Origin of the sequence: Sphingomonas echinoides ATCC 14820 (assembly GCF_000241465.1) — a bacterium.
GTDB lineage: Bacteria > Pseudomonadota > Alphaproteobacteria > Sphingomonadales > Sphingomonadaceae > Sphingomonas > Sphingomonas echinoides.
This window is the reverse complement of the sequence record NZ_JH584235.1, coordinates 3,536,518-3,592,350: the sequence shown is the minus strand read 5'-3', so window position 1 is coordinate 3,592,350 and position 55,833 is coordinate 3,536,518. Positions and strand designations below refer to the sequence as shown.

Here is a 55,833-nt window from a genome sequence, read left to right as displayed (position 1 = left end):
ATAGCGCCGGATCGGCGAGGTGAAGTGGCCATAACTGCCCAGCGCCAGCCCGAAATGCCCCATATTGGCCGGCGCATAATAGGCCTGGGTCTGGGTGCGCAGCACTTGCTCCATGATCTGCGGGCGCGCGTCGCTGTCGATCACTTTGTCGAGGATCTGGTTGAAGGTCTTGGGCCGCACCACCTGGCCGAGCGCGAACTCGATGCCATAGGTCTTGAGATAGTCCTTCAGCGCGACCAGCTTCTCGCGGCTCGGCTGTTCGTGGACGCGGTACATCACCGGCGCCTTCTTCGCCTCCAGCGCCTTGGCCGCGGCGACATTGGCGGCGATCATATAATCCTCGATCAACTTATGCGCATCGAGCCGCTCGCGCGGCGCGACCGACAGGATGCGCCCCTTCTCGTCGAGCACCACGCGGCGTTCGGGCAAATCGAGGTCGAGCGGCGCGCGCGCGGCGCGGGCCTTGGACAGCGCCTTCCAGCAGCCCCACAGCGGGAGGGGAGCATTGCCGCATCCACCATCGCCTGCGCATCTTCATAAGCGAGGTTCGCCGCGATCCGCACCACCGCTCGGGTGAAGCGCCACGATTTCAGCGCGCCGCCCTTGCTCACCTGCAAATGGCAGACAAGCGCCGCGCGATCGACGCCTTCCTTCAGCGAGCACATCTCCGCCGACAGGCTTTCGGGCAGCATCGGCACCACCCGGTCGGGGAAATAGACGCTGTTGCCGCGCCGCCGCGCCTCGCGGTCGAGGCTCGATCCGGGGCGGACATAGAAGGACACATCGGCAATCGCGACGATCGCCTTCCAGCCGCCGTCATTGGCCGGGTCGTCATCGGGCGCGGCCCACACCGCATCGTCATGGTCGCGCGCATCGGCCGGGTCGATCGCGACGATCGGCAGATGGCGGAGGTCTTCTCGCTTGTCGCCCAGCGGCTGCGCCGCCACGCGCACCGCTTCCTCCAGCGTCTCCGCCGAAAACACATCCGGAATCCCCAGCTTGTGAATCGCGATCAGCGAGAAGCTGCGCGGCGCGAACGGGTCGCCCAGCACTTGTGTGACCCGAACGGTAATGCGCGGCGGGCGCCCGGCTTTCTCGGCCAGCACCAGATCGCCGACCTGCGCTTCCCCCGCATCGGACACCTGGAATTCGCGGCGTTCCTTCTTCTCCACGCCCTGCAGCCACAAGGTGGAACCCTCTTGCCGCAGCACGCCAAGCACCAGTTCCTCGCCCTTGGGCAGCGTCTTCATCGGGTGCGCGATCCAGCCCTTGCCCGCTTCCTCGGTGCGCGCGAGGATGCGGTCGCCCACCCCCAGCGCGCCCTGCTTGCGCTCGCGCACGCGCAGCTTCGGCGCGGGCGTCTCCGCTTCCCAGCGTTCGGGCACGGCCCAGGCGGTTCCGCTATCGTCGACATCGGCAATGCGCAGCACGGTCACCTTGGGCAGCCCGCCAAGCTTGTGGAAGGCGCGGCCGGGGGCGCTGTCGATCAGCCCCTCATCGGCCATGTCCTTCAGCAGCGCCTTCAGCAGGATCTTGTCCTGCGCGGTCAGCCCGAAGGCGCGCGCGATCTCGCGCTTGCCCGCCGGGGTCGGCGAGGCGGAGATGAAATCGAGGATCTGCTCGCGGGTCGGCAGGCCGGGCGTGCGCTGTATCGGTTTGGGCATCGGTCTAGCGATACGCTACGCGCGCCCAAACGGCAAAGGGCCCGCCACCGTGCACGGTGACGGGCCCTTCGCCGGGGTGGGGCTCAGAACTTGCCGCGCAGCGTCACGCCATAGGTGCGCGGTTCGGCAAGAAAGGCGGAAATCGTCTGGTTGGCGGTGCCACCAAAGGCCTGGACGTTGGCGACGCTGCCCGATCCCTGGAAGGGCGTGCTGAACGCGACCTGCTCATATTGCGTATTGGTCACATTCTGCGCCCACAGTTCGATCGCCCATTGCTCCTTGGGACCACGGATGCCGACACGAGCGTTGACCGTGGTGAAGCCGTCCTGCTTCTTTTCCGGGAACAGGTCGGAGCCGGTATTGTAATCGCTGGTGGTGCGCTGATCGACATAGATCAGCCCCGACAGGCCCGAACTGCCCAAACGCGGCGTCCAGGCGATGCTGCTGGTCACGACATTGCGCGGCGCGTTGGACAAGGCCTGTCCCGGCAGCAGGAACAAGGCGGGATCGAGCGGAGCGCCGGTGTTGCGCCCGACCAGATTGTTGCGGAACTTGGTATCGGCCAGCGTATAGCCGGCGGTGAAGGCGACGTTGCGGGTCGGGTAGATCGCCGCCTCGACTTCCACGCCGCGCGTCCGCACGCCGGGCCGGACATTGTTGGGATCGCACGCCCCGCTCGATGCCGATGCATCGCGGTCCGCGCCCGCCAGATCGGTCGAGCAGGAGTCGATATTCTGCACCAGGAAGACCGAGCCGTTGAAGGTGTTGAGCTGGAAGTCCTTAAAGTCCTGCTGAAAGGCGGCGACGTTCAGGTTGAAGCGGCGGCTGGTATATTTCACACCCACTTCATAAGCATCGACCTTCTCGGCATCGAATTGCAGGTTCGCGGTGCCAAAGCCAGCGCCGCGCCCGCCAAACTGGCGCGGATCGGTCGGCGAGAAGATCGGCTGGCCCAATGCCGAGCGATCGAGGTTGAAGCCGCCCGCCTTATAGCCGCGCGAATAGCTGGCATAGGTCAGCACACCCGTGGTCGGCTTCCAGGAGAGCACCGCCGTGCCGGTGAACTCGCCTTCTTTGCGCTTGTCGCTGAGTTTCAGCGCATTGAGCGCCGAGCTGGAATTGCCCTGGCAAGTCAAGTTGACGACGCCCGCCGCCAGCGATTGCAACGAGGCCGGCAGCGGCGTCGCGCCCCCGGTCAGATAGGGCGCGAAGAACGCCTGCTGCGTCGGGCAGGCGGTGTTTGTATTGGTGAAATCGGCGCGGAACGTCTTTTCTTCATGCGTGTAGCGCAGGCCCAGCGTCAGATCGAGCGTCGGGGTGATGTGCACGATATTGTGCGTGAAGAACGCAAAGTTGCGGCTGCGCTGATAGTAATTGGCGTTGTTGTCGCCGACATTGTTGACCGTGCTGAGCGTGTTGAGCCCGTTGATGAAGATCGGTGCCGCCGCGCCAAATGCCCCGGTCAACGTGGCGATACCGGTGGGGCTGAGACAGCCCGGTGCGCTGGGGTTGCGCAACACCGCAGCGGCGTTGATCGTCGCGACCAGGCGGCACGCGGCAAACGCGCCATATTGCGAGCCGAATTTGAGGTTGTCGCGAACCGTCAGATCTTCATTGGAGAAATAGCCGCCGACGAGCCAGTCGAGCCGGTCCTTGAACAGCGATCCCTGCAGGCGAAGCTCTTGCGAAAACGTCTTGAACTGGCGGAAGGAATTGCCGTCCGCGGCACGGTACAGCAAATCGATGTTGCTGTAATCGACGTCGCCGGGGGCCTCCGCCTTATATTCGCGGTACGCGGTGATTGAGGTCACCGCGATGTCCCCGATCTTCCAGTTGATTTCACCCGAGATGCCGCCATCGGTGGTCTTGCCGCGGAAGCTGCGGCCCGGCGTATCGGAAGTCAGGCGGTTATAGGGCGTCATGTTCGCCGGATACACGCCGCCCGGAAACACCCCGCCCATGCTGGTCATCACGTCGGTGATGCGGTTGGTCCGGCTGGCATAATCATGTTCGGGATTGGTCCCCGCCGCGCCCGGCGTCGGATCATAGGTTTCGACCGTCGAAACATAGACGGCGGCGCAGCAGGATTCGACGCGGTGCGTATAATCGCCGATCAACCGCACCGACAGGTCGGCAGTGGGTTGATACAGCAACTGCCCGCGCACGAAGTAGCGATCGCGATTGTTGAGCCGCTGGCCCGTCACCGCATCCGTGTAGAAACCGTCGCGCTTTGAATAGACGCCATCGAGCCGCGCGGCGATCGTTTCGGTGATCGGGCCCGTGACGCTGCCCGAGGCGCGCACCGCATTGTAATTGCCATAGGTCAGCTCGCCATTGGCCCCGAAGGTAAAGCTCGGCTGCTTGGTGATGATGTTGAGCAAACCCGCGCTGGCATTGCGCCCGAACAGCGTCCCCTGCGGACCGCGCAGCACTTCGATCCGGTCGATCTCGCCCAGATCGTTGAGACCGGCCCCGGTGCGGCTGCGATAGACGCCGTCGATAAAGGTCGCGACCGAGCTTTCCAGGCCGGGATTGTCGCCCACCGTGCCGATGCCGCGAATGCGCGCCGAACCGTTCGCCTCCGATCCGGTCGACGACACCAGCAAGGACGGTGCGAGCTGGTTGAGCTGGCGGATGTCGTTGGCGCCCGAATTGGACAGCGACGCCGACGATACCGCCGACACTGCAAGCGGCACGTCCGACAGCAGCGAATTGCGGCGGGTCGCCGTCACGATGATATCGCGGGTCGGTTCGTCGGTCGCCTCGGCCGCCGCCGGAGCCTTTGCGGCTCCCGGCGGCGACGACGGCACCCCGGCTGCAGGCGCGGTCTGCGCCGACGCTGGCATGGCGATCCCAAGCGCGAGCGCGGACATGGCACATGCAGACAACAAGGCGTTCGTCATATCTCTCTCCCCGAAGGGCCGGAACGCTAATCGGCTCCGTACCCTATCATCGAATTTAATCGAGAACGGGGCCGCGTCAAGCGCGGAAACGCCGCAAATGGCGGCACAGCTATAGGAGTTTTACGGACTTGCGATAAAAATGACACGGCCGAGGTGGCCAGAACGGACCTTCGAAAAGGGTGCATTCATGGTGCACTAGCGAAGAGCGATACGATCCCGATCAATATCCGTTCAGTCGGGCAAAGCGCTCCCGGTGGAACGCAGCATTGCCCCACATCGTCTCCAAAATGCGCGCACGCTTGATGTAGAAGCCCGCATCATGCTCATCGGTCATGCCGATGCCGCCATGCAGCTGGATCATTTCCCGGCTGACAAGGTGCAGCGTGTCGCCCGCCACCGCTTTGGCGAGGCTGACCGCCTGGTCGACGTCCGACCGTCCGGCATCGATCGCCTCGAGCGCGCCTTCAACGACCGAGCGCATCAGCTCAAGCTCGGTGAACATCTTGGCCATACGATGCTGCAGCGCCTGAAACGTCGAGAGCACTTGCCCGAATTGCACGCGCGTCTTCAGATAATCGTTGGTGGTGGTGAAGGCTTGCTCGGCCAGGCCGAGCATTTCGGCGCACACCGCCGCCGTCGCGCGATCGACCACGCGCGCGGTCAACCCGATATCGCCGAGCCGTTCGGCGGGCGCGTCAGCAAAGGTGACCTGCGCATGGCTGCGTGAATCCGTCATATGGCGTGGCGAGCGCGTCACGCCGACATCGCCGGCAACCAGGTACAGTCCATCCTCGGCGGCCACCACGAAAACGCCCGCGCTATCGCCTTCGGCGACGAACGCCTTGGTGCCGCTCAGCCGGCCGTCGACCACCTTGGTCGCGATTTTGGCCGGATCGTGCACCGGCCCCTCATCGACCGCGAGCGTGGCGACCACTTCGCCGCTGGCGATGCGCGGCAACCACGCAGCTTTCGCCGTCTCGGATTCGCCCAAAACGATCGCGCTCGCCGCCGCCGACGTCGCCGCCAGCGGCGATGCCGCGAGATTGCGGCCAAGTTGTTCCAGCACCAGGCCGAGCGAGAGATAGCCAAAGGCGGTGCCGCCAAACGCCTCGGGGATCACGATGCCCGCCACGCCCATTTCGGACAGTGCCTGCCACGCCGCCGGGTCATACCCCTCGGCGGGGGCCGCCGCGCGCATCTTGCGGAAGGCGGTTACGGGCGATTCATTGTCAGACCATTCGCGCACCATGTCTCGGAGCATCGTCTGTTCTTCGTTGAGTACGGCCATGTCGCGGTCCCCGTTCTGTGATGGGTGAAACGGGGGAGGATGGCTTCAGCCATCCTTCACCCCGCCCCTCTCCGGCTCGCCGCGCGTGTCGCGGCAGCCTATCTCAAATTACTGGTGGTCGAGCATCCCGAGGATGCGCTTGGAAATCACGTTGTTCTGGATCTCGGTCGATCCGCCATAGATCGACACCGCCTTGCCCCACAGCCAGGTGCGCGTCTGGGTCAGTTCGTCCTCGCTGAACCCCTCGCCCTCCCAGCCGAGCCCGGCCATGCCCATGATCTCGATCGACAGCTCGGCGCGCTCCTGCGTGATGCGCGCGCCGACATTCTTCATGATCGAAGTCGCTGCCGATGGCCCCTGGTTCGACTTCGCCTCCAGTGCGGCACGGCGCAGCGTCAGCGCGAAAGCGCGGCTGTCCATCTCATGCCGCACGATGCGCATCCGCAAATCGCTGTCGGGGACGCGACCGTGTTCGTCCGCGCCGCGATAGTCCTTGGCGAGCGCGCCTAGCGCCTTGCCCGCGAACAGCCGCGAGGCCCCGCCCCCGCCCGACAGGCTGTTGCGTTCGTGCTGCAGCAAGCGCGTGCCGATTTCCCAGCCCTGGCCTTCACGCCCGACGAGGTTTTCCTTGGGCACCTTCACGTTGGTGAAGAAGGTCTCGCAAAACGGCGACTGCCCCGAAATCATGCGGATCGGCTTCACCTCGACGCCGGGTGCGGTCATGTCGATCAGCAGAAAACTGATGCCGCCGTGCTTTTGCGATTTGTCGGTGCGCACCAGCGCGAAGCATTTGTCGGCCCATTGGCCGCCACTGGTCCAGGTCTTCTGCCCGTTGACGATATAATGGTCGCCCGCATCCTCGGCGAAGGTCTGCACATTGGCGAGATCGGACCCGGCATTGGGTTCGCTATAACCCTGGCACCAGCGCACCTCGCCCTTGGCGATCGCGGGGATATGTTCGTGCTTCTGCGCCTCACTGCCATATTCGAGCAGGGTCGGGCCGAACATCATCACGCCCATCCCGCCAATCGGGTTCCACGCGCCGATCCGCGCCATTTCTTCCTGCAGGATGCGGATTTCGGCCTTGTCCAGCCCACCACCGCCATAGGCCTTGGGCCAGCCGGGAACACCCCAGCCCTTTTCCCCCATCGCCGTCTTCCACGCGATTTCCTCGGCGGAGAGGTCGGTCGGCCCTTCAAGCGCCGACAGCGCATTGTCCTTGCCCTTGAGCGCAGACGGAAAGTTGGCGGCAAGCCAGGCGCGGGCCGTCTGGCGGAACTCGTCAAGCGCCGTCACTGGAGCGTCGAGTTCGGGCGCAGTCGCCATAAAACCTATCCTTGTCGATCGAATCTGAATATTGGGTATGGCATGCGATGCCACAGATTGCCCTTCGTGAAAAGCGGTATTGGCAATGCCGCAAGGCGAATCCGCTCGCTATGCCTGCGCCACCCAGCGCCTCGACACGTCGCAATCCGCCCGCTCATTGTTACCGCGCGCGGTTGCGCAGGCGTAACGGCTCCCCCATCTCCCGCGCACCAACAACAGGAGCTTGGCGCATGATCGACCTGCATTACTGGCCTACGCCAAACGGCCACAAGATCACGCTGTTCCTGGAGGAAGCCGGGGTCGAGTATCGCATCATCCCGGTCAACATCGGCGCGGGCGAGCAATTCCAGCCCGATTTCCTGAAGATCGCCCCCAACAACCGGATGCCCGCGATCGTCGATCATGAACCGGTCGATGGCGGCGAGCCGATCGCCATCTTCGAATCCGGCGCGATCCTGCTGTATCTCGCCGACAAATACGGCGCATTCATCGGCGCGGACTTGCGCAGCCGCACCGAGACGATCCAGTGGCTGATGTGGCAAATGGGCGGCCTAGGCCCGATGCTCGGGCAGAACCACCATTTCAGCGGCTATGCGCCGGAGAAAATTCCCTACGCGATCGATCGCTACGTCAAGGAAACCAATCGTTTGTACGGCGTCCTCGATCGCCGCCTGGCCGACCGCGATTTCATCACCGGAGAATATTCGATCGCCGACATGGCCTGCTACCCCTGGATCGTGCCGCATGAACGCCAGGGCCAGAACCTCGACGACTTTCCCAACGTCAAGCGCTGGTTCGAGGCAATCGCCGCCCGCCCGCACACCATTACCGCTTATGCCAAGGGTGCCGCGATCAGCGAAAACAAGCCGATGACCGAGGAGGCCAAGAAGATCCTGTTCGGCCAGACGGCGAAGGTTCTAGGCTAGCTAATCCTCCCCGTGCCGGGGAGGATTTCGGTTGTTCGAAAAGCGCGTATGGCCTTTCGTCCTCTCATCCTCTAGCGAATCGAACATCGAGACTTGCCGAGACCATTGATGACCGCTGCCGAAATGCTCGCGAGAAACTTTGCCACCCTGCCCGACCTGCTCCGCGCGCACGCCGCGGAACAGCCGGACAAGGTCGCGCTGGCCGAGGCAGGCGGCGAACTCGATTATGCCAGCCTGGACGCGCTGGTGGACCGCATCGCCGATGCGCTTCAGCGCGATGGCGTGCAGCAGGGTGACGCGGTCGCGATCGTCGCCGCCGCCAGCATCGATTATGTCGCGATCTTCCTCGGCGCGCTGCGCGCCGGGTGCCTGGCAACCCCGCTCGCACCCTCTGGCACGCCCGACAGCATCGTGGCGATGATCGCCGATTGTGCTGCCCCCATCACCTTTGTCGATACGGATGCGGCAAATGCGCTCAGCGGCCACCATATTCCCGGCAAGCTCGTCCATCTGAAATCGCTGGGATCCTGGCTCGCTCCGGTTGGCGCACAGCCGACACCGGTCACGATCGCGCCCGAGGATGGCTTCAACATCATCTATTCCTCGGGCACCACCGGCGTGCCCAAAGGCATCGTGCAGAGCCATGCCATGCGCTGGGCACATATCAGCCGCAATGAAGCCGCCGGGTTCGCGAGCGCGGTGACGATGATCGCGACGCCGCTCTATTCCAACACCACCTTGGTCAGCGTGCTACCCACGCTCGGCTGGGGCGGCACCGTGGTGTTGATGAAGAAGTTCGACGCGCGCGGCTATCTGACGCTCGCCGAACGCCACCGCGCGACGCACACCATGCTGGTGCCGGTGCAATATCAGCGGATCATGGCGCTGCCCGATTTCGATCGCTTCGACTTGTCGAGCTTCCGCTTCAAGACCTGCACCTCCGCCCCCTTCCCGGCGGCGCTGAAGGCCGATGTCGTCGCGCGCTGGCCGGGGCTGCTGGTCGAATATTATGGCATGACCGAGGGCGGCGGCACCTGCCTGCTGATCGCCAACGCCTTTCCCGACAAGCTCCACACCGTGGGTCGGCCAGTCGAGGGACATGACGTCCGCCTGATCGACGATGACGGTCGCGAGGTGCCCCAGGGCGAAAGGGGCGAGGTCGTCGGCCGCAGCCCGGCGATGATGACCGCCTATCACGGTCGCAAGGATGCCACCGCCGCCGCCGAATGGTTCGATGCCGATGGCAACCGCTTCATCCGCCACGGCGACATCGGGCGCTTCGATGCGGAGGGGTTTTTGACGCTGCTCGATCGCAAGAAGGACCTGATCATCTCGGGCGGCTTCAATATCTATCCGGCTGATCTAGAAGCGGTGCTGGCGCGCCATCCCGCCGTTGCCGATTGCAGCGTCATCGGCGTGCCGAACGAGACCTGGGGCGAAAGCCCGGTCGGCTTCTACGTCCCGCATAGCGGCATCGACGCCAGCATCGCCGAGATCCTCGAGTGGACCAATGCGCACCTCGGCAAGACGCAGCGTCTGACGGCACTCCACGCGATCGCCGAACTGCCGCGCAGCGCGATCGGCAAGGTGCTCAAACGCGCGCTGCGCGACCGTTTGGCGGAGCACGCGCTGTGACGCCGATCCACCAGATCCTGTCCGCCGCGCACCCGATCGAGGGCGGTTTCCGCGCGGAGATCCCGACCGATTGGCTGCAGGGCCGCACCGCTTATGGCGGCTTGTCGAGCGCGCTGGCGCTGCACGCCGCGCAAACCATCGAGCCCGATCTGCCGCCGCTGCGATCGGCGCAAGTTTCGTTCATCGGGCCGCTTTCGGGCGCGGTCACCGTCACCGCCACCAAATTGCGCCGCGGCCGCACCGCCGCTTTCATCCAGGCCGATATCGTGTCGGAGGCGGGGCTCGGCTATCGCGCGATGTTCGTGTTCATGGCCGAACAGCCTTCGCGCATCGCGCTCAGTGGTGCGCTGCACCGCACGGTCACCCCGCCCGCCGCCGATGCGACGCTCTACACCGGGCCCGACGACTTCTTCACCGGCAATTTCAACTTCCTCGACTTGAAGGATCAGGCACCGGGCGAGGCCGAATGGCTGCGCTGGGCGCGGTTGCGCGATGCGTCGGGGATCGATCCGATGGTTGAGGTGCTGGCGCTGGCCGACGCGCTCCCCCCGGCCGCACTCAAACTGCTCGGCAAACAGCCCGTCCCGCTCAGCTCGGTGACCTGGATCATCAACCTGCTGACGCCCGCCCCCGCCACCCGCGATGGCTGGTGGTTGCTCGCCGCCGAATCGTCCCACGCGGTCAATGGCGGGTCGAGCCAGACGATGATGCTGTGGAACGCCGAGGGCGTCCCCATCGCGCAGGGCATGCAAAGCGTCGTCATTTTCGCATAACCCGCCGCCGCGCTGCGGCTCTGCGACATTTTGCGACACTTTGCCCCCTTTCCCGGGATAGGGATGCGACAGATGTCCCGGCATAACCCGGACACCGACACGCCACCGTCCGGGGCAGCATCAGGAGATCCGCCGATGAAGTTCACCCGCATTCTCACTGCCGCCGCCGTCGCCGCGCTGGCGACCGCCGCTGCCATCGCACAAGGCGGTGGCATGGCGCAGGCCGACACCAATGGCGATGGCATGATCTCCAAGGCCGAAGCCACGGCGCAGGCGAATGCGCGTTTCGACGCGATGGATACCAACAAAGACGGCTTCCTCTCGGCCGACGAGCAGACCGGTCCAGCGGCGCGCCTGCTGAAGCGCGCCGATACCGATGGCGACGGCAAGATTTCGCGCGCCGAATATCTGGCGCAAGCCGACAAGCGTTTCGCGCGCATCGACGCCAATGGCGATGGCCAGATCACCAAGGACGAATTGGCCGCTTGGACCGACCGCGCGCGCAAGGCCGTAACGCAGCGCCGCGACCCTGCGGACGCGATTGCGCCCGCGCCAGCCCCCTCCCCCAATCCGGGCCAATAATCCCCAGGCCCGGCCGCCGGGCGAGCCTGCCCCCCGCTCGCCCGGCACCTTTTTCCAAGTGGATCGCGTCATGCTAAACACCGACACCATGGGGGATACGCCGCATCTCTTGCTGGTTGACGATGAACGCTCGATCCGCGAACCGCTCGCGCAGTTCCTGACACGGCAGGGCTTTCGCGTGACGCAAGCGGGCGATGCCGAGGGCGCGCGCGCGCGGATGACCGCCTATGCCATCGACCTCGTCATTCTCGACATCATGATGCCGGGCGAAGACGGCCTGTCGCTCACCCGGCATATTCGCGAGAGCGGTGAAATCCCCGTCATCCTCCTCACCGCGCGGACCGAGGAGACCGACCGTATCGTCGGCCTCGAAATGGGCGCGGACGATTATGTGGTGAAGCCGTTTTCGCCACGCGAACTGGCGGCGCGGGTCAAGGTGATCCTGCGCCGTGCCGCAGCGGGCGGCGTGCGCCAACATGCCCCCGAGAGCGGGTCGTTCGCCTTTGCCGGATGGGTGCTGAAATCGGGCGAGCGTACGCTGGTCGATCGCGACGGCGTCTCGGTGCCACTGTCGACCGGTGAGTATAATTTGCTGCACGCGCTGGTTACGCGCCCGCGCCAGGTGCTGACCCGCGACCAATTGCTCGATTTGACGCAAGGCCGCGAAGCCGCCGCGTTCGACCGCGCGATCGACAATCAGGTCAGCCGCTTGCGCCGCAAGATCGAAGCCGACCCAAAGGCACCCGACCTGATCAAGACCGTATGGGGCGGTGGCTATACGCTGGCCGCCGAAGTGACCCGGCTGTGACGACGGCGCGCCCTTGAGGCTTCTTCCGCGCAACCTGTCCGGCCAGATGGCGCTGCTGATCGCAGTGGCGCTGTTCCTGGCGCAGGCGATCAATTTTGGCTTGCTGCTGCAGGAACGCCGTCAGGCGCGGCTCGATCAGGCAACGGGCCCAGCCGTCACGCGCATCGTCGATGCCGACGAACGCATTGCGGCGGGCAAGAAAATCGGCGGCGGCGGCTCGTGGAGCCGCACGCGCGTGCTGGCGGCCTCCCCGATCCCGCCCGGGGCGGAGCGGCTGGACGATATCGAACGGGCGTTGCGCGTCGCCCTTACCGATGCCGGGGTCAAGGCCAACCGGATCGAGACGCAGGTGCTGCCGATCTCGCCCAATGATCCGCGCCTCCGCTATGTCAGCCAATCCCGCATCGAACGCCTGCTGCGCGCGGGGGCAGAACTGGTCGTCGCGGTAGAACGCCCCGATGGGCAATGGATTGTGCTCAACATCGGCTGGACCCGCAACGATTCGACGATCCTGTGGCGCTTGTTTGCGCAGACCGCGATCCTCTACGGAGTCGTCCTGGTCCCCTTGCTCTGGGCCGGGCGGCGCATTTCGCGCCCGCTACGCCGCCTGGCCACCGCCGCACGCGACTTCCACCCTAGTACCGCGACCGAACCGATCGTCGAGAGCGGTCCGCAGGACGTGCGCGACGTGATCGTCGCCTTCAATGCGCTGCGGCTGCGCGTAACCGCGATGCTGGAGGAAAAAGATCGCATGCTCGGGGCGATCGGGCACGATCTGCGCACCCCGCTGGCGGCGCTGCGCGTGCGCATCGAGTCGGTCGAGGACGATACCGATCGCGCGAAAATGGCCGATACCATCGCCGAGATGAACCGCACGCTCGACGACATTCTGTCGCTCGCGAGGCTGGGTCGCCCGAGCGAACCGCCGACCGAGGTCGATCTGGCGGCATTGGTCGATGCCGTGGTCGAGGATTTCCGCGATCTTGGCCATTCGGTCGGCTTTGAAGAGGCCGATCGCCTGCAAGTGCGCCTGCGCCCTTCGCCAATGCGGCGCGCGCTGCGCAACCTGATCGAAAATGCGCTGAAATATGGCAAGTCGGCCGAGGTCACCCTCACCGCGACACCGCGCGAAGTGGTGATCGCCGTGTGCGATCGCGGCCCCGGCATCCCCGCCGATCGGCTGGGCGACGTGTTCGAAGCGTTCACTCGGCTCGAAACCTCCCGCAACAAGGAAACCGGCGGCATCGGGCTGGGCCTCGCACTTGCCCGCGCGATCGTGCGCGAGGCAGGCGGCGACATCGCCCTTGAGAATCGCGACGGCGGCGGTCTGATCGCGCGGATTACCTTGGCGCGACACTAACGGCGGGTGCGCGAGCAAACCTCGCCAAGCCCGCGTTACCCCGCCAGCCGCTTCCGGTTGGCGCGCACCGTGCGAGAATAGTGCCGGATGATCTTCTTCGTCGCGGTTGCAGGCGTGGTACCCAGGCGACCCGTCAGCATCGCCATCTGCAACTGCAGCGCCGCAATCATCTTCTCATCGACCATGCGATGCGCCTCAGCATCGCTGGCGGCATTGCCGTTGGGTCCGGCCATCACCCGTTGCCAGGTGCGCAACCCAATCACGGCCGAGGCTTCCAACCCCAAGGTCCAGGCGTCCATCCCGATCCCGAGCCAGGGATTGGCCATTGGGCCGAGCTTGCGGTTACCACTCATCGGTCGAGATCCTTGATCGGGTCTATTCGGAAATCCACTCTGCCAACGCTTCGCGCCGGGATTCGCTGCGCACCCGTAAGGGTGCCGGGAAAGCCCGGCTCACGCCACCCCGATAATTTCGACCGCCTCGGCCTTGCCGGCAAAATCGACGCGCTCGCCAACCTCCGCGCCGATCAGCGCACGCGCCAGCGGTGCCTGGAAACCGATGCGGCCCTCCGCCGGATCCGCCTCGTCGCCACCGACGATTTCGACCGTGCGGTCGGCACCAGCCAGGTGGTACGTCACACGACTGCCAATACCGATCACGCCAGCAGGCGGCGTGGGCACGACTTCGGCGGTGGTCTGGCGGGTATGCCAATAGCGCAGCTCGCGCAGCACCGCGTCGCGGTCGAGCGGCGCAGCACTTGCGACCGCAGCCTCCAGTTCCTCCACCTTCGCCCCAATCAGCGCCAACCCGCGCGGCGTGACCAGATTCGGCCCGGGCGCGATCGGCCGTTCGAACTTGGGTTCCAGATGTTCCTCGTCGCTTTCGCGACGGAAGGCGACGCTCATTCCGCTTCCTCTCGTGTTTGTTGTATAACGCGCTGCCGGACACTTGGGTGCAACGCAACAATCTGCTAGGCGCTGCCGATGCTGAATATCAATGGTATCACAGTGCGCCTCGGTGGGCGCGCGATCCTCGACGGCGCGAGCGCCGCACTGCCGCCCAAGAGCCGCGTCGGCCTGATTGGGCGCAATGGCGCAGGCAAGTCCACGCTGATGAAGGTCATGATCGGCCAGCTCGAACCCGATCTCGGCGAGATCGAGATGCCGCGCGGCACCCGCATCGGCTATATCGCGCAGGAAGCGCCGAGCGGCACCACCACCCCGATCGAGGCCGTGCTCGCCGCCGATACCGAGCGCGCAGCGTTGCTGACCGAGGCCGAAACCTGCCAGGATCCCGATCGTCTGGGCGCCGTCTATGACCGACTGACCGCGATCGACGCCTATACCGCCCCCGCGCGCGCCGCGCGCATCCTGGTCGGCCTTGGCTTTGACGAGGAAATGCAGGGTCGCCCGCTCGACAGCTATTCGGGCGGCTGGAAGATGCGCGTCGCGCTCGCTTCCCTGCTGTTTTCCGAACCCGATCTGCTGCTGCTCGACGAGCCCTCGAACCATCTCGATCTCGAAGCGACCTTGTGGCTCGAAAACTTCCTGAAAAGCTATCCGGCGATGATGGTCGTCATCAGCCATGAGCGCGATCTGCTCAACAACGTGGTCGACACGATCCTGCATCTCGAAGGCGGCAAGGTCCATCTCTACACTGGCGGCTATGACAGTTTCGAGCGCCAGCGGGCCGAGCGCGTCGCCCAGCTCGCCGCCGCCAAGGCCGCGCAGGATTCGCAACGCGCCAAATTGACCGAATATATCGCCAAGAACAGCGCCCGCGCCTCGACCGCCAAGCAGGCGCAGAGCCGCCAGAAGATGCTCGCCAAGATGCAACCGATCGCGTCGATGGCCGAAGATCCGACGCTGTCGTTCGAATTCCCGTCTCCTGAAGAACTGCGCCCGCCGCTGATCACGCTCGACATGGCGGCGGTCGGTTATGCCGACAAGCCGATCCTGCAGCGCCTCAACCTGCGGCTCGATCCCGATGATCGCGTCGCGCTGCTCGGGCGCAACGGCAACGGCAAGACCACGCTTGCGCGCCTGCTCGCCGCGCAATTGCCGACGATGGACGGCGCGATGACCGCCAGCGGCAAGATGCGCGTCGGCTATTTCACGCAATATCAGGTCGAGGAACTCGACGGCGACGATACCCCGCTCGAACATATGACCCGCATGATGTCGGGCAAGACGCCGGGCGCGGTGCGCGCGCAGCTTGGCCGTTTCGGTTTCTCGGGCGTCAAGGCGACGCAGAAGGTCGGCAAGCTTTCGGGCGGCGAACGCGCGCGCCTGGCGCTCGCGCTGATCACGCGCGACGCGCCGCACATGCTGATCCTCGACGAACCGACCAACCACCTCGACGTCGATGCGCGCGAAGCGCTCGTGCAGGCGCTCAACGCCTATGACGGTGCGGTCATCCTCGTCAGCCATGATCGCCACATGGTCGAACTCACCGCCGACCGGCTGGTGCTGGTCGATGGCGGCACGGCGAAGGAATATGCCGGCAGCATGGAGGATTATATCGCTTTCGTGCTGGCGGGTGACGGTGGCGGCGAAGGCGCCAAGGCCAAGGCCGCCAAGAAGGACGACAAGCCGCAATTGAGCGCCGCCGCCGTCGCCCTGCAAAAGCGCGCGCATGAGGCCGAGGCGCTGGTCACCAAGCTGACCAAACAACGCGACGCGATAGACCGCGCGATGCTCGACCCGAGCACCGCCGAGGCGTGGCTCGCGCGGCTCACCCCGGCCGATTTGACCAAGCAGCACGCGCAGATTTCGAAGAAGCTCGAAGCGGCCGAGGCGGTATGGTTTGAGATCAGTGAAACGCTGGAACTGGCCGAAGCGTAACAGAGATGGTGCGGGTGGTCGGGGTCGAACCGACACTCCTTGCGGAACGGGATTTTGAGTCCCGCGCGTCTACCAATTTCACCACACCCGCAGCGTGGACGGTGCTGTTAGCCGCGACCGCACCGGACATCAACCCCACATGCGCACAAGCAGGACCAGCAAGACCACGCCAGCGCCGATTGTCAGACCCCAGACGGTAACCGACACGACGCTTTTCCCTGGCCTGCCCTCGCCCCCGGGTGGCGCATCGCGTTCCGGAAATCGCTCTGCCAGATGAGCGCGAACGGCCTCAGCGATCCACAACTCGGTCAAGCCGACATGACGTGCATACGTGCGTGCGAAGCCGACCGCATAAAGCGGTGCGCGAAAGACCTCATAGTCGGCGCGCTCGATCGCATCGAGATGGCGTTCGGGAATGCGCGTGTGGCGGGACACGTCGCCGATCGAGATGCCCATCGCTTCTCGCGCGCTCCGCAAGGCCGCGCCGGGAAACGCCTCAACCCTGAAATCTGGCGCGCCGCCCCCCGCGACGATGTCCGTTTCAGCGTGCGATTCACCAAGCACGGCCATACAAATCCCCCACCCCAGCGGAATGGTTACGGCAGCGTATGAAATATCACATCTTATAGTTACCCAGTTTGATAAACATGCCATGCGTAGTTTGAGCAAATCGGGTAAGAGAGCATCTCCTATAGCGGCCGGGGGGCGATCGGATCGGTGCAACATCTGAGGTGGGAGGTAGCGGCGCGGCCCGGCAGCCGCATGGTCGGCCGGGTTGTCAGCCAGATGCAATTGGCGTGTGGACTCGATGTGGTCCGCGTCGTCGAGGAGCATCTTCAACGCAAAATCCCGTTCGATCGAGCGATCTTTCTGCTGATGATCTTGCGCGGCAGCAGTTGCCTTCGCGCCTTCTGCAATGGCCTTGCTTCGACCGCGCCGACCGCCATTGACGGCATTAGCATCAACGCGGTCGCCATGTCGCTCAATCGACCGTTTGAGACGGTCCGGCGGCATGTCCACGCGTTGATCAGCGACGGGCTTTGCCAGCGTGTCGATCATGGCGTGAGCGTTCGCAGCGAGATTTTGGCGCTGCCCGCCTTCGTGACAGTGTTGCGCCTCTTGCACGACCATATGGTCAGCGTCATCGAAGACTTGGCGCACATGGGCTTTCCCTTGCCGCCAAACCATGTCGACCGTTTCTATGATCCAAACGCGACCATTGCCGCCGCAATCGATCTGATACTGGCACCGTTCGACTATATTCGGGACTCGCATGCAAGCTGGCTTGAGCTCGTGGTCGTGCATAGCGTGGCAACCGCCAGCGCGAACAAGATTACGCGCGACCCGGAACTGAGCCGCCGCTACGGCGAAGCCTACACCGCGCCCCCCCAGGATTTGCGCGAGCCGATCGCGATCACCGCGCTCGCCCGAACCTTGCGGATGAGCTATTCAACCGTGCGGCGCGAGGTTGAAAGCGCGGTCGCCGCAGGCAAGCTGGTGCGTGCCGGACACGGCGTGCTGGCCTCCGATGCGTATCTGATATCCGACGTTATCGTCCAGGCCGGAGAACGCGCCACCGCGCACTGCGCGCATGTCCTGCGGCGGCTTGGCCCCGGCGGATTTCGGTTCGACAACCCAACGCACTGCTATCTCGACGGCAAGCCGGCGTTCCTGACCTTCGACTGAGCGTTCGATCAGTTGCGCGGAGCCTGGCGGCGATAGCTGAGCGCCTCGGCAACATGGATACGCCCGACCGTATCGACACCCGCCAGATCGGCGATCGTCCGCGCGACGCGCAGGATGCGGGTATAGCCCCGCGCCGACAATCGCATCGCTTCCGATGCTTGTGCCAGCAACGTACGCCCGACGGCATCGGGGGTGGCGACGGCGTCGAGCAAGGCCCCATCCGCCTCGGCGTTGGTGCGCACGGCGTGATCGGCATAGCGCGCCCTTTGCATCGCCCGCGCCGCCGCGACCCGCACCGCCACCTCCGCCGATCCTTCTCCCGGCGGCGGCAGCACGAGGTCGGCGGCGCTGACCGCCTGAACCTCGATATGCAGGTCGATCCGGTCGAGCAGCGGCCCCGACACCTTGGCCTGATAATCCGCCGCGCAGCGCGGTGCGCGCGAACAGGCGAGCGCGGCATCCCCCAAATGCCCGCAGCGGCACGGGTTCATCGCCGCGATTAACTGCACGCGCGCCGGAAAGGTGACATGGGCATTGGCGCGCGCGACGCTGACCGTCCCCGTCTCCAGCGGCTGGCGCAGCGAATCGAGTACCGCGCGCTGGAATTCCGGCAGCTCGTCGAGGAACAATACGCCGAGATGGGCGAGGCTGACCTCGCCCGGCTTGACCTTCAACCCGCCGCCGACCAGCGCCGCCATCGACGCCGAATGATGCGGCGCGCGATACGGCCGCTGACGAGTCAGGCGACCACCGGTGAGCGTGCCCGCGACGCTCGCCACCATCGACACTTCCAGCGCCTCGCTCGCGTCAAGCGGCGGCAAAATGCCCGGCAGGCACGACGCCATCAGCGATTTGCCCGCGCCCGGCGGCCCCACCATCAGCAGATTGTGCCCGCCCGCCGCCGCGATTTCGAGCGCGCGCTTGGCGGTCTCCTGCCCTTTCACCTGGCGCAGGTCAGGCCCGTGCCCGACATCCTCGGCATCGCCGGGCAACGGCGCGCTCAGCAGGCCATGTCCTTTGAAATGGTTGATCAGCGACAAAATGTCGGGTGCCGCCAGCACCCCCTGCCCCGCCCAGGCCGCTTCCGACCCCTGCGCCGCCGGACACACCAGCCCCATGCCGCGTTCCGACGCATGCAGCGCCGCCAGCAGCACCCCCGGCGACGGCGCGATTCGCGCATCGAGCCCAAGCTCGCCCACCACGACATACTCGCTCAGCGTCTCGGCATCGACCACGCCCATCGCCCCCAGCAGCGCCAGCGCGATCGGCAAATCGAAATGCGATCCTTCCTTGGGCAAATCCGCCGGGGACAGGTTGACCACGATTCGCTTGGGCGGCAGCGCCAGCCCCATCGCCGCAATCGCCCCGCGCACGCGCTCGCGGCTTTCCGCCACCGCCTTGTCGCCCAGCCCGACGACGTTGAAGGCGGGCAGCCCCGGGATCAGTTGCACCTGCACCTCGACCGCGCGCGCCTCGAGGCCGAGATACGCCACCGTCGATACGCTTGCTGCCATCTGTGATCCCCCCGGATGCCGCTGAAGCATACCGCGTTTTCCGGCGGAGGGAACAGCGCCGGGCGGCGTCTTGCGCAAACAAGACACTCGCCCCACATGGACAGCGATGATGACGTCGCGCAATCCGCTTGTCCGTACCGGCCTGTTTTCCAGCGGCGTGGTTCTGGTGATTCTCTCGCCGATCGTCGGCGCGATTCCCGGCCCCGGCGGCATCTTCGTGTTCGCGGCGGGCCTCGCGCTGGTGCTGCAAAACTCGCACAGTGCGAAAAAGCATTTCGTCACCGCCAAACGCCGCTGGCCCAAACTCGGCCATTATGCCGATATGGGTTTGCGCCGCCAAAGCGCCGCTCGTCGCCGCGCGCGCGACAAGGCTGCGCGCGGTGTCGAGCGCTCCGCCGCGCAGGACGCACGTTGACTTTCCGGCACGTCCTCGGTAAGCGCGCACCTTCAAGGCCGTCCTCGTGGCGGCCATTTTCTATTTCGACGTGCCCCGTGCAGAATTTTAGGGAATGAACGATGAAGCGGACCTTTCAGCCGAGCAATCTGGTGCGCGCACGCCGCCACGGGTTCCGCTCGCGCATGGCGACCCCGGGCGGTCGCAACGTGATTCGCGCTCGCCGCAACCGCGGCCGCAAGAAGCTATCGGCGTAACCGTACCCGTCGGGCCTCCCGACCTACGGACGCTCACGCGCCGCGCGGATTTCCTCGCGGCGAATGCGGGCAAGCGCGCACCCATGCCGGGCTTCGTCCTGCAAGTGCGCGCCCGCGGTGATGGCGATCCCGCGATGCGGGTCGGCTACACCGTTACCAAGAAAATCGGCAACGCCGTGGTCCGCAACCGCATGAAACGGCGGTTGCGCGCCTTGGCGCGCGAACTGTTGCCTGAACAGGGCGTGCCCGGCGCGGACCATGTGCTGATCGGCCGCAACGGCGGAATCGAGCGCGATTTCGCCGCCTTGCGCGCCGAACTCACCAAAGCACTGGCGAAGGCGGCGCGGTGAGCGACCACTCCACTCCGTTCGTGCTGAGCCTGTCGAAGCACAGCTCGCACCACGCATCGGCGCTCGTGCGGCTGGGGCCCTTCGACAGGCTCGGGGCGAACGGTCATATTGGCGCTTCGCGGTGCTGACTCGCCTCCTCATCCTGCTGGTGCGCGGCTGGCAAATCGGCCCCTCGGCCGTATTGCCGCCATCGTGCCGCTACACCCCAAGCTGTTCCGCCTATGCAATCACCGCGCTTCGCCGCTATGGCGCAGTGAAAGGCGGGTGGTTGGCAGCCAAGCGAATCGCGCGGTGCCATCCCTGGGGCGGGTACGGACCCGATCCAGTGCCCTGATCGAACGGAAGACACCCGCGTGAAAGAAGATACCCGGAATTTCATCCTGTTCGCGGTGCTGGCCGCGATCATTTTGCTCGGCGGCAATTTCCTGTCGGCGAAATTCTTTCCGCATGCCGCCAATCCGCCCGCGACCAAGATGGTCGACGGCAAGAGCGAGGTCGTCGCTGCCCCAACCGGTGGCCCGGCGGTAACCGACGCGACGCGCCTGCGCGATCTCGAGGTCGTCCGCCGCGAAACCCCGCGCGTGGCAATCCAGACCGCCGATCTGCAAGGTTCGATCAACCTGAAGGGCGCGCGGATCGATGATCTGACGCTGACCAAATACAAGCAGACGATCGACAAGAACTCCCCGCCGATCCGCTTGCTATCGCCGCGCGGCACCAAGGATGCGTATTTCGCGGGCTTCGGCTGGAATGGCGACGGCGTCACCGTTCCCAATGGCGATACCGTCTTCACCGCCAACGGCACGACGCTGACCCCCAACACCCCGGTCACGCTGTATTGGGACAACAAGCAGGGCCAACGCTTCGCGCTGACCTTCGCGGTAGACGCCAAATACATGTTCACGGTCCGCCAGACCGTCGCCAATGCCGGTCCCGCCCCGATTTCGCTGCGCCCCTATGCGCTCGTCTCGCGCTCGGGCGTCGGCACCGAGGCCGATACCTGGACCAACCATATCGGCCCGATCGGCGTGTTCGACAAAGGTGCCACATATGACATCACCTTCGACAATCTGAAGGGCAAGGAAGCGAGCTTCCTCGGCAAGATCTGGGGCAATTCGGCCAAGGCTGGCGAGAATTTCTTCAACTCGACCGGCGGCTGGCTCGGCTTCGGCGACAAATACTTCCTCGCCGCCGTCATCCCCGATCACGGCGCACCGGTGCGGGCGGGCTTCCACGCCGCCACCGGCGACGTGTTCCAGGGCGACTTCACGCTCGCCCCGCGCGTCGTCGCGCCGGGCAAGGCGCTCGTCTCGACCGCCAAATTCTTCGCCGGTGCCAAGGAAACCAACACGCTCGACCGTTATGAGGACCGCCTCGGCATCCAGCATTTCGGCAAGGCGATCGACTGGGGCTGGTTCGAGATCGTCGAAAAGCCGATCTTCAAATATCTCGACTGGTTGTTCCGCATGATCGGCAACTTCGGTGTCGCGATCATCCTGCTCACCGTCACCATCCGCACGCTGATCTTCCCCGTCGCGCAGCGTCAGTTCGCCTCGATGGCGGCGATGAAGGCGATCCAGCCGAAGATGAAGGCGATCCAGGAGAAATATAAGGACGACAAGGCCCGCGCGCAGCAGGAAGTGATGGCGCTGTACAAGGCCGAGAAGGTCAACCCGCTCGCGGGCTGCCTGCCGACCTTGATCCAGATCCCGATCATGTATTCGCTGTACAAGGTGCTGCTGCTGACGATCGAAATGCGGCATCAGCCGTTCGTCGGCTGGATCCACGATCTGTCGGCACCCGATCCTGCGACGATCCTCAACATGTTCGGCTATCTGCCTTACCATCTGCCGTCCTTCCTCGCGATCGGCGTGGTGCCGGTGCTGCTCGGCGTGTCGATGTTCTTCCAGTTCAAACTGAACCCCGCGCCGATGGACGAAGCGCAAAAGCAGGTCTTCGCGATCATGCCGTGGATGCTGATGTTCGTGATGGCCCCGTTCGCGGTCGGCCTGCAGGTCTACTGGATCACCTCCAACCTGTGGACCGTCGCGCAGCAGCGCCTGCTCTACGCCCGCCATCCCGGCCTAAAAGAACCGGCGGTGAAGAAGTGAGTTTTGAGGCGGAAGACATCGAAGCCGCGCGCAAGCTCTTCGCCGGCCCGATCGCGTTCCTCAAATCGGCGCCGACGATCGAGTTCCTGCCCGATGCGGTGGTGCCCGAAGTCGCCTTTGCCGGGCGCTCCAACGTCGGCAAATCGTCGCTGCTCAATGCGCTGACCGGGCGCAATTCGCTCGCGCGCACGTCGAACACACCAGGCCGCACGCAGGAATTGAACTTCTTCGACGTCGGCAACCCGCTGGCGTTCCGCTTGGTCGACATGCCCGGCTACGGCTTTGCCAAAGCGCCCAAGGACATGGTCAAGAAGTGGCGCTTCATGGTGAATGATTTCCTGCGCGGGCGCGATGTGCTCAAGCGGGCGCTGGTGCTGATCGACGCGCGCCACGGCATCAAGGATGTCGACCGCGACATTCTGGAGATGCTCGACAAGGCGGCGGTCAGCTACCGCATGGTCATCACCAAGGCCGACAAGATCAAGGCGAGCGAACTGGCCGAGGTCACCCAGGCCACCGCCGACGAAGCGCGCAAGCGCCCGGCGGCGCACCCCGAGATTCTGGTGACGTCGAGCGAAACCGGCCTCGGCATCCCCGAACTGCGCGCGGCGGTGATCGAGGCGGTCACCAGCTAAGCGGGGTTTCGCGCCACGTTGGCGATCGCGCCTATCTGCGCTACATCAACGCCATGACTCGTCCGATGTGCCCCGCTTTGCTGCTCCTTTCCGCCATCGCGGCCAGCGCCGCATGTTTGCCGACGGCAGGCTTCGCCCAGCAGGCCACGACGGCACCGACCACCCCGGCCCCCGCGACGACGCAGCCCAGCTCAGGCGACACGATCCGCCTGTCCGACCGGGAACGCGACGCCATCCTGAACAGCAACACCGTGGAAAGCGCCGCCGCCGCGCGCGGCGAGCGCCCCGGCAGCGGCGGCCCCGGCATTCACGGCGAGATCGGCGCGATGATCGGATCGAACGGCACGCGCGGCGTCTATGGCACCGCCGCGATCCCGCTCGGCGACAATGCCGGTGCGGTCGTTTCCTTCGAGAGCAGCCACTATAACTGGCCCCGCCGCTCGCGCTGACCAGCCATGGCCATACGACACGCCTTTCAAACCTCGCGATACATCGCTGGTCCTATGGTTTCATCGCAACATGGTGATCGTCATTAGATGCTGTTGAGCCCCGATCGGCTTCTCAGCAAAGGACGCGATCACGGCAAGTTGGTGTGTGCCGATGTCGATCGTCCAGCTAGCGCGGTGAACGGTGACGCCGCCTTCGTTAGATATTTCGTCCGGTCGCTGGGATAATTGCATTCCCATCGAGTCATAGAAGGTTTTTAGCCGAGCGTTGAGAGCTGCTTCCATGCCCGTCGGATCGGCTGCACGAACCGTGACGCCGCAGGTCTGCTTGCCCGGAGCAAACCACAGTGCCGCCCATGCGTCGTGAGGGCTCCTGACAATCCAGCCTTCGGTCGCGGCCGCACCCGGCGCAACTCTGTTCAACTCATCGGGAGTCATCGAGCGCGCCGTTTCCGGTTGACCATCGAAAATGTGCGCCTTTGTTGGCTTGAGTGCGGTTTCCACACACATGCTCCCAAATAGGTCGACCACTTCCTGGCCCTGATTTGACACCAAGGGCGCAGGCGGTGGTGTGCTGGCCTGAAGAAGCAGGGCGAAGAAAAGCATATCGGTCTCTCCGGGGATCAGAATCGAACGCTAAGACAACTCAATTCTCGTAGGCCGTAATCTGCATCAGATATATCCCATCGACTAACGAGATCTGTACGACACATCAGATTTCCGCAACCGCGTCGAAACGCTGTTTCTAAGTCGATCTTACCTTTGCCGACCTCAAGGTATCGAGCCTTAAACCTCGATATACCGCGCCGCATATTCCACCGGAAAATTGACCGATCGCGCGATGAAGCAATGCGCGTGGATCCGCCCATGGATCGCATCCGCCACCGCCAGGTCGCTCCCCGCGATCAGCTCGATCCGGGGCCGCAGCACCGCCTTGACGAAGCGCCCCGTGCCATCGGGCGCGCTTTCGCCGAGCCCAAGCGGATCGTCGGTATAGCCCGTCACCACCACCCCGGCTCCGCTCGCCAGATGCAGATACCACAGCATATGGCAGCCCGAGAGCGTCGCCAGCAGCAAATCCTCGGGGTTGGGCAGCCTCGGATCGCCGCCGAGCAGCGGGTCGTTCGAGCAGTCGATTACCGGCTTGCCCGGCGTCACGATCTGCCACGTCCGGTCATAGCCGCGATACTGCCGCGTCCCCTCGCCGCGATTGCCGGTCCAGGCGATCCGCGCGGTGTACTCGTGCTCGGCCATCTTACCCCTCGATGATGTGCGGCACGAAGCGCGCGGTGTTGCCGGTGATCGGCCCGTCCTCGCGAATGCCCAGGCCAGCGGGCGCGCTATCGACGATCCACGCGCCCAGCACCGGGCGCTGCTCGCCGCTGCCGGGCAGATCGTACAGCGCCTGATAGACGAAGCCTTCCTCGCCATAATCGCCGCCGGTCTCGGCCAGCGTCGCGCCGCCTTTGACGAGCGTGACATTCGCCCCTTCGCGCGCCAGCAACGGCTTGCGCACGTAGTCGCCCGCCAGCGGCACCCGCCGCGCCTCCAGCAAATTGGGGTGCCCCGGATACAGCTCCCACAGCACCGCCAGGATCGCCTTGTTGCTCCACAGCATCTTCCAGATCGGCTCGATCCACAAAGTGCTGCTCAGGCTCTCGACCAGATCGCGCCCGAACGGTTCGTTGACCAGCCATTCCCACGGATAGAGATGGAAGATCGCGTCGATCGGAGCATTGTCGAGATCGACGAAGCGCCGTCCGGCGCTGTCCCAGCCCAGATCCTTCAGCTCGATCAGCCGCGTATCGATCCCCGCCGCGCGTGCGGTATCGGCGAGGTAAGCGGTGGTCACGCTGTCCTCGCCCGCCGCATCCGCGACATGCGCCAGGTAGAGCGCGCTGCTCCCCGGCGGCGGCGCGATGTCGCGCCATTTGGCGATCAGCGCCTCGTGCAGGCTGTTATACTGGTCGTGGCTTGGAAAGACCGCTTCCTTCCAGTCCCACTGGATCACCGCCGCCTCGATCAGCGAGGTCGGCGTATCGCAATTGAACTCGAACAGCTTGGGCGGGCCGGAGCCGTCATAGCCCAGGTCGAACCGCCCGAAATTGAGCGCCGGCGGCTCGGCATTCCACGAATCGTGAATGGCATCGTGGCAGAAAGCAGGAATGCCGAAATCGCCAAGCAATTCGCGGTCGAGCACATGCTGCCCGGCGGCGAGCAACATCTCGTACAGTTCGGCGCTCGCCCGCTCGATCGTCTCGATCTCGGCCAGCGTGAAGCGATAGCAGGCGCTTTCGTCCCAATAAGGCTGGCCGCCGACACTGTGCCAGACCAGCCCAAGCTCCTCGACCCGGGTCTGCCAATCGCGGCGCGGGCTGCAATCGGTGCGGCGCATCACTCGCCCACCCCGCCGCTACCGCCGCGTGCGCTCATCCCGAAGCCGCCGCGCGACACCGTCGCCGCGGAGGCGCGCGCATAGCCGACGCCCGCGCGCGGGGTGGTGTAACCGCCCGCCAACGATTGGCCCATCGGCGGCACCATGCTGCCGCGCGACAGATAATACCAGGTAGCCGCCCCGACGATCGCCCCGCCACCGCCATGCCCGCCGCCACTGCGCACGCAATTGGCGTCATCGACGCGCACCCCCGCCGCATCGCGGCACACCGCAACATCCGACTTGGCGACATCGGTCGACGGACTGCATGCCCCCACCAGCAACGCCGTCGCCACCGCGCTGGTAATCGGCAAAACCCTCGGATCGAATGTGCGCCTGGCCATAGCTCTCTCTCCCTGCGCGAGCGCTATAGAGCGGAAAACGCACCCGGAATAGCGAAACCCAGCCTTATGCCGCCTTGCCCTCGACCAGCGCCAGGAACGGCTTGGCGAGGCCATGATACAGCCGCTCGCGGCACACCACGGCACTGGCCCCATCGGCGATCAGCGCGGTCGCAAACAGCGGCAGGATCATCCCGCGTGCCGCCGTCGCCTCCATCACGATGATCACCGCGGTCAGCGGCGCGCGCACTACGCCCACGAAATAGGCCGTCATGCCCAGCAGCACCACCGCCCCTGCCGGCTGGTTATGGAACAGCCCGGTCAGCAAATTGCCGAACCCCGCCCCCACCGCGAGCGACGGCGCGAAGATCCCGCCCGGCGCGCCGCTCAGCGTCGTCGCCAGCGCGGCGAGAAACTTGGCCGGGCCAAACCAGTCCGACTGGCCATGCCCTTCGACCAGCAACCGCGTCGCGCCATAGCCCGTGCCCCAGGTCGCGCCGCCCGTCGCAATGCCGAGCACCGCCACCGTCAGCCCGCATCCGGCCGCGAACAGGATCGGATGCGCCCGCGCCGCCGCGATCGGCCGCCAGCGCGCGCCCGCAAAGCCCAGCACCAGCCGCGAAAACAGCCCGCCCGCTGCGCCGCCCAGCACGCCCGCCACCGGCGTGATCATCAGCACCGCCGACACGCCCAGCGTCTCGCGCATCGCGCCGAAATAGACATAGTCCCCGGCGATGCCGAGGCTGACCAGCCCGGCGATCATCACCGCACCCATCACCAGCACCGCGACACGCTGCTCATAAGCCGCCGCCAGTTCCTCGATCGCGAAGGCGACCCCCGCCAGCGGCGTGTTGAACGCCGCCGCCACGCCCGCCGCGCCGCCCGCGATCAGCACGCCCGACGTGATCGGCACGCGCAGATAGCGATGCACCTTGACCATGATCGCCGCGCTGATCTGCACCGTCGGCCCCTCGCGCCCGACCGACGCCCCGCCGAGCAGCATCACCACCGTCAGCACGAATTTGACGCTTGCCGTCCACAGCGACACCAGCGCATTGCTCGGCGGCGTATCCGGCGCGCGACTGGCGGCGATCACCTGCGGGATGCCCGATCCGCGTGCATAAGGCGCGCTCCGCCGCGTCACCCACACCACCGCAGTGAACAGCGCCGGGGTCAGCAGCAACGGTGCATAAGGCCAATGCGCGATCAGCGCTGCAAAAGCCCCCTGCGCGCGATCGCTGATCGCGGCGAAGGCGAGTGCCACCAGCCCCAGCAGCACCGCGCCGATCCCGGTCGCCAACCGCCCTCGCGCCCGCTGCAATTCCACCCCGGCATGGCGCACACCGCGCCGCCGCCACACGATCGAAATCAGCCGGAGGAGATAAGGCGCGCTGCGGTTCATGCCGTCGCCCATGCGCGATCACCTTGCATGATGCTACCCCGTATCGGCGGTATCGCATATCGTGCGATACCACCGATGCGGGGCCATTATGGTCTTAGGCCGGACTTAGTGACGAACCCAACCTCCCGGTTCTACGGTGGCACCAGTCACCGTCGGACGCGCTTTGCCGTTGCTGCGCGCAGGCTGCGGCACCACGCGTTTCGCGGATGTCTCGACCTTGAACTGCGACGCTTGCTCGCTCAACGACACCACTTCGGTCGACAGGTTGCGCGCGGCGGCAGAAGTTTCCTCCACCATCGCCGCATTCTGTTGAGTCGAACGGTCCATTTCGTTGATCGCCGCGCTGATCTCTGTGATCGCCGCCGATTGCGCCTGACTGTCGGATGCCATCGAGCCGAGCAACTGATGCACCGCATCGACATCGCCAGCGATGTTGGCCAGCGCCACATCGACCCGTTCGACCGCCTTCACCGCCGTCACGATCTCGGTTTGCGTCACGGTCAGCTGATCACGCGCGCGCTTCGCTTCCTCCTCGGCGCGCATGGCGAGCGCACTCACCAGATCGGCAACGACGGCGAAACCCCGGCCTGCATCGCCGGCGCGCCCGGCCTCAACCGCCGCGTTCATCGCCAGCACACGCGTCTGGAAAGCGATCTTGTCGAGCCCTTCGATGACACTGTCGATCCCTTCCGCGCTGTGGCTTACCCGGCCCATCGCTTGCACCGCCTCGTCCGCAGTTTCGCGGCCGCCGCCGACCGTCGCAATCGCCTGGTCGGCACGCGCGACCGTCTGCCCGGACGCGACCGCCGTCGCCTTGAGACGATTGTCCATCTGGGCAATCGCCGCCGACGTCTGCTCCAGGCTTGCCGCATTGCTTTCGGTGCGCCGTGCCAGATCTTCCGATGCCTGCGCGATCTCGCCCGATCCGGTCAGGATGCCCGCCGTGCTTTCTCCGACCGCGCCGATTAACTGGCGCAGATTCAACAAGGCTGCATTGAAGTTGTTCTTCAGCTCGTCAAATTCCGGGGCGAACGTGGTGGTGATGTCGACCGTCAAATCGCCGCGCGACAAACCTCCAAGGTTGGTCAATAGCGTGTCGACGACCAGAAGCGATTTCGCTTGCTCCTCTGCACGCCGCGTGATGCTGGTTTTGAGATCGCCCTGCATCTTCCGCAAGGATTCGGCCAGGGTGCCAACCTCATCAACCTGTTGGATGTGCAGCGTTTGATCGAGCTGTTCGCGCGCGATGCCATCGGCAAACTCGGCGCATTCACCGATCGGGCGGGCAATGCGCGCAGCGGCTATGGAAATCGCGAAGATCGCAGCGACCGCCACACCAAGGCCAAGCACAAGCTGCCAGACGACCCCCGAGATCGCACGCGAACCGAGCGTAGCGCTCAGCGTGTCGGCCTGCGCCATAACCAGAGCGCGTGGCACCGAGATGACCACTGACCACGGGGTCGTGCTGCGCCCGAGATGGATTGGCGAATATACGTCGATATTGGCCTCCTTCGCGTCGTCGAGCACCTTGGCCTCGCCCGACCGCACGATCCCTTCCAGTTGCGACCAACGCGGATCGACCGACGCAGCCGACTTTCCGATCGAGGTCGGATCGGCGCTGTTGGCGGCGATCAGGCCGGTGTCGCTGACAATCAGCACGATGCCCTTGCCCGAAAACAGCGAGCCATTGGTTTTGATCGCCAATTTCTGCAGAAAATCGAGATCGTAATCCGCACCGGCAACGCCCACGAACTTGCCGCCAACCGAGATCGGCACCGACATCGTCGCCAGAAATACGCGTTTGCCCTGCACCGTATAGGGCAACGGGCCAAGGATGCTTTCCTGATTGTTGGTGCGCGGCCCGAGATACCAGCCGCCTTTGACCAGCCCGTTGGGATGGCGTTCGGCACTGTTATATTCGACCAGCGGCTGGATCGCGACGCTGCCATTGGCCGCGCGCGTCCAATAGGGCAGATAGCGTCCGCTATCGTCCGATCCCTTGGCGCGATTGTTGACGAAGGCGGCGTCCGCGCCGTCGATCGCATTTGGCTCCCATGCCGAATAGGTGCCGTTAAAGCCGGGGTTTTGTTCCAGAACCCGCCGCATGATCGCGTTAAACTGGTCGCGTCGCGCGCCGCTCGGCGTGCTATTGACCAAAACCGAGAAAGACTGGGCGGTCGTGCGTGCCGCATCGAACGCGACATCCAACGCACCTTTCACCGTGTCCGCTTCGACCGCCGCACGATTTTGCAGCGTATTCTTGGCTTGGCCACTAACGATCCCACCCACTTCGCTGCCAACAAACAGATGAGAGGTAAGAGCGAATACAGCGCTGAGAATTACAAGAATTGTTACCGTTGCTCCCAAACATATACCGGCAATTACTGCGATCTTTCGCTGCAAAGATCGAATAGAATCGAGGCGTTTCATTAAGTTCATTGCATCATCCAATTTGCAGCGAGTTACCGCCAAGCGATAGGAGACGCGTCACGACAAAGCGAAACGTCAGTTATATCATAGGAAATTCGACAGAAAATCTCTGATTCTCCATAACAATCTTCGAACACTCTCTCCGAATTTCACCGGAATGCGGGCCCGCGCGGCCGGGAAGCTCGGTACCGCCATCGTTCGGCATGCGGTCGCGATGTTGCACCCCGCGCGGCGCTCGCTTAGGCAGGGCTCCATGAAACTCATCATCGGCAACAAGGCCTATTCCTCCTGGTCGCTGCGCGGCTGGCTTGCGTGCAAGCAATCGGGGCTGCTGTTCGAAGAGGCGGTCGTGCCGCTGTACGATGCCGAATGGGACAAGCGCCGCGAGGGCGACGAATTCGCGCCCTCCTCGGGCAAGGTGCCGATCCTGTGGGACGGCGATGCGGTGGTGTGGGACAGCCTCGCCATCGTCGAATATCTGGCCGAAAAGACCAGCCGCGACCTGTTCTGGCCCGAGGACGCCGCCGCGCGCGCGATGGCGCGGTCGATGGCGGCGGAAATGCATTCCAGCTTCACCGCCTTGCGCCGCAAGCACAGCATGAACGTCCGGCAAATCTTCCCGCCGCAACGCCCGGATGAGGACGTTCTGGCCGATCTCGGGCGGATCATGGAGCTATGGGCGCAGGCCCGCGCGCGCTTTGGTGGCGATGGCAACTTCCTGTTCGGCGCGTTCGGCGCGGCGGACATCATGTATGCGCCCGTCGTGACCCGCATCGTTACCTATTCGCTCCCGGTCGCGCGCTTTGCCACCTCCTACATGGACGCGGTGCTCCACCACCCCTTTATGCAGGACTGGATCGCCTCGGCGCAGGAAGAGGAATGGGTGATCGAGCAGTTCGAACAGCCCGCAACGCGGGCCTGACGAATCACGGCACGCGCGTCGTCGCATAGGGCGTGCCGTCCTTATGCTCATAGCCCTCGGCGGTGAAGCGCAGGTCGATATCGGGATAGTCCCCACCAAGCCGCCGCTCACCCGCCCCGATCGCGACGAACACGCAATCGGTGTCGGTGCGGTTCTGCAAATGATGCCCGTCGTGCACCCCGGCCGGGAAAGTCGCGATGTCGCCGGCGCGCAGCAGCGTCTCGCCGCCATCCTCGACCAGCACCGCCTCGCCCGCCAGCATCACCACCATCTCATCCTCGTCGCCATGCCAGTGGCGCTGCGACGACCAGGCACCGGGTTTGAGCGTAACATGACTGGCCCCGAAGCTTTTCAACCCCGCCACCGGTGCCAGCCGACGATACCAGCGCTCCGCCACCGGCGCATCAAACGGTGGCGGATAGCCGGTCGCGTTGGTTTGCGGGATTGTGTCGAGATCGAGCTTGGGCAATGTCGCCTCCCATGAAGGACAGTCTTTTGCCCGATCCGCTCGACCTCGCCAAGGCGCTGCTCGCTTGCGAAAGCATCACGCCCGCCCACGGCGCGGTGTTCGATGTGCTGGAGGCAGCGCTGCTGCCGCTCGGTTTCACGGTCGACCGCTTCATCGCGGGGTCCGCACCCGATGGCCCGGTCGAAAACCTGCTGGCGACGCGGAGCGGCGAGGGCACGCACCTCGCCTTTGCCGGCCATCTCGACGTGGTGCCGCCGGGCGAGGGCTGGGCCAGCGGGGCGTTCGTGCCGGAGGTGCGCGGTGGCCTGCTCTACGGGCGCGGCGCGGTCGACATGAAGGGCGCGATCGCGGCGTTCGTCGCCGCCATCCCGCCCGAACCGAGCATCCCGCTCAGCCTCATCATCACCGGCGACGAGGAAGGGCCTGCCATTTTCGGCACCCGCGCGCTGATCGAGCGGATGGCGGAAACGAGCGTGCGGCCCGATGTGTGTCTGGTCGGCGAGCCCACGTCCGCCGCGCGGCTGGGCGACACCGTCAAGATCGGGCGGCGCGGGTCGGTCAACATCTGGATCGGGGTGCCGGGCAAGCAAGGCCATGTCGCCTACCCCCACCTTGCCGACAATCCGATCCCGCGGCTGGTCGCGATGCTGGCCGAAATCGACGCGATCGTGCTCGATCACGGCAATGCCTGGTTTCAGGCGTCCAATATCGAGGTGACCGACATCAACGTCGGCAACCCCGCCACCAACGTCATCCCCGCCCGCGCCGAGGCCCGGCTCAGCATCCGCTTCAACGACGAACAGCGCGGGGCCGATCTCGCCGACCGGATCGAAGCAATCGTCAAGCGCCACGATCCCGCCGCCACGATGGTCGCGCGCATTTCGGGCGAGGCGTTTCTCACCGCGCCCGGCCCCTTTTCCAATCTGATCGGCGATGCGATCGCCGCGCAGACCGGCAGTCGTCCCGAGCTTTCCACCACCGGCGGCACCTCCGACGCGCGCTTCCTGTCCGCGCTGTGCCCGACGGTGGAATTCGGCCTGCTCAACGCGACGATGCACAAGCTGGACGAAGCGGTGGCGTTGGATGACTTGGTCGCGCTGACCCAAATCTACCGCGACATTATCGTGCGCGTCGCTGGCCTGTAACCGATTCAAACGACTCAGGATTCCCCGCGACTCGTGGTGACTCCTCGGTTTGTGTGGACGCGAGTCCGCGGAATGGGTAAGCTCGGGCTTAACCATAACGGCACGCAGGCATGGCGATCGACCCCTGGTTCCCCATTGCAATCCTCTGCAGCCTGGCGGGATACGGATCGTATCTCGCCGGGCTGCGGCGGCAATTGGTGCAACCCAATCGCGCCTCCTGGCTGATCTGGACGGCGGCGACCGCAGTCGAGGCGGCTACTTATGCCGCGGTCAACCCCGCCGCGCTGCAAGGCTGGGTGTTCGCGCTCTCCACCCTCGCGTGCCTGGTGGTAACGATCGGAATCTGGCGGCGTTCGACCTGGAGTGCACCATCGCGCGGCGAAGTGGCCTGCACCGCCGCCTGCCTCGCCGCGTTGGTGGTGTGGATTGTCGCGCGCGATGCCTTTTGGGCGCACATGCTGGTGGTTGCCGCCGTGCCCGTCAGCTTCTGGCCGACCTGGCAGAGCGTGGCGGAAGACCGCACGCGTGAACGCTCGCCCGCCTGGGGGCTGTGGACGATCGGCGATCTCGCCACCTTGCTGGTCGCCACGCGCCACGGCGACCAACATGCCGGGGAATATGTCTATATCCTGGTCGAATTGCTGTGCCATGCCAGCGTGTGGTTCATGGTCGGTCTGGCGACGATCAACCCGCTGCGCTCGCTCGGTTTCCGCAACGGGCGTTTCTACGTGCTGGACGCGTATGCCCCCACCGCCAATCTGTTCGCGGTTGGCGAGACGCATCTGGGCAAGGCGGTCTATGCCGCGCAGGGGTTTGCCGAGGGCGACGAGATCATCCGCTTCACTGGTCGCCGCTTCCGCGCCGACCGCGTGCCGAGCCTGATGCGCGGATCGAGCGACCGCTTCGTCCAGGTCACGCCCGAACATTATATGGGGCCATCGGGCCGCATCGACGATCTTATCAACCATAGCTGTGCGCCCAATGCCGGTCTGCGCTTTGGCGGCAACAGCGTGGTATTGGTCGCCATTCGCGACATCGCGCCGGGCGAGGAAATCGCCTGGGATTATTCGACCACGCTGGCGGAATCGAACTGGCACATGATCTGCCAGTGCCGCAGCCCGGAATGCCGCCGCGTGATCGGCAATTTCTCGACATTGTCGCCCGAGCGGCAGGAGTGGTTCCGCGCGCGCAACCTCGTCGCGCCCTATTTGCGGCGCAAGGACGAGATTGCGCTGCCGCGCGAGCGCGCCGCCTAAGCCCCCGCCAACATCGCGCGAATCCGCGCGGCGAGCGTGTCCATCGCGAACGGCTTGACGATCAACGCCATGCCCGGTTCCAGCGGACCATCCCCGACCACCGCATTTTCGGCAAAGCCCGTGATGAACAGCACCGGCAGGTCCGGGCGGTGCGTGCGGGCGGCATCGGCGACCTGTCGCCCATTCATGCCGCCGGGCAAGCCGACATCGGTGATGAGCAAGTCGATCCGCGCGCGCGATTCCAGCACCTTCAGTGCCTGCTCGCCGGTTTCGGTCTCGATCGCCAAATACCCAAGTTCGCCGAGCAGTTCCATGACGAGCATCCGCACGGTCGGCTCATCATCCACCACCAGCACCGTTTCGCCCGCACCGGCCGGGATCGCGGCCCCTGCCCCGGCCGCGATGAGGTCCGCAGCCTCGCCGATATGGCGCGGCAATAGCAGCGTCATCGTCGTACCCCGGTCGCGCGCCGAATCGATCTGCACATGCCCGCCCGATTGGCGCACAAAGCCATAGATCATCGACAGACCAAGCCCCGTCCCCTGCCCCATCGGCTTGGTCGTAAAGAACGGATCGAAGGCGCGCGCGATCACCTCCTGGCTCATGCCCGTGCCCGTATCGGCGACGTTGAGCGAGAGATAGGGGCCTGGCGGCACGTCGCGCTCGCTCGCCGCTGTCGCATCCAGTACGACATTGTGCGTGGCGATCGTCACCGTGCCGCCATCGGGCATGGCATCGCGCGCGTTGATGCACAGGTTGAGCAAGGCGTTCTCAAGCTGGTTCGCGTCCGCCAGGATCGGCCAGCTATCGGCGCCCGTCGAAACCTCGAGCGCGATGCTCGGGCCCAGCGTCCCGCGCACCAGATCTTCCATCCCTGCAATCAGCTTCGCCACATCGGTCGGGCGGGGATCGAGCGGTTGGCGGCGCGAGAAAGCGAGCAAACGGTGCGTCAGCGCCGCCGCGCGCGCGGCACCGGATTGCGCCGCACCGATATAGCGTGGCAGATCGTCCATCCGCCCCTGGTTCAGGCGAAGCTGCATCAGTTCCAGCGCGCCCGAAATGCCGGTCAGCAAATTGTTGAAATCGTGCGCCAGGCCGCCGGTCAATTGCCCGACCGCCTCCATCTTCTGCGATTGCCGCAGCCGCTCCTCCAGCTCGCGCTGGCGTGTGACATCGACCCCGACCCCGACCACCTTGCCCGGCTTGCCGCCGGGATCGCGCAGCACATGGTTGCGCGCCATGATCCAGCGCACACTGCCGTCGGGCAATTGCAGCCGATATTCATTGGCACCATCGCCTCCGGTCGCGCGGACATGCGCGATCGTGGCCTGCATGCTGGGCAAATCGTCCGGATGGATACGCCCCATCACGTCCGCCAGCGTAACGCCGCGTGCCACATGCTCCGGGCTGAAGCCGTAAAGCGCGGCAAACTCGCTATCGCTCTCGAAGCGATCGTTCGCGAGATCATAGGTCCACACCCCGACCCCATCCATCGCCTGCAACACCATCCGCGTGCGCGTTTCGGCCGCGAGCAACTCCTGATGCTGGCGTCGCTCCTCGGTAATGTCGCGGGCGTTGGAGTAGAGTCGGTCGCCGAACAGCGTGGTTTGCCAGGCAAAGGTGCGATAGTCGCCGGCCTGCGTCCGCAGGCGCTTTTCGAGCCGGTGGGTTCTGCCGGTTGCGGCGATCCGCGCGATCTCAGCGGCACTGCCCCCCGTGTCTTCGGGATGGCGCAACCATTGCGAATCGCGGCCCAATATGTGTTCGGCTGACCACCCCAGCGCGCGTTCCCAGGCCGGGTTGACCGCCAACCATCGTCCATCGCGCGTGGCGATCCCCAGCAAATCCTCGCTCACCTCCCACAGCCGGTCGCGCTCGGCGGTCCGCGCGGCGACTTCGCCTGCCAGATTGGCGTTCAAGGCCCGCAATTGCTCGACCGCCCGTACGCGCGCGACCGCGTCCCAGCTGAGTTCCGCAACTTCCTCGATCAACGCGATCTCGTTGCGGGTCCAATCGCGGGGCTCGGCATGGCTGAGGTAGAAGCCCCCCTGCCATTCGCCTCCGCGCAGCAAAGGCACCGTGACCCCGGCTTTGCTGCCGACCAGGGCCAGCGCATCGGCAGGCGGCGCATCGCGGTCATTCGGCGTGCAGAAACTGATCGTCTCGCCTGTCCGCATGGCAGCATCCCAGCGCGCGCCAAAAACGGCAGCCGGGATCGGCCGAGTAAGCGGCGACAATGCTCCGCCAACCCAACCCGCCCGATATTGAACGATGTGATCCGGGGTGACATCGAAAAAGCCCGTCCGATCGACCCCCAGATATCGGCCCAACGCTTCCGCAGTCAGGTGCATGACGTCGTCGGAATCGCGTTCGACCCGCTGCCGTTCGACCAGGTCCAGTACGAAATCCCGCTCGGTTTTCGCCGCGATCAGGGCGCGTTCGTTCAGCACCTGGGCGGTCACCTCCAGCCCCTGGTTGAGGATGCCGTGGGCGACCCCGTCCTCGTCCAGAATCGGCGAACTGTTATAGCTCCAGAAGGTCTCGGTCGGCACACCGCCGCGCACCATCATCAGCCGCTGCGCGACATGCGAGATCCCCTCCGCCGCCGCCAACGTCTCACGGAACTGCGCGCCGAGCACCGGCCAGACGTCGGGACGCGCCTCCGCTGCGGGACGGCCCAGCGCCCACGGATGGTTGTCCGCCAACACCGTCCACGCATCGTTGTAGAGCAGCCGAAAGTCCGGGCCCCAATAGATCGCGGTGGGGAAACTGGAACGCAGGCACAGCCCGACGCTGAGCTTCAGGGCAGCCGGCCAATCCTGCGGGGGCCCGAGCGGGTGCGCGGCCCAGTCGAAATCCCGCAGCAACGCGCCCACCGCGCCGCCGCCGTCGAGGAAGCGCACGCCTGCCCTGCTGCTCGCCGGGTCGGTTTTCGGGTTCTCGGGTGCCATAGCTTTGGTCTCGAACGCTGGCTTTAGCCGGACAGTGCGACGATGGGCGCCAACCCAACCGTGCGGACCCGCATCAACCCTGTCAACATACTACCGTTTTAGCGCAACTGGCGCGAAACGCGGGCGTACGATAAGAAGTTTCATTCGATACCAAATTAAGGCCAAACTTCAGATGCCGCTTCACGACCTCGCGCATTATGGCCTGTCTGCCGACCGTGGGTTCCTGGCCCCTTACGAAATTGATGAGATCGTCTTGCCTGGAGGCTTCGCGCCGGTCGAAGCGGCGGCCGCCAAATTGTCGGGGCTGGTGACCACCGGTCGTATCCGCCACTGGCTCGATGCCCTGCCCATGCCCGACATCGATGCCTTCCTCGCCACCGCCAGCGACGCCGAAATCGGTCGCGCGATGCTGCGCTATTCGTTTCTCGTTCAAGCCTATGTGTGGGGCGAACCGACGCCGCTCGCGCGGCTGCCCGCCAATCTCGCGGTGCCGTTTGTCGCATTGGCGGATCGCATCGGCTTTCCGCCGGTGATGAACTATGCCGGCTATGTGCTCGACAATTGGTACAGGCTCGACAAAAGCGGCCCGATCGCGCTCGATAACCTGGTGATGGACCAGCATTTCGCGGGCGGTCAGGACGAAAACGGGTTTGTGCTGATGCATGTCGTGATCGAGGCGCAGGCCGGCCGCGCGCTCGATCTGGCGGTCAAACTGGTGCGCGCCAGCGATGGCGGCGATGCGGCGACGGTCGAAGCGCTGCTGGCGAAAATGCACCGCGTTTGGGACGCGATCAACGCGACCTTCGATCGCATGGCCGAACAGTGCGACCCTTATATCTATTTCAATCGCATCCGCCCCTATCTCAACGGGTGGAAGAACAATCCCGCGATGCCCGACGGGCTGATTTATGAGGGCGTTGCCCGCTTCGAGGGCAAGCCGCAGGCGCTACGCGGGCAAACCGGATCGCAAAGCTCGATCGTGCCGACGATGGATGCGCTCTTTCAAGTCGTCCATTCCGGCGACGAACTGCGCGATTTGCTGCTCGAGCTCCATCAATATCGCCCGCGCCTGCACCGCGCCTTTATCGAGGATATGCAGGCCTCAAGCCGCCTGCGCAGCTTTGCGGTGACGCAGTCGTCGTCGCTGAAAGCGGCGTTCAACGCCTGTGTCGAGCAAGTCGCGCGCTTCCGCAGCCGCCACCTCGAATATGCCGCTGCTTATATCAACAAGCAGGCGAGCAACGCTGCGGGCAACGATCCCGAGCTCGGCACTGGCGGCACGCCCTTCATGAAATATCTGAAGAAACACCGTGACGAGAACCGCGCGCAGGTGATCTGACCCAGCGCGCGACCGCCTACAGCGCGCCCAGATCGATTTCTGCAAAACGGTCGAGCGCCGCGTCTGCGGGCGGCATCGGATGTTTCAGGCCGGTCGCACAGTTGAACAATACGACCCGCTCATCCTCATCGACCTCGCCAGTGCGCAGCGCCTCGCGATAGGCGGCGAGTGTCGCGCCGCCCTCCGGGCATAGCAACAGGCCATCCTTTCGGGCGCAGTCATCGACCGCTTTCAGGATCGCGGGGTCGCCCACGCCCAGCGCTTTGCCGCCGCTTTCGCGCACCGCACGCAAGATCAGGAAATCGCCGACCGCCTTGGGCACGCGAATCCCCGCCGCGACGGTGGCCGCATCCTCCCAGCGTTCGGCATGCTCCTCACCCGCCTCGAACGCCCGGACGATCGGCGCGCAGCCGCTCGCCTGCACCGCATACATGCGCGGCCGCTCGGGGCCGATCCAGCCGAGCTGTTCCAACTCATCGAACGCCTTCCACATGCCGATGAGCCCGGTCCCGCCGCCGGTGGGATAGAAGATGGCATTGGGCAATTTCCAGCCGAACTGCGCGGCCAGCTCCAGGCCCATCGTCTTCTTGCCCTCGATCCGGTACGGCTCCTTCAGCGTCGAAAAATCGAACCAGCGCCCTTCCGCCGCGCCGCGCGCGACGATCGCGCCGCAATCGTCGATCAAGCCATTGACGCGGTAGACGCGTGCGCCCTGTTGCGCGATTTCGCGCACATTGATCTCGGGCGTGTCGTCGGGACAGAGCACGATCGCCTCGATCCCGCAGCGCGTGGCATAGGCTGCTAGCGCCGCCCCGGCATTGCCGTTGGTCGGCATCGCGATGCGGGTGACGCCCAGCTCCTTGGCCATCGCCACCGCCATCACCAGCCCGCGCGCCTTGAACGATCCGGTCGGCAAGCGCCCTTCGTCCTTGACCAGCACATTGGGGCTACCCGCCGAACGCGGGATCGCGATCAGCGGCGTCTCGATCTCGCCCAGGCTGACGATATCTCGCGTATGCCGCACCGGCAGCACTTCGCGCCAGCGCCACAAATCGGTCGGGCGCGCGGCGATCATCGCCTTGGGGATGGCCGCCTTCACCGCATCCAGATCATAGCGCACCAGCAACGGCCGCCCGACGCGCGACAGGCCGTGAAGCTGATCGGCATCATAGCGCTCGCCCGTCATCGAACATTCGAGATGCGTGACAAACGTCGCGCGCTCGGCGGTGAGGTTGGCGTTAATCGTCATAAACTACTCGCTATCCTCATGAACGCCCAAACCAACAGCCAGACCGCCATGCCGACACCGGCAAAGAGCAAAGGCATAAACGCGTATATCAGAGCAGCGACGCGCAGACTGCGCCCGTAGCCTGGCAAAAAGAGGAACCAGACAAAAACAATCGGCAGCGCGACGAGCCCCAGCATAAACGCGGGATTGACCGCGCGCGGTTCTGCCGAGGCGGCGGTCACCACGTGCCGCCTGCCTCCTCGATCGCTTTCAGCAACGCACGCTTGCTCGCGGTGCGGCGGTTGCCGGAATTGCGGGGCATTTCGGTGATGCCGGTTTCGATCCGACGACGCTCGATCTCCGCGACGAATTCGTCAAGCGGGATCGGCTGGGATGTCTTCAACACCGAGGTCGCCACCAGTTTCTTCCCCCAAAAACCGCAACGCTCTTTCGAAGTCGGGCCGAAGGGACATCATGCAATGATCCCTCGACCCAACACGATCACCCCGCCTTCGCCACGCCCACCAAAGCCGGCCGCAGCAGACGGTCCTTGATCATATAGCCCGACTGCATTTCCTGCACGACCGTGCCGACCGGCTGGTCGCTCGGCACTTCGAACATCGCCTGGTGGAAATTGGGGTCGAGCTTCTCGCCGATCGTCGTCATCTTCTTGATGCCGTGGCGCTGGAACACCGCTTCCAGCTCGCGGCCGGTGGCGTCGAGCCCGGCGACCAGACCCTTGAACTTCTCATCCTCGCGCAGCTCGGCGGGAATTGCGTCCAGGCCACGCGCGAGGTTGTCGGCGACCGACAGCAAATCGCGCGCGAACGCCGTCGCGGCATAAGCGCGCGCATCGGCGGCTTCCTTCTCGGCGCGGCGGCGCACATTCTGCGCTTCGGCATGGGCGTACAGGACTTGCGACTTGGCGTCGGCAAGGTCGGCTTCCAGCTTCGCGACCCGCTCCTTCGCGTAATCCTGTTCGGCCACTTCGGGCGCATCGGTCGCGGTTTCGGCGCGCAATTCGCTGGTCAGGTTGATCTTTTCGTCTTCGATCATGTCGTCACACTATCCAATTAGCCCATGAGCCGCGCGAGTGTCGCGGCCGTATAATCCACCATGGGCACGACGCGCGCATAGTTCAACCGTGTCGGCCCAATCACCCCAACAACGCCGACCACGCGACCATCAAGACCACGGAACGGCTTGGTGATGACAGACGACCCTGAAAGCGAGAATAACTTGTTCTCGGCACCAATGAAGATGCGCGTCGCATCGCCCGCGCTCGCGCTGTCGAGCAGCCGCGCGATTTCCTGCTTGCCCTCGAGATCGTCGAGCAACTCGCGCACGCGTTCCAGATCTGCAGCGGCGGTATCGTCGATCAGCCGCGCCTGACCGCGCACGATCAGCACCGGGCGGCGATCGGCATCCTCGCTCCAGATGGCGAGGCCACGCTCGATCAAGGTGCGCGCGGCCCCGTCCAGCGCGGCGCGTTCGTCCGCCATCTCGCGCTCGAGCTTGGCGCGTGCTTCCACCAGCGTGAGACCGCCAAGCATCGCGCTCATATAATTGCCCGCCTCGATCAAGGCGGAAGGCGGCAGCCCGAGCGGGATATCGATCACGCGGTTTTCAACCGATCCATCATCGCCGACCAGCACTGCCAGCGCCTTGTCAGCCGAAAGCGTGACGAAGCTCATTTGCCGCAACACCAGGTCACGCTTGGCCACCATCACCATGCCCGCACACGCCGACAGGCCCGACAGCGCCGCAGTGGTCGCCGCGATCGCCTGCTCGACCGGCCCGGCCTGCTCGATCTGGCGCTCGATCGCGGCGCGTTCTTCGGCCGAGGGTTCGAGGGCCTGCATCATCCCGTCCACGAACAAGCGCAGCCCGCTATCGGTCGGCATCCGCCCGGCGCTGGTGTGCGGGGCCGCGAGCAGCCCCAACTCTTCAAGATCCTGCATCACGTTGCGGATCGACGCGGGCGACAAATTAAGCCCTGACAGCTGCGCGATCGTGCGCGACCCGATCGGCGCGCCGGTGGCGAGATAGCTGTCCACCACCACGCGAAACACGTCCCGCGCGCGGTCGTTGAGTTCGGTGATCGAGGCTGAGGTCATGCCCGCTATATGGGGCCAACCTGCCTTTCGCTCAACTGGCCCCAAATCAGAACGGTTCGTCGAGGCTGATCGAGATCAGTACTTTTTCGGGGAACCAGATCGCGCCCCCGGCGCGTTATTGGCACACGCCATCAGGAGAGATCAATGTCCGACGTCAATACTGACGACGCACCCCTTTCTGCGTCGAAACACACCGCCGCCGCGATTTATACGGCAACCGAATCCCTCATCGAAAAGCGCGGTGATACTATGGTCGGACGCGCCGTGACCATCAATCGCCCCCGCGCCGAGCTGTTCGCTTATTTCCGAGACTTCACGAACCTTGCGCATTTCATGGAAAATGTCGAACGGATCGAGGTGATCGACGCCAAACGCTCGCATTGGGTGGTCAAGGCACCCGGCGGCCGCACGGTCGAATGGGATGCGCTCATTACCGATGAAGTGGGCGGCGAATATCTGGCCTGGGCGTCGCAGCCGGGTGCGGACATCGCCAATAGCGGGCGCATCGATTTTCGCGATGCGGGTGCCCGCGGCACCGTGGTCACTGCCACCCTGCTCTACGATCCGCCTTATGGCGTGGTCGGCAAGCTGATCGCCAAGCTGTTCCAGCGCGAACCCGCAATTCAGGCGCGGCGCGACCTGCGCCGATTCAAGCAACTGATGGAAACCGGCGAAGTCGCCACCGCGGCGCGAACCCGCAAGCAATTTGAAGAGGAAATGGCCTGATGCGCGCACTCACCTGGCACGGTCGCCACGACGTCCGCGTCGATACCGTCGACGACCCCGAAATCATCAACCCGCGCGACGCGATCATCAAGATCACCGCCACCGCCATCTGCGGCTCCGACCTGCATCTCTATGACGGCTATATCCCGACGATGCAGGCAGGCGACATTCTCGGCCATGAATTCATGGGCGAGGTCGTCGAAGCCGGCTCGGGATCAACGTTGAAGAAGGGCCAGAAGGTCGTCGTCCCGTTCACCATCGCCTGCGGCAGCTGCTACCATTGCGGCAAACACCAATATTCGGCATGCGACAACGGATTGCCCGCCGACAATCAGGACATTGCGCAAACGCTGTACGGCCAGCCGATGTCGGGCCTGTTCGGCTATAGCCACATGACTGGCGGCTATGCCGGCGGCCAGGCGGAATATGTCCGCGTGCCGTTCAGCGACGTCGGCCCGATCGTCATTCCTGACGGGATCGATGACGAGAAGGTGCTGTTCCTGTCCGACATCCTGCCGACCGGATGGATGGCGGCCGAAAATGCCGATATCGAACCCGGCGACACCGTCGCGGTGTGGGGCTGCGGCCCGGTCGGGCTGTTCGCGGTGCAATCGGCCTTCCTGATGGGGGCCGAGCGCGTCATCGCCATCGATCATTTCCCGCACCGGCTCGACCTCGCCCGCAAGTTCGGCGCGGAGACGATCAATTTCGAGGATTCGGCGGTCTATGAGGCGCTGATGGAGATGACCGGCGGGATCGGTCCCGATGCGGTGATCGACAGCGTCGGGCTGGAGGCACACGGCTTCTTCGTCGACAATGTCATCGACCAGATCAAGAAGTCGACCTTCCTCGGAACCGATCGCACCCATTCGATCCGCCAGGCGATCTTCGCCTGTCGCAAGGGCGGCCGCGTATCGATGCCCGCCGTTTATGGCGGCTTCGTCGACAAGTTCCCGCTCGGCGCGTTCATGGAGAAGGGCCTGACACTAAAGACCGGCCAGACCCATGTGCAGCATTATCTGCCCGGGCTGCTGGCGGCGATCCTTGAGGAGAAGATCGACACCACCTTCCTCATCTCGCACCGCCTCGCGCTAGAAGACGCGCCCAAGGGCTACAAGATGTTCCACGATAACCAGAATGAGGTGACCAAGGTCGTGCTGAAGCCCGGCCTAGCCCTGGCGTAACGCCACCTTTCTCCCCTCCCGCTGGCGGGAGGGGAGCAGCATCATGGAGAGAGACATGCCCAACAAATTTGCCGTCATCACCGGCGCATCGACCGGGATAGGCTTTGAACTCGCCACGCTCGCCGCGCAAAATGGGTACGACATCCTCGTCGTCGCCAATGAAGCGCTGATCGACGCCGCCGCTGCCGATTTCAAACAGTTCGGCACCACCGTCCAATCGATCAATGCCGATCTCTCGACCATCGCCGGGGTCGATGATGTGCTCGCCGCCACGGGCGGTCGCACGATCGACCTACTCTTCGCCAATGCCGGCACGGGCACGGGCGGGGCCTTCCTCGATCAGGATGTCGCCACGTGGCGCTTCGCCGTGGACACCAACATCACGGGCACGCTGTATCTCGTTCAGCGCGTGCTGAAGGACATGGTCGCGCGCGACGACGGCAAAATCCTCGTGACAGGCTCGATCGCCGGCTACATCCCCGGCGCGTTCAACGCGGTCTATAACGGCACCAAAGCCTTTATCGACAATTTCACCGAAGCGCTGCGCAACGAGATCAAAGAGTCGAAGGGCGTGACGCTGACCACTCTAATGCCCGGGGCGACCGAGACCGAATTCTTCGATCGTGCCGGCATGGAGGACACCAGCGTCGGCCAGGCCAAAAAGGATGATCCCGCCAAGGTCGCCAAAGATGGCTGGGATGCGCTGATGAGCGGCAAGGGCCATATAGTGTCGGGCTTGCACAACAAGCTGCAGGTCGCGGCAGCCGGGGTGATGCCCCAGTCGGTCCTCGCCGAGGCGCATCGCCACATGGCCGAACCCGGCAGCGGCAAGGACTGAGGCGCGAATCTAGTCGCGGTCGCGCTGCACCGTCCACACTTGCTCGCCCACCACCGTATCGGGGATCGGCTGGCCCGCCGCATTGCGGGTCGGCCGGTAGCGCAATTTGTCGATGATCAACTGGCATGTGGCGGCATCGAGCGCGGCATTGCCGCTCGACCGGGTGATACGGCACCCCGTCACGCGCCCTTTGACGCCAACGTCGAATTCCATTTCGACCGTGCCCGAAACCCCCGCTTCATACAGCGGTCGCGGCAAATCGCGGTAGCGCAGTTCGCCGTGGATCAGCCGCAGCGGAATTTCCCCGCCACCGCCGCCATCGCCGTCGCCGCCGGAACCGCTGCCAGTGCCATTGCCCTGCCCGCCGCTGCCCGTACCCGGCCCGATCACCGGCGCGGCACCCGCCGATCGCTCCGCGCCAACCCCGGCGATCGGCGCGACCACCACGGGCGGCGGCGGGGCGTGGAGGACGATCGGCGGCGCAACCACCTCGCTCGCCTTGGCCTTCAAATTGGGGGGAGAGGCGGCACCTTCCTTGTGCTTCTGCGCCTGGCGTGGGGCGGGCACCACATCCGGTTTGGGAGGCGGTGCCGGGGGCGCGACGACGAACGCCTTCAGGTCCTCGACCATCTTCGTGCGGAAATCCACCGACAGCCCGTTCACCAAACCATAGCCGATCGCAACCACGAGCAAGGCGGCACCGCCCGCGCCCTTGATGCGGTCCTGACTCGAAGGCTGATAGCTATGCATCGCGGCGGCGTGGCTCCAATATCCAGGTCCCCAGATAGGGGTGACACCGCCCCAACGCACGGGTACGGCGACGCGACCCATTTTCAGGAGACTCCCGATGCGCCCCAGCGGCCGTACCCCCGACCAGATGCGCGCGATCACCATCACGCCCCATTTCACGCGCCATGCCGAAGGATCGGTGCTGATCGGCTTCGGTGACACCAAGGTGCTGGTCACCGCCTCGATCGAAGAGAAGGTGCCGCCGTTCCTGCGCGGCAAGGGCGAAGGCTGGGTCACCGCCGAATATGGCATGCTCCCGCGTGCCACCCACACGCGTGGCAGCCGCGAAGCCGCCAAGGGCAAGCAATCCGGCCGCACCCAGGAAATCCAGCGCCTGATCGGCCGTAGCTTGCGCGCCGTCACCGATTTGAAGCTGCTCGGCGAACGCCAGATCGTGCTCGATTGCGACGTGATCCAGGCCGATGGCGGCACCCGCACCGCCTCGATCTCGGGCGCGTGGGTCGCGCTGCGCCTCGCCATCGATGGCCTGCTCGCCACCGGCAAACTCACCGCTGACCCGCTGACGCAGAAGGTCGCGGCGATTTCGTGCGGCATCTACAAGGGTACGCCGGTGCTCGACCTCGATTATGACGAAGATTCGAACGCCGACGCCGATGCCAATTTCGTGCTGCTCGAAAACGGCAACATTGCCGAAGTGCAGGCGACCGCCGAAGGCGCGACCTATGACGAGGAAGCGCTGCTGCGCTTGCTCCGCCTCGCGCGCATCGGCTGCGCCGACATCTTCGCCGCGCAAGCCAAGGCCGTCGCAAAATGAGCGAGGCCGTGCCGCCGCAAGCGATCCGCAAGCTCGCCCCCGGCAAGCTCGTCATCGCCAGCCACAATGCCGGCAAGGTGCGCGAAATCAACGCGCTCCTCGCCCCTTTTGGCATCGAAGCGATCTCGGCGGCCGAACTCGATTTGCCCGAGCCCGAAGAGACCGGCACGACCTTCGTCGCCAATGCCGAATTGAAGGCGTTGCAGGCAGCCGACCTGTCGGGCCTCCCCGCGCTGGCCGACGATAGCGGCCTGTGCGTCGATGCGCTGGGTGGCGATCCCGGCGTCTACACCGCCAATTGGGCAGAAACGCCGAACGGGCGCGACTGGACGCTGGCGATGACCAAGGTCGAACAAGCGCTCGCCGCCAAGGGCCCCGATGCCAGCCGCGACGCGCATTTCGTCTGCGTCCTCGCGCTCGCCTGGCCCGACGGTCACGTCCAATGGTTCGAAGGCCGCGCCGACGGCACGCTCACCTGGCCGCCACGCGGCGCGGTCGGCTTCGGCTATGATCCGGTGTTCGTGCCGACCGGCAGCGATGTCACCTATGCCGAGATGGACCCGGCGCAGAAGCACGCAATCAGCCACCGCGCGGCGGCGTTCGCGCAGTTGATTGCGGCGGTGCTATAAACCCCAACCCGTCACCCCGGCCTTGTGCCGGAGACCACCGTGCAAGACGCGCAACGCTAAAAATCGCACGACATCCGCGCGGCTGGGTGGACCCCGGCGCAAGGCCGGGGTGACGGACGGCTAGGGACGCATCAATCTCCCGCGTGCTGCCCCACCACATTCCCAGGCGGGGTATAGCGGCACACCAGATAATCGTCGCGCGCATTGCTCGCGAGCGCACAGCCCATCTGGCTGGTGCGCCGCCAGATAATCTGTGTGTAATGCGCGACATCCTGCCAGCGGCCGGTCGTGCTGATGTCGGGCACTGCGCCGGCGCGATAGCTGCGCCCCTCATCGACCCAGAGCTGCACCATCTCGTCATAGCGATACGCCCCGCGCGATCCCATGAAGAGGTTCTCGCCCTCGGCGATTCGCCCGCGCGGCTCGGTCGAATGTTTGAACTCGCGCGTCGCGGCCAGCACCGTGGCATAGCGCGCAGCGTTCTCGGCCAGTTCGGTATTCCACGCCAGCGGCGGCGCGCCGACTGCGGCGCGCGCGCGGTTGTGCCCGTCGAGCATGGCGCGCTGCAGCAGCGATTCTCCCCGCGCGGCGGGCGCTTCGCTCAGCCGTGGCTCAGTCACACGCGGCGGTTGATCGGGGTCGGATGCGACGCATCCCATCAGCAATGCCAGCGGCAGCAAAGCCAGCCAGTGAACGCGCATCTTTCGTAATCTCCCCGACACGCCCATAGGCTCCCGTTGATGAATGCCCCCGAAACGCTCCTGCTAACGCCTCCTCTGGCGCTTTATGTCCATTGGCCATTCTGCGTCTCGAAATGTCCCTATTGCGACTTTAACAGCCATGTCCGCGAGAGCGTGGACCAGGCGGCGTGGCGCGACGCGCTGCTGGCGGACCTCGCTTATGAGGCGCAAGCGCTGCCGGGGCGACGGCTCGGCTCGATCTTCTTCGGTGGCGGCACGCCTTCGCTGATGCCGCCCGAGACGGTCGCGGCAGTGATCGACGCCGCCACCATGCACTGGCCCGCCGAGCCAGATATCGAAATCACGCTGGAGGCCAATCCCTCCTCGGTCGAAGCGGCGCGCTTTGCCGACATTGCGCGCGCCGGGGTCAACCGCGTGTCGCTCGGGCTGCAAGCGCTCGACGATGCCGCCCTCGCCTTTCTCGGCCGCGCGCATGATGTGACCGAGGGCCTCGCCGCGCTCGACACCGCGCAGGCCGCCTTCGCGCGCGTCAGCTTCGACCTGATCTACGCCCGCCCCGGCCAGACGCTCGCCGCGTGGGAGGCCGAACTCGCCCGCGCGCTCGCCTTCGGCACCGAGCATCTCTCGCTTTATCAATTGACGATCGAGTCCGGTACGCGCTTCGCGACCGAGGCGGCGGCGGGGCGGATCGTCATTCCCGATGGCGATTCGGCCGCCGACCTGTTCGAGGCGACGCGCGCGATGACGGCGGCGGCGGGGCTGCCCGCCTACGAAATCTCCAACCATGCGCGGCTCGGTGCGGAGAGCCGACACAACCTCGTTTACTGGCGCTATCGTGACTATGCCGGGGTCGGACCCGGGGCACATGGCAGGCGGGGCGGACTTGCGACCGCGCGCCACAAGAAGCCCGAAAACTGGATCGGCGCCGTCGCCCGCAACGGCCACGGCGCGCAGATCGAGGAACCGCTCGCCCCCAACGCCCGCGCGACCGAGGCCTTGCTGATGGGCCTGCGCCTGCGCGAAGGCGTCGATCTCGCGCGGATTGCGCATCTGGGCGAGACAACGCCCACCGCGCTGATCGACCAGACCGCCGCTGAGCGCCTTGAACAGCAAGGCCTGATCGCCCGCAACGGCGACCATCTCGGCGTCACCGAAGCGGGCATGCTGCTGCTCGACGCGATCCTGCCGCTGATCGTGCGAGGGTAAAGCAAGAAATCACTACCCCGGCGAAGGCCGGGGCCCAGGGGCGAGACGATCCTTGGGAGAGCATAGCCGCCCTTATTTCGGCCCTCACAACTGGGCCCCGGCGTCCGCCGGGGAAGTGGTTTTCTAAAGCCCCCTCAAGCCACGATCTTGTCCAGCGCCGTACAGAACGCCTTCATCTCCGCGCTCGACCCCACCGTGACGCGGCTGACCGTCGGCCAGATCGGCCAGGACCGCCCGATCTCGATGCTTTCCTTGCGGAACGCCGCCTGCATCTCGCTGGCTTTCTTGGTCTTCCAGTCGATCATGAACATGTTGGCGTTGGTCGGTTTGACGTCGATCCCCTTGGCCTTGAGGTGGTCGAGCGTCAGCCCGCGCGCGGTCTGCATTTGCGCGCGGCGTGCGGCGATCAGCGGTGCCGCGGTCAGGCTCGCGGTGGCGCAGGCGATGCTGGTGACAGGCAACGCGCCCGATTGCATGCCGCCGTCATAGCGCATCATCTTGGCGATGTTCTTGGGGTTGGTGATGATATAGCCGACACGCAGCCCCGCCATGCCGAACAGCTTGGAGAAGGTCCGCATCACGATCACATCGTCATGCTTCACCGCCAGATAGGACGCGACCGGCACGCCCGCGAAATGCGTATAGGCCTCGTCGATCAGCACCATCGATCCGGCCGGCTTGTTGGCGATCAGCCATTCGATGTCGGCCAGCGGCGTGATCGTGCCGGTCGGGTTGTTTGGCGTGCAGATATAATAAAGCCCCGCATCGGGATTGGCCGCCAACATCGCCTTCACGTCATGCGTATAATCCGCCGTCAGCGGCACCGCCTTGACCGGTGCGCCCAGCCAGGCGGCGGTGCGCCCGGCCAGTTCGAAGGTCGGATCGGCGGTCACCAGCCCCTTGGTCGGCGAACAGAAAGTGATGACCGAGCGGCACAAGGGATCGCTCGACCCCGGCCATGGCGCGACATGGTCATAAGGGACGTTCTCGACCGCCATCACCGCCTTGATGAAATCGCCGCGCTGGTCCTGCGGCGAATAGCGATTGCCCTGCGACACCATCTTGGTCGCGGCCAAGGCCCCCGGCGCGAGCGGGCCGGTCCAGCATTCGTTGGCGCCGATCCGCACCTTCGCCGTGGGGGCCGGATCGGGCACCCCGCCCGAGGCCCAGGCCGGGCGACCGATCGACGCGGCCACCGCCCCCACCCCGAACACCGCCGCGATTCGCGCCAGGTCGCGCCGGGCAAAGCCGCGGCTCATCAGATCATCCTGCGATTCTTCATTGAGATAGGTGCTGTGCGTCATCGGATCGGCCCCTGTTTTTGCGAAATCTCCTGTCTCTCCTGCACAGGCTCCCCGGCCCTTGGCGGCAAGTGTTCCGCAAATTCGACACAAAAGCTACATGCAGACGTAGAAAAACTACTTCATTGTTTCAAATGCACGAGATTGCGCGACATTTTACCCGATCGGCGTGACCATTGCCTCCTGTCTCTCTGCGCAAACGCGCCTGCGCCTTTGCGTTGACTTTTCCGCGCGGGCCGTTAAGGGCAGGCACTCTCTCGTCGCGCGTCAGCACGGCGGGACCGTCCGAGACAGTAGGTGACCGGGATTTGCCGGTCTTAATTTCCTGCCGAGACGGGGACAGGATTTTGCCGGGGCGGTTTTCCGCGTCCGGCCTGCCGCCTCCCACCAGGGGCGTCGCTCCCATTCCCCATCGCTGGACAACACCGGATGCGCATTTGCGTGCCCGGTTCGTAACCGGCCTTGCCGTTCGCGGTAAGGTCAAAACGTGGAGAATGGCATGGATCGTGCTCAAAAGACCGAGCTCGTCGCCGAGCTGAACCAGACGTTTGCCGAAGTCGGCGTGGTGGTTGTCACCCGCAACTTGGGCATGACGGTGGCTCAGTCGACCAAGCTGCGTAACGCAATGCGTGACGCAGGGGCGACCTACAAGGTCTCGAAGAACAAGCTTGCCAAGATCGCGCTGGACGGCACCGACTATACCTCGCTGGGCGCTCTGCTCACCGGGCCGGTTGGTCTCGCCAGCTCCATCGACCCTGTCGCAGCCGCCAAGGTGGTTGTCGACTTCGCCAAGACGACCGACAAGTTCGAGATCGTCGGCGGGGCGATGGGCGCGACCGTCCTCGACGTGGACGGCGTGAAGGCGCTCGCGACTCTGCCGTCGCTGGATGAACTGCGTGCCAAGATCGTTGGCCTTCTGGTTGCACCCGCAACCAAGGTCGCGACCATCACCCAGGCTCCTGCGGCACAGCTCGCCCGCGTTCTCATGGCCTATGCCGAGAAGGACAAGGCGGACGCCTGATTTCAGGCCTTCGAGATTACACCCTGAACTGATTTTACTGGAGACTACACATGGCAGACCTCAACGCGCTGGTTGACCAGCTTTCCGCTCTGACCGTTCTCGAAGCGGCTGACCTTTCGAAGCTTCTCGAAGAGAAGTGGGGCGTTTCGGCCGCAGCAGCGGTTGCAGCAGCTCCGGCAGCTGGCGGCGGTGCCGCTGCTCCGGCTGCTGAAGAGCAGACCGAATTCGACGTCATCCTCACCGGCGACGGCGGCAAGAAGATCAACGTCATTAAGGAAGTCCGCGCGATCACCTCGCTCGGCCTGACCGAAGCCAAGACGCTGGTCGAATCCGCTCCGAAGGCGATCAAGGAAGGCGTGTCGAAGGACGAAGCCGCCAAGATCAAGGCCCAGCTGGAAGCAGCCGGCGCAACCGTCGAAGTCAAGTAAGCCGCAGCGGGAGTGCGCTTTAGCCTCGGCTAAAGCGCACTCCCGCAAGGCCGGACGGCGCGGGCCCAGCCCGCGTCCGACGTCATGGGCTTTGCCCATGACCGGCCCGCGACACAGAAAAGGGGCGGCACCACACGGTGCCGCCCCTTTTTTTACGGGCGCGTCATTGGCCTGGTCTTCCTCCCCTCCCTGAAAGGGAGGGCACCGAGGGGTGGCTCGGCCGATGGCTGGGAGCTTCCGTTCGTCAACGGGCCAACCCACCCCCACCCCCTCCCTTTCAGGGAAGGGAGGAAGACCAAGGTCGTTAGCGCACAACCACCGCAGAGAGCGCGCCATCGATGGCGGACGCATCCCCAATCCCAAGATCAACCCCCTGCTTCGCCGCCGCGCGCATCGCGACGGTGAAGCCGCTTGCAACAATCACCGCGCTCAGCCACCCGACCAGCAGCGAATCCACCACCAGCACCGGCCACAAGAGCGGCTTGGGTCCGATGATCGCGAGCGCTCCCAAAACATAATGCGGGATCATCAGCGGCAGGATCGCCACCAGCATGAAGACGAAGCTCCACAGCGTCTGGCGCGCCATGATCGCAACCGATCGCTGCGGCCCGATTGCCGGGTTACCCAGCGCCGCCGCGACAAACCACGGATGCAACAGCACGGCGAGAATCTGCAGCACGATGAATTCCACCAGCAGCAGCCACCCCTCGCGCGGAAGAACGAACAACTGTAGTGCCGCGGAGGCCAGTTGCACGACCAGCACCACCGCGAACAAACGCACGGCGGGCATCTCCGGGCGGGCGGCGCGTGCCGGATCGCGCCACGCCAGGAAGCGCACGATCCAATAGGTCGGCACGGTCAGCGCCGCGACCTTGAGCAGCCCGAACCCCATGCGCCACGGATCATGCTCCAGCGCTTTGGCAGCGGCGACACTCGCATACAGGCCGATCTTAACCTCGACGATGTGCTGCAGGATTTCGAACAGCACCGGGACCATCGTCAGCAACGGGCACGCGATCATAAAGGCGATGCTGCCGCGATAGGTCTCTGTGAATGCTTTCCAAAACGTCATGCTTCGCCCCCCTCAAACCGCAAAATGTCCCCCGGCTGGCAGTCCAGCACGGTGCAAATCGCCTCCAATGTCGAAAACCGGATCGCGCGCGCCTTGCCCGTCTTCAGGATCGACAGATTGACCACACTGATGTCGACCGCCGCCGCCAATTCGGTCAGCGTCATGCGGCGCGCGTGGAGCACGTCGTCGAGCTTCACCACCACCGGCATCAGACGGTGCCCGCCAGTTCGTCGCGCATCTCGGCACCACGCGCGAACACCTGCGCCAAAACGAACAGCAGCAACACCGCGACCCAGCCGCCAAAAGCAGGCGTCCAAGTGGCGAACTGCACATGCAGTGCGGCGAACCACGCCGTCATCGCGCCCTGGACGAGGTCGAGTAGCTGCAACCCCAGCATTGCCCAGGCGATCGCGCGGATCCGCGTGGCATTTGCGGCGGTGAACGGATCGCCGCGCCGTACCGTATCGAGGATCGCCAGCAACTGGGTCAGGATGCGGTGCAGCACCAGCCCTGCGACAACGCCCCACACCATCACCACCCGCAGCGCGAGCATCGCACCCTGGACGTTCAGCGTAGGCCCATATTTGCGCACCAGCCGCGCGACGATCCAGCCATCCACCGGAAACGACAGCAGGATCGCCACGACGAAGCCCAGGATGCACAGGAAATTGACCAGCAGGAACAGCCGCACCACCAAGCGCGACGCCTTCAAGACTCGATCGTGGCCACCCATCGCCATCTCCTTTACGATTATCGATATGATACTTATCGATAATCGTAAAGTGGTCAGCGCGTCTCCGCGATCGGATAGGGCAAGGCGGCGACGGTGTCGTACATACGCGGCGGCGCATCGAGGCGGAATGGCTGGAGCTTTGCAGTGGCCCCGCGATCGATCCCGATGACGTAGGAACGCGCGGTCTGACCGCTGCCGCCGACCCAGTCATAGGTGAGATTGACCGTCAGCACCGGCACGAACAGCACCCTGCCCGCTGCCTGCATCACCTCCAGTGTCTGCTTTGGATGCATGGCCATCCCGCTCTGTTCCACTGCACCGCCGGGCGGCAACGCGAACGGTGCGGCGAGCGGCTGGGCGATCGGGGCGGAAAACAGCGCCGCAATCGCTGCATCCTGCTGCTGCCCGGCGCTCAGCAAGCGGACGTCGAGCCGAATTTCGGTCGCTGCGCTTTCCCCGACATTGCGCACGACAATGACATAATCGATCGCGGCACTCAGCACATTGGTGCCCGCGCGCTTCACGGTCAGCACGACATCGAGCACCGCACGCGCGTCTGCGGTGGCGACGGGTTCGATCGCGGGCACGGCGTTCGACGGATCCGCAACCGGGGTCGGTGCCGGTGCGGCGGATGGCAGGTCACCCTCTGCGCCTTCTCCCAGGCCCAGCGGAAACTGTTCAGGCTCGGGGTAGCGACGCGACCTGCGATCGGTGGTTCGACGTCGCCACCACCATCCCGCCAGCGCCGCCAATGCGAAGGCCCCCGCCGCTCCTCCGAGCAAAAGCTCCACCGGGGGGCCCGCTGAATGCGTCGGCACCTTTACGGGTAACCGAGCCGGCGGCGACGGCGTCATCGCGGGCACCGGTGTCGGAGTCGGCGTTGGCGTGGGTGCAGAGTTACGGGCTGGCGTTGCGGTCGGCGTGGGCGATGGTGCCTTTGCGACTGGTTCCGCCCTAGGCCGGATCGGCGTTGGCCTCGGAACTGCGCGGATCGTCGGGACCACCTGCGGCGGCGCGACCGGCTGCGCGCTGGGGGAATCCGTTGGCGCGTCCCGGCGCGGCAGTGCACTGATCGTCGGCTCGGGGGACGGTATCGGTCGCCGCGTTGGGCGCGACGATGGCAGGCTGAAATCGTCGAGCCCCGGCAAGGGTTTTGCGTCCGCTGTATTCTGCGCGCGCGCCATGGAAGCAGCAGCAGCCAGCAGCGCCGCCGCCACAGCAAGAAAAGACATCGGTTTCACCCGGACGGGCATAACGACAAATCGCGCACCGCCAAGGGCGCGACCATCAAGACGCGCCCGACCGCACCATTCATGCGGGCGACGCTTTATAAGGCACCCGATGCACGCAATTTCGTGATGGACTCGCATCCCTACCTATGTGGCGAACGACTCGCCACTCTTCCCAAATCAGCGACCAATACAAAAGGCCACAAACAATAATATTTTCCAAATAAACAAAGAGTCATTTTCCCTGTGCATAACATCACAGAGCAATCATTTCATCTTTTGCTTTATTGGTATCGCCGAATCACGGCACCATACAGCAGGAGTCTTAAATCATGTCTACGACAAAGATACACGTCACAAATGTTGACAATGAATTGTATATTATCGCATCCACTGGTGCAGGTAGCAGCGAACTTCTCCATGTGAAAGCAGGATACGGATCACCGGTCGACGTTTCGCTTGTTCCACAATACATCCTTCAAGGCGGCACCTATCAACTCACCTTTATTGGCATCAACTGGGGTGGACCGGCCGCTTTCAAGGTTACAGTGACCACAGACGGCAAAGACACCGTTTATCCTCAGGCCCCAGTGGGTCAGGGCATCGGCGTGGTCTGGAACCAATCCATTGCCATCACCGTCTGATCAACCGGTCGAACGGGGGCGATGGCGCAGGATACCATGCCCGCCCCTGTTCGAAACACCGAGACGCGCAGCAATGTCTCAGGTTGAATTTTGGCCGATTGATCGTCACACCTGCAGCCCGCCAGCCCGCCCCCTAGACGCTAGGCGCAAAGCATGGAGGCGAGGATGCATCATAAACGAGGCCGCGCGCTATCGGCGCGCCGGTTGCAAGCTCTGCAAGCCGTGGAAGGCAAATGGCGTTCGCACCGAGCGGATGGGCGGAGAGCGCTTCAGCGACCATCGCCGTCGCCTAGCATCGATTGAGGGGGCACATGCCTAACGGCAGCAGCGGAGAGAAACGCCACTGTATTTGACAGCGCCCCCTGCCCTGCCTATATGGCGCGTTCCACTGCAATTTTCGGGAAATGATGTGCCGTCGCGCAGCGCATCGATCGTATTGGAGATTGTAGTATCTAGAGACGCTTACAAGCTGCTGTCATCCGATGAGGAGGACATGCGGCTTTTTGCGTCTTTGGAGCGTGCCCGCCCGGTGGATTCCGGGCCAGATTATACAGCTTGAGGGCAGACATCTCCATGGCGACCAAAGCAATCGACGGCAGCACCCCCACGCGGCGCGCCGAAAGCGGCACGGCCAAGCGCCGCATCCGCAAGGTTTTCGGCAACATCCACGAAGTCGTGCAGATGCCGAACCTGATCGAGGTTCAGCGCGAATCCTACGAACAGTTCCTGCGCTCCGATCCGTCGATCGGCTATGTCTCCGGTCTCGAAAAGACGCTGCGCTCGGTCTTCCCGATCCGCGATTTCGCCGGCACCGCCGAGCTCGATTTCGTGAATTACGAGCTTGAGCCGCCGAAGTTCGACACCGACGAATGCCGCCAGCGCGGCATCACCTATGCAGCCCCGATGCGCGTCACGCTGCGCCTGATCGTGTTCGAGGTGGATGCCGACACCGATTCGCGCTCGGTCCTCGATATCAAGGAGCAGGACGTCTACATGGGCGACATGCCCCTGATGACGGGAAA

56 protein-coding genes, 1 tRNA gene and 1 pseudogene (2 of these 58 cut by a window edge) are annotated in these 55,833 nt (G+C 64.8%); 29 read left to right on the top strand and 29 right to left on the bottom strand.

Going from position 1 to position 55,833, the window contains the following annotated elements; translation table 11 throughout:
- The 4 genes and pseudogenes from ON00_RS16645 to ON00_RS16630 form a co-directional block, all read right to left on the bottom strand.
- Positions 1-1,664: pseudogene (locus ON00_RS16645) on the bottom strand (ribonuclease R family protein) (it extends 543 nt beyond the left edge of the window).
- An 83-nt stretch (positions 1,665-1,747) separates the two neighbouring features.
- Complete coding sequence (locus ON00_RS16640; protein WP_010407728.1) at positions 1,748-4,567, bottom strand: TonB-dependent receptor; 2,820 nt, start codon at positions 4,565-4,567, stop codon at positions 1,748-1,750.
- A 220-nt stretch (positions 4,568-4,787) separates the two neighbouring features.
- Positions 4,788-5,855, bottom strand: a complete 1,068-nt coding sequence (locus tag ON00_RS16635) for an acyl-CoA dehydrogenase family protein (RefSeq protein ID WP_029623020.1) — start codon at positions 5,853-5,855, stop codon at positions 4,788-4,790.
- A gap of 108 nt (positions 5,856-5,963) precedes the next feature.
- The gene (locus ON00_RS16630; protein ID WP_010407723.1) at positions 5,964-7,181 is read right to left on the bottom strand and encodes an acyl-CoA dehydrogenase family protein; all 1,218 of its coding nucleotides are present in this window, start codon (positions 7,179-7,181) and stop codon (positions 5,964-5,966) included.
- 230 nt (positions 7,182-7,411) lie between these two features.
- Here ON00_RS16630 and ON00_RS16625 point away from each other — a divergent pair, with 230 nt between their 5' ends.
- The 6 genes from ON00_RS16625 to ON00_RS16600 all read left to right on the top strand — a co-directional run bounded on the left by ON00_RS16625 (position 7,412) and on the right by ON00_RS16600 (position 13,265).
- Positions 7,412-8,107: a glutathione binding-like protein gene (locus ON00_RS16625; protein ID WP_010407721.1), complete on the top strand. Its 696-nt coding sequence runs from the start codon at positions 7,412-7,414 to the stop codon at positions 8,105-8,107.
- A 108-nt stretch (positions 8,108-8,215) separates the two neighbouring features.
- Positions 8,216-9,742 (top strand): class I adenylate-forming enzyme family protein, encoded by a 1,527-nt coding sequence (locus ON00_RS16620; protein WP_010407719.1) that lies wholly within the window; start codon positions 8,216-8,218, stop codon positions 9,740-9,742.
- Positions 9,739-10,515: a thioesterase family protein gene (locus ON00_RS16615; RefSeq protein ID WP_010407717.1), complete on the top strand. Its 777-nt coding sequence runs from the start codon at positions 9,739-9,741 to the stop codon at positions 10,513-10,515. Before ON00_RS16620 ends, ON00_RS16615 begins: the two co-directional genes overlap by 4 nt.
- A gap of 135 nt (positions 10,516-10,650) precedes the next feature.
- Positions 10,651-11,097, top strand: coding sequence for an EF-hand domain-containing protein (locus tag ON00_RS16610; protein ID WP_010407715.1), 447 nt, complete (start codon positions 10,651-10,653; stop codon positions 11,095-11,097).
- A gap of 88 nt (positions 11,098-11,185) precedes the next feature.
- Positions 11,186-11,905, top strand: a complete 720-nt coding sequence (locus ON00_RS16605) for a response regulator (RefSeq protein WP_029623019.1) — start codon at positions 11,186-11,188, stop codon at positions 11,903-11,905.
- Positions 11,906-11,951: 46 nt separating this feature from the next.
- Complete coding sequence (locus ON00_RS16600; protein WP_010407711.1) at positions 11,952-13,265, top strand: sensor histidine kinase; 1,314 nt, start codon at positions 11,952-11,954, stop codon at positions 13,263-13,265.
- A gap of 35 nt (positions 13,266-13,300) precedes the next feature.
- Here the strand turns inward: ON00_RS16600 and ON00_RS16595 are convergent, their stop codons facing one another.
- Positions 13,301-13,618, bottom strand: coding sequence for a hypothetical protein (locus tag ON00_RS16595; protein WP_010407706.1), 318 nt, complete (start codon positions 13,616-13,618; stop codon positions 13,301-13,303).
- Between the two features lie 99 nt (positions 13,619-13,717).
- Positions 13,718-14,170 (bottom strand): GreA/GreB family elongation factor, encoded by a 453-nt coding sequence (locus tag ON00_RS16590; RefSeq protein ID WP_010407703.1) that lies wholly within the window; start codon positions 14,168-14,170, stop codon positions 13,718-13,720.
- Between the two features lie 78 nt (positions 14,171-14,248).
- Between ON00_RS16590 and ON00_RS16585 the strand changes: the two genes are divergently transcribed.
- On the top strand, positions 14,249-16,108 hold the full coding sequence (locus tag ON00_RS16585) for an ABC-F family ATP-binding cassette domain-containing protein (RefSeq protein WP_010407701.1): 1,860 nt from the start codon (positions 14,249-14,251) through the stop codon (positions 16,106-16,108).
- A 6-nt stretch (positions 16,109-16,114) separates the two neighbouring features.
- On the opposite strand, the gene ON00_RS16580 is transcribed toward ON00_RS16585, so the two are convergent.
- Both ON00_RS16580 and ON00_RS20285 read right to left on the bottom strand, forming a co-directional pair.
- A tRNA-Leu gene (locus tag ON00_RS16580) sits at positions 16,115-16,199 on the bottom strand.
- A 38-nt stretch (positions 16,200-16,237) separates the two neighbouring features.
- Positions 16,238-17,167: a helix-turn-helix domain-containing protein gene (locus tag ON00_RS20285; RefSeq protein ID WP_169313345.1), complete on the bottom strand. Its 930-nt coding sequence runs from the start codon at positions 17,165-17,167 to the stop codon at positions 16,238-16,240.
- 3 nt (positions 17,168-17,170) lie between these two features.
- Here ON00_RS20285 and ON00_RS20950 point away from each other — a divergent pair, with 3 nt between their 5' ends.
- Complete coding sequence (locus ON00_RS20950) at positions 17,171-17,794, top strand: hypothetical protein (protein ID WP_169313344.1); 624 nt, start codon at positions 17,171-17,173, stop codon at positions 17,792-17,794.
- Between the two features lie 8 nt (positions 17,795-17,802).
- On the opposite strand, the gene ON00_RS16565 is transcribed toward ON00_RS20950, so the two are convergent.
- Positions 17,803-19,308, bottom strand: coding sequence for a YifB family Mg chelatase-like AAA ATPase (locus ON00_RS16565; RefSeq protein WP_010407695.1), 1,506 nt, complete (start codon positions 19,306-19,308; stop codon positions 17,803-17,805).
- 109 nt (positions 19,309-19,417) lie between these two features.
- Between ON00_RS16565 and ON00_RS16560 the strand changes: the two genes are divergently transcribed.
- From ON00_RS16560 to ON00_RS16535, 7 genes are all read left to right on the top strand, one after another.
- On the top strand, positions 19,418-19,723 hold the full coding sequence (locus ON00_RS16560; RefSeq protein WP_010407693.1) for a hypothetical protein: 306 nt from the start codon (positions 19,418-19,420) through the stop codon (positions 19,721-19,723).
- A 101-nt stretch (positions 19,724-19,824) separates the two neighbouring features.
- Positions 19,825-19,959 carry a 50S ribosomal protein L34 gene (gene rpmH, locus ON00_RS16555; protein WP_010162954.1) on the top strand — a complete coding sequence of 45 codons (135 nt, stop codon included), beginning with the start codon at positions 19,825-19,827 and terminating at the stop codon, positions 19,957-19,959.
- Positions 19,950-20,309 carry a ribonuclease P protein component gene (rnpA, locus tag ON00_RS16550; protein WP_083834181.1) on the top strand — a complete coding sequence of 120 codons (360 nt, stop codon included), beginning with the start codon at positions 19,950-19,952 and terminating at the stop codon, positions 20,307-20,309. Before rpmH ends, rnpA begins: the two co-directional genes overlap by 10 nt.
- A 121-nt stretch (positions 20,310-20,430) precedes the next feature.
- Positions 20,431-20,643, top strand: coding sequence for a membrane protein insertion efficiency factor YidD (gene yidD, locus ON00_RS20275; protein ID WP_010407690.1), 213 nt, complete (start codon positions 20,431-20,433; stop codon positions 20,641-20,643).
- 19 nt (positions 20,644-20,662) lie between these two features.
- Complete coding sequence (yidC, locus tag ON00_RS16545; RefSeq protein WP_010407689.1) at positions 20,663-22,420, top strand: membrane protein insertase YidC; 1,758 nt, start codon at positions 20,663-20,665, stop codon at positions 22,418-22,420.
- A complete protein-coding gene (yihA, locus tag ON00_RS16540; RefSeq protein ID WP_010407687.1) occupies positions 22,417-23,055 on the top strand; it encodes a ribosome biogenesis GTP-binding protein YihA/YsxC in 639 nt (212 codons plus the stop codon). The genes yidC and yihA overlap by 4 nt, the downstream gene beginning before the upstream one ends.
- A gap of 53 nt (positions 23,056-23,108) precedes the next feature.
- Positions 23,109-23,504, top strand: a complete 396-nt coding sequence (locus ON00_RS16535; protein WP_245535592.1) for a hypothetical protein — start codon at positions 23,109-23,111, stop codon at positions 23,502-23,504.
- A 60-nt stretch (positions 23,505-23,564) separates the two neighbouring features.
- Here the strand turns inward: ON00_RS16535 and ON00_RS16530 are convergent, their stop codons facing one another.
- The 6 genes from ON00_RS16530 to ON00_RS16505 form a co-directional block, all read right to left on the bottom strand.
- On the bottom strand, positions 23,565-24,107 hold the full coding sequence (locus tag ON00_RS16530; RefSeq protein WP_010407682.1) for an NMCC_0638 family (lipo)protein: 543 nt from the start codon (positions 24,105-24,107) through the stop codon (positions 23,565-23,567).
- Between the two features lie 180 nt (positions 24,108-24,287).
- Positions 24,288-24,755, bottom strand: coding sequence for an OsmC family protein (locus tag ON00_RS16525; RefSeq protein ID WP_010407680.1), 468 nt, complete (start codon positions 24,753-24,755; stop codon positions 24,288-24,290).
- A 1-nt stretch (position 24,756) separates the two neighbouring features.
- Entirely contained in the window at positions 24,757-25,896 is a 1,140-nt protein-coding gene (locus ON00_RS16520) for a glutathionylspermidine synthase family protein (protein ID WP_010407679.1), read from the bottom strand.
- Positions 25,896-26,279, bottom strand: a complete 384-nt coding sequence (locus ON00_RS16515) for a hypothetical protein (protein ID WP_010407678.1) — start codon at positions 26,277-26,279, stop codon at positions 25,896-25,898. The genes ON00_RS16520 and ON00_RS16515 overlap by 1 nt, the downstream gene beginning before the upstream one ends.
- 64 nt (positions 26,280-26,343) lie before the next feature.
- Complete coding sequence (locus tag ON00_RS16510; RefSeq protein ID WP_010407677.1) at positions 26,344-27,690, bottom strand: chloride channel protein; 1,347 nt, start codon at positions 27,688-27,690, stop codon at positions 26,344-26,346.
- A gap of 93 nt (positions 27,691-27,783) precedes the next feature.
- A complete protein-coding gene (locus tag ON00_RS16505) occupies positions 27,784-29,967 on the bottom strand; it encodes a methyl-accepting chemotaxis protein (RefSeq protein ID WP_010407676.1) in 2,184 nt (727 codons plus the stop codon).
- Positions 29,968-30,361: 394 nt separating this feature from the next.
- Here ON00_RS16505 and ON00_RS16500 point away from each other — a divergent pair, with 394 nt between their 5' ends.
- Positions 30,362-31,030, top strand: coding sequence for a glutathione S-transferase family protein (locus ON00_RS16500; protein WP_029623015.1), 669 nt, complete (start codon positions 30,362-30,364; stop codon positions 31,028-31,030).
- Between the two features lie 4 nt (positions 31,031-31,034).
- On the opposite strand, the gene ON00_RS16495 is transcribed toward ON00_RS16500, so the two are convergent.
- Entirely contained in the window at positions 31,035-31,499 is a 465-nt protein-coding gene (locus ON00_RS16495) for a cupin domain-containing protein (RefSeq protein WP_010407674.1), read from the bottom strand.
- Between the two features lie 11 nt (positions 31,500-31,510).
- Between ON00_RS16495 and dapE the strand changes: the two genes are divergently transcribed.
- On the top strand, positions 31,511-32,644 hold the full coding sequence (dapE, locus tag ON00_RS16490) for a succinyl-diaminopimelate desuccinylase (protein WP_040601708.1): 1,134 nt from the start codon (positions 31,511-31,513) through the stop codon (positions 32,642-32,644).
- 110 nt (positions 32,645-32,754) lie between these two features.
- A complete protein-coding gene (locus ON00_RS16485; RefSeq protein ID WP_010407668.1) occupies positions 32,755-33,900 on the top strand; it encodes an SET domain-containing protein in 1,146 nt (381 codons plus the stop codon).
- On the opposite strand, the gene ON00_RS16480 is transcribed toward ON00_RS16485, so the two are convergent.
- Positions 33,897-36,851 carry a PAS domain-containing protein gene (locus ON00_RS16480; protein WP_010407665.1) on the bottom strand — a complete coding sequence of 985 codons (2,955 nt, stop codon included), beginning with the start codon at positions 36,849-36,851 and terminating at the stop codon, positions 33,897-33,899. The two genes, ON00_RS16485 and ON00_RS16480, sit on opposite strands and share 4 nt — an antisense overlap.
- A 172-nt stretch (positions 36,852-37,023) precedes the next feature.
- Here ON00_RS16480 and ON00_RS16475 point away from each other — a divergent pair, with 172 nt between their 5' ends.
- A complete protein-coding gene (locus ON00_RS16475; protein ID WP_010407664.1) occupies positions 37,024-38,190 on the top strand; it encodes a PrnB family protein in 1,167 nt (388 codons plus the stop codon).
- Between the two features lie 16 nt (positions 38,191-38,206).
- On the opposite strand, the gene ON00_RS16470 is transcribed toward ON00_RS16475, so the two are convergent.
- The 5 genes from ON00_RS16470 to hrcA all read right to left on the bottom strand — a co-directional run bounded on the left by ON00_RS16470 (position 38,207) and on the right by hrcA (position 41,535).
- On the bottom strand, positions 38,207-39,439 hold the full coding sequence (locus tag ON00_RS16470; RefSeq protein WP_010407662.1) for a threonine synthase: 1,233 nt from the start codon (positions 39,437-39,439) through the stop codon (positions 38,207-38,209).
- Positions 39,436-39,660, bottom strand: coding sequence for a hypothetical protein (locus ON00_RS16465; RefSeq protein WP_211207136.1), 225 nt, complete (start codon positions 39,658-39,660; stop codon positions 39,436-39,438). The genes ON00_RS16470 and ON00_RS16465 overlap by 4 nt, the downstream gene beginning before the upstream one ends.
- Entirely contained in the window at positions 39,657-39,824 is a 168-nt protein-coding gene (locus ON00_RS16460; protein ID WP_245535590.1) for a hypothetical protein, read from the bottom strand. Before ON00_RS16460 ends, ON00_RS16465 begins: the two co-directional genes overlap by 4 nt.
- Before the next feature lie 95 nt (positions 39,825-39,919).
- On the bottom strand, positions 39,920-40,474 hold the full coding sequence (gene grpE, locus ON00_RS16455) for a nucleotide exchange factor GrpE (RefSeq protein WP_010407656.1): 555 nt from the start codon (positions 40,472-40,474) through the stop codon (positions 39,920-39,922).
- Between the two features lie 17 nt (positions 40,475-40,491).
- The gene (hrcA, locus tag ON00_RS16450; RefSeq protein WP_010407654.1) at positions 40,492-41,535 is read right to left on the bottom strand and encodes a heat-inducible transcriptional repressor HrcA; all 1,044 of its coding nucleotides are present in this window, start codon (positions 41,533-41,535) and stop codon (positions 40,492-40,494) included.
- 144 nt (positions 41,536-41,679) lie between these two features.
- Between hrcA and ON00_RS16445 the strand changes: the two genes are divergently transcribed.
- The 3 genes from ON00_RS16445 to ON00_RS16435 are packed head-to-tail and all read left to right on the top strand — an operon-like array spanning position 41,680 to position 44,283.
- Positions 41,680-42,261: an SRPBCC family protein gene (locus tag ON00_RS16445; RefSeq protein WP_010407652.1), complete on the top strand. Its 582-nt coding sequence runs from the start codon at positions 41,680-41,682 to the stop codon at positions 42,259-42,261.
- Positions 42,261-43,445 carry a zinc-dependent alcohol dehydrogenase gene (locus ON00_RS16440; protein ID WP_010407650.1) on the top strand — a complete coding sequence of 395 codons (1,185 nt, stop codon included), beginning with the start codon at positions 42,261-42,263 and terminating at the stop codon, positions 43,443-43,445. The genes ON00_RS16445 and ON00_RS16440 overlap by 1 nt, the downstream gene beginning before the upstream one ends.
- A gap of 55 nt (positions 43,446-43,500) precedes the next feature.
- Positions 43,501-44,283 (top strand): SDR family NAD(P)-dependent oxidoreductase, encoded by a 783-nt coding sequence (locus ON00_RS16435; protein WP_010407649.1) that lies wholly within the window; start codon positions 43,501-43,503, stop codon positions 44,281-44,283.
- Positions 44,284-44,292: 9 nt separating this feature from the next.
- On the opposite strand, the gene ON00_RS16430 is transcribed toward ON00_RS16435, so the two are convergent.
- Entirely contained in the window at positions 44,293-45,033 is a 741-nt protein-coding gene (locus ON00_RS16430; protein ID WP_010407648.1) for an energy transducer TonB, read from the bottom strand.
- A gap of 97 nt (positions 45,034-45,130) precedes the next feature.
- Between ON00_RS16430 and rph the strand changes: the two genes are divergently transcribed.
- Positions 45,131-45,847, top strand: coding sequence for a ribonuclease PH (gene rph / locus ON00_RS16425; RefSeq protein ID WP_010407647.1), 717 nt, complete (start codon positions 45,131-45,133; stop codon positions 45,845-45,847).
- Positions 45,844-46,476 carry an RdgB/HAM1 family non-canonical purine NTP pyrophosphatase gene (rdgB, locus tag ON00_RS16420; RefSeq protein ID WP_010407644.1) on the top strand — a complete coding sequence of 211 codons (633 nt, stop codon included), beginning with the start codon at positions 45,844-45,846 and terminating at the stop codon, positions 46,474-46,476. The genes rph and rdgB overlap by 4 nt, the downstream gene beginning before the upstream one ends.
- Positions 46,477-46,607: 131 nt before the next feature.
- On the opposite strand, the gene ON00_RS16415 is transcribed toward rdgB, so the two are convergent.
- A complete protein-coding gene (locus tag ON00_RS16415) occupies positions 46,608-47,177 on the bottom strand; it encodes a CAP domain-containing protein (RefSeq protein ID WP_010407641.1) in 570 nt (189 codons plus the stop codon).
- A gap of 39 nt (positions 47,178-47,216) precedes the next feature.
- On the opposite strand from ON00_RS16415, the gene hemW reads away from it, so the two are divergent.
- On the top strand, positions 47,217-48,383 hold the full coding sequence (hemW, locus tag ON00_RS16410) for a radical SAM family heme chaperone HemW (RefSeq protein ID WP_029623012.1): 1,167 nt from the start codon (positions 47,217-47,219) through the stop codon (positions 48,381-48,383).
- A 134-nt stretch (positions 48,384-48,517) separates the two neighbouring features.
- Here hemW and ON00_RS16405 read toward each other — a convergent pair whose 3' ends face one another.
- A complete protein-coding gene (locus ON00_RS16405) occupies positions 48,518-49,687 on the bottom strand; it encodes a pyridoxal phosphate-dependent aminotransferase (protein ID WP_010407639.1) in 1,170 nt (389 codons plus the stop codon).
- A 496-nt stretch (positions 49,688-50,183) separates the two neighbouring features.
- Here ON00_RS16405 and rplJ point away from each other — a divergent pair, with 496 nt between their 5' ends.
- Together rplJ and rplL are read left to right on the top strand one after the other, a co-directional pair.
- The gene (gene rplJ / locus ON00_RS16400) at positions 50,184-50,705 is read left to right on the top strand and encodes a 50S ribosomal protein L10 (protein ID WP_010407637.1); all 522 of its coding nucleotides are present in this window, start codon (positions 50,184-50,186) and stop codon (positions 50,703-50,705) included.
- 50 nt (positions 50,706-50,755) lie between these two features.
- Complete coding sequence (rplL, locus tag ON00_RS16395; protein WP_010407636.1) at positions 50,756-51,133, top strand: 50S ribosomal protein L7/L12; 378 nt, start codon at positions 50,756-50,758, stop codon at positions 51,131-51,133.
- A gap of 304 nt (positions 51,134-51,437) precedes the next feature.
- Here rplL and ON00_RS16390 read toward each other — a convergent pair whose 3' ends face one another.
- The 4 genes from ON00_RS16390 to ON00_RS16375 are packed head-to-tail and all read right to left on the bottom strand — an operon-like array spanning position 51,438 to position 53,729.
- On the bottom strand, positions 51,438-52,205 hold the full coding sequence (locus ON00_RS16390) for a hypothetical protein (protein WP_010407635.1): 768 nt from the start codon (positions 52,203-52,205) through the stop codon (positions 51,438-51,440).
- Positions 52,202-52,414 (bottom strand): helix-turn-helix domain-containing protein, encoded by a 213-nt coding sequence (locus ON00_RS16385; RefSeq protein ID WP_010407634.1) that lies wholly within the window; start codon positions 52,412-52,414, stop codon positions 52,202-52,204. Before ON00_RS16385 ends, ON00_RS16390 begins: the two co-directional genes overlap by 4 nt.
- Positions 52,414-52,938, bottom strand: coding sequence for a DUF2975 domain-containing protein (locus ON00_RS16380; protein WP_010407633.1), 525 nt, complete (start codon positions 52,936-52,938; stop codon positions 52,414-52,416). The genes ON00_RS16385 and ON00_RS16380 overlap by 1 nt, the downstream gene beginning before the upstream one ends.
- A 53-nt stretch (positions 52,939-52,991) precedes the next feature.
- Positions 52,992-53,729, bottom strand: coding sequence for a hypothetical protein (locus ON00_RS16375; RefSeq protein WP_245535589.1), 738 nt, complete (start codon positions 53,727-53,729; stop codon positions 52,992-52,994).
- Positions 53,730-54,499: 770 nt separating this feature from the next.
- Between ON00_RS16375 and ON00_RS20670 the strand changes: the two genes are divergently transcribed.
- Complete coding sequence (locus tag ON00_RS20670) at positions 54,500-54,811, top strand: hypothetical protein (protein ID WP_154651356.1); 312 nt, start codon at positions 54,500-54,502, stop codon at positions 54,809-54,811.
- 573 nt (positions 54,812-55,384) lie between these two features.
- Positions 55,385-55,833, top strand: partial view of a DNA-directed RNA polymerase subunit beta gene (gene rpoB / locus ON00_RS16370; protein ID WP_010407631.1) — the beginning only. 3,733 nt of this gene lie beyond the right edge of the window; 449 of the gene's 4,182 nt are visible here — the first part of the coding sequence; its start codon is at positions 55,385-55,387; its stop codon lies off the right edge, out of view.

What these genes read in the sequence shown, in the direction of transcription:
- ON00_RS16470 (WP_010407662.1), bottom strand. Translation starts at nt 39,439, where the DNA reads ATGACGATTAACGCCAACCTCACCGCCGAGCGCGCGACGTTTGTCACG.
- ON00_RS16595 (WP_010407706.1), bottom strand. Translation starts at nt 13,618, where the DNA reads ATGAGTGGTAACCGCAAGCTCGGCCCAATGGCCAATCCCTGGCTCGGG.
- ON00_RS16590 (WP_010407703.1), bottom strand. Translation starts at nt 14,170, where the DNA reads ATGAGCGTCGCCTTCCGTCGCGAAAGCGACGAGGAACATCTGGAACCC.
- ON00_RS16500 (WP_029623015.1), top strand. Translation starts at nt 30,362, where the DNA reads ATGAAACTCATCATCGGCAACAAGGCCTATTCCTCCTGGTCGCTGCGC.
- ON00_RS16525 (WP_010407680.1), bottom strand. Translation starts at nt 24,755, where the DNA reads ATGGCCGAGCACGAGTACACCGCGCGGATCGCCTGGACCGGCAATCGC.
- ON00_RS16635 (WP_029623020.1), bottom strand. Translation starts at nt 5,855, where the DNA reads ATGGCCGTACTCAACGAAGAACAGACGATGCTCCGAGACATGGTGCGC.
- ON00_RS16475 (WP_010407664.1), top strand. Translation starts at nt 37,024, where the DNA reads ATGCCGCTTCACGACCTCGCGCATTATGGCCTGTCTGCCGACCGTGGG.
- ON00_RS16480 (WP_010407665.1), bottom strand. Translation starts at nt 36,851, where the DNA reads ATGGCACCCGAGAACCCGAAAACCGACCCGGCGAGCAGCAGGGCAGGC.
- ON00_RS16600 (WP_010407711.1), top strand. Translation starts at nt 11,952, where the DNA reads ATGGCGCTGCTGATCGCAGTGGCGCTGTTCCTGGCGCAGGCGATCAAT.
- rplL (WP_010407636.1), top strand. Translation starts at nt 50,756, where the DNA reads ATGGCAGACCTCAACGCGCTGGTTGACCAGCTTTCCGCTCTGACCGTT.
- rdgB (WP_010407644.1), top strand. Translation starts at nt 45,844, where the DNA reads ATGAGCGAGGCCGTGCCGCCGCAAGCGATCCGCAAGCTCGCCCCCGGC.
- ON00_RS16630 (WP_010407723.1), bottom strand. Translation starts at nt 7,181, where the DNA reads ATGGCGACTGCGCCCGAACTCGACGCTCCAGTGACGGCGCTTGACGAG.
- ON00_RS16560 (WP_010407693.1), top strand. Translation starts at nt 19,418, where the DNA reads ATGACGTCGCGCAATCCGCTTGTCCGTACCGGCCTGTTTTCCAGCGGC.
- ON00_RS16390 (WP_010407635.1), bottom strand. Translation starts at nt 52,205, where the DNA reads ATGACGTTTTGGAAAGCATTCACAGAGACCTATCGCGGCAGCATCGCC.
- hrcA (WP_010407654.1), bottom strand. Translation starts at nt 41,535, where the DNA reads ATGACCTCAGCCTCGATCACCGAACTCAACGACCGCGCGCGGGACGTG.
- ON00_RS16510 (WP_010407677.1), bottom strand. Translation starts at nt 27,690, where the DNA reads ATGGGCGACGGCATGAACCGCAGCGCGCCTTATCTCCTCCGGCTGATT.
- ON00_RS16415 (WP_010407641.1), bottom strand. Translation starts at nt 47,177, where the DNA reads ATGCGCGTTCACTGGCTGGCTTTGCTGCCGCTGGCATTGCTGATGGGA.
- ON00_RS16485 (WP_010407668.1), top strand. Translation starts at nt 32,755, where the DNA reads ATGGCGATCGACCCCTGGTTCCCCATTGCAATCCTCTGCAGCCTGGCG.
- ON00_RS16520 (WP_010407679.1), bottom strand. Translation starts at nt 25,896, where the DNA reads ATGCGCCGCACCGATTGCAGCCCGCGCCGCGATTGGCAGACCCGGGTC.
- ON00_RS16535 (WP_245535592.1), top strand. Translation starts at nt 23,109, where the DNA reads ATGACTCGTCCGATGTGCCCCGCTTTGCTGCTCCTTTCCGCCATCGCG.
- ON00_RS16435 (WP_010407649.1), top strand. Translation starts at nt 43,501, where the DNA reads ATGCCCAACAAATTTGCCGTCATCACCGGCGCATCGACCGGGATAGGC.
- ON00_RS16445 (WP_010407652.1), top strand. Translation starts at nt 41,680, where the DNA reads ATGTCCGACGTCAATACTGACGACGCACCCCTTTCTGCGTCGAAACAC.
- ON00_RS16585 (WP_010407701.1), top strand. Translation starts at nt 14,249, where the DNA reads ATGCTGAATATCAATGGTATCACAGTGCGCCTCGGTGGGCGCGCGATC.
- hemW (WP_029623012.1), top strand. Translation starts at nt 47,217, where the DNA reads ATGAATGCCCCCGAAACGCTCCTGCTAACGCCTCCTCTGGCGCTTTAT.
- ON00_RS16610 (WP_010407715.1), top strand. Translation starts at nt 10,651, where the DNA reads ATGAAGTTCACCCGCATTCTCACTGCCGCCGCCGTCGCCGCGCTGGCG.
- rpmH (WP_010162954.1), top strand. Translation starts at nt 19,825, where the DNA reads ATGAAGCGGACCTTTCAGCCGAGCAATCTGGTGCGCGCACGCCGCCAC.
- ON00_RS16385 (WP_010407634.1), bottom strand. Translation starts at nt 52,414, where the DNA reads ATGCCGGTGGTGGTGAAGCTCGACGACGTGCTCCACGCGCGCCGCATG.
- ON00_RS16530 (WP_010407682.1), bottom strand. Translation starts at nt 24,107, where the DNA reads ATGCTTTTCTTCGCCCTGCTTCTTCAGGCCAGCACACCACCGCCTGCG.
- ON00_RS16625 (WP_010407721.1), top strand. Translation starts at nt 7,412, where the DNA reads ATGATCGACCTGCATTACTGGCCTACGCCAAACGGCCACAAGATCACG.
- dapE (WP_040601708.1), top strand. Translation starts at nt 31,511, where the DNA reads ATGAAGGACAGTCTTTTGCCCGATCCGCTCGACCTCGCCAAGGCGCTG.
- rph (WP_010407647.1), top strand. Translation starts at nt 45,131, where the DNA reads ATGCGCCCCAGCGGCCGTACCCCCGACCAGATGCGCGCGATCACCATC.
- ON00_RS20670 (WP_154651356.1), top strand. Translation starts at nt 54,500, where the DNA reads ATGTCTACGACAAAGATACACGTCACAAATGTTGACAATGAATTGTAT.
- grpE (WP_010407656.1), bottom strand. Translation starts at nt 40,474, where the DNA reads ATGATCGAAGACGAAAAGATCAACCTGACCAGCGAATTGCGCGCCGAA.
- ON00_RS16565 (WP_010407695.1), bottom strand. Translation starts at nt 19,308, where the DNA reads ATGGCAGCAAGCGTATCGACGGTGGCGTATCTCGGCCTCGAGGCGCGC.
- ON00_RS16605 (WP_029623019.1), top strand. Translation starts at nt 11,186, where the DNA reads ATGGGGGATACGCCGCATCTCTTGCTGGTTGACGATGAACGCTCGATC.
- ON00_RS16380 (WP_010407633.1), bottom strand. Translation starts at nt 52,938, where the DNA reads ATGGGTGGCCACGATCGAGTCTTGAAGGCGTCGCGCTTGGTGGTGCGG.
- ON00_RS16515 (WP_010407678.1), bottom strand. Translation starts at nt 26,279, where the DNA reads ATGGCCAGGCGCACATTCGATCCGAGGGTTTTGCCGATTACCAGCGCG.
- ON00_RS16405 (WP_010407639.1), bottom strand. Translation starts at nt 49,687, where the DNA reads ATGACGCACAGCACCTATCTCAATGAAGAATCGCAGGATGATCTGATG.
- rplJ (WP_010407637.1), top strand. Translation starts at nt 50,184, where the DNA reads ATGGATCGTGCTCAAAAGACCGAGCTCGTCGCCGAGCTGAACCAGACG.
- ON00_RS16620 (WP_010407719.1), top strand. Translation starts at nt 8,216, where the DNA reads ATGACCGCTGCCGAAATGCTCGCGAGAAACTTTGCCACCCTGCCCGAC.
- ON00_RS16440 (WP_010407650.1), top strand. Translation starts at nt 42,261, where the DNA reads ATGCGCGCACTCACCTGGCACGGTCGCCACGACGTCCGCGTCGATACC.
- ON00_RS16430 (WP_010407648.1), bottom strand. Translation starts at nt 45,033, where the DNA reads ATGCATAGCTATCAGCCTTCGAGTCAGGACCGCATCAAGGGCGCGGGC.
- ON00_RS20285 (WP_169313345.1), bottom strand. Translation starts at nt 17,167, where the DNA reads ATGATCGACACGCTGGCAAAGCCCGTCGCTGATCAACGCGTGGACATG.
- ON00_RS16640 (WP_010407728.1), bottom strand. Translation starts at nt 4,567, where the DNA reads ATGACGAACGCCTTGTTGTCTGCATGTGCCATGTCCGCGCTCGCGCTT.